This is a genomic window from Mesorhizobium sp. B3-1-7 (assembly GCF_006439385.1).
Lineage (GTDB): Bacteria > Pseudomonadota > Alphaproteobacteria > Rhizobiales > Rhizobiaceae > Mesorhizobium.
This window is the reverse complement of record NZ_VFTL01000007.1, coordinates 1-55,162: the sequence shown is the minus strand read 5'-3', so window position 1 is coordinate 55,162 and position 55,162 is coordinate 1. Positions and strand designations below refer to the sequence as shown.

The window sequence follows — 55,162 nt, the reverse complement described above, 5'->3', positions numbered from 1 at the left end:
CCGACGGCACGATCTCCAGATGGCTGGCCGAGAGCCTTGCCGTCTTTCGCCGGTTTAGCCAGGGCAAGCAGATACTGGTCGGCTCCTCGATGGGGGCGTGGATCGCGCTGCGCATGGCGCAGGAACTGCGCAAGGCGGGCGACACGAGGATTGCCGGCCTCGTTCTGCTCGCCCCGGCGCCTGATTTCACCATCGAGCTGATCGAGCCGGTGTTGACCGACGCGCAGCGCCGCGATCTCGAGGAAAAAGGCTTCTTCGCCGAGCCGTCCGACTATTCGGACGAGCCTTATATCTACACGCGCGCGCTGATCGAGGATGGCCGCGCCAACCGGGTGATGACCGGGCCGATCGACACCCATTGCCCGGTGCACATCCTGCAGGGCCTGGCCGATCCGGACGTGCCTTCGGGCCATGCGCTGAAGCTGGCCGCGATGCTGCCCGCCGACGACGTGACGCTGTCGCTGATCCCGGACGGCGACCATCGCCTGTCCCGCCCCGAGGATCTCGATATGCTCAAGCGAGCCGTAGGCGACATGGTCAAGCGAGCCGCGGGATAATGCGCATCTCCATCCCGATATCCGCCTTCGTCGCGGCGATCGTCGGCTTCGGCGGCACGCTGGCCCTCGTCATCGCCGCCGCCAAGGCGGTCGGCGCCACGCAGATCGAGACCGCAAGCGGCGTGACGGCGATCTGCCTGGCCATGGTCGTGGAATGCCTGTGGCTATCCTGGCGCACCAAGATGCCGGTGATCACCGCATGGTCGACGCCCGGCCTGGCGCTGATCGCGGCCTCCATCGGTTTTACCATGCCGCAGGCCGTCGGCGCCTTCATCGTCACCGGCATCCTTTTGGTCGCCACCGGCCTGTTCGGACCGCTGACCCGGCTGATCGCGAAGATCCCGGCCTCGGTCGCGTCCGGCATGCTGGCCGGCATCCTGGTGAGCTTCGCCGTCAATGCGGTGAAGGCCATTCCAGCCGACCCTTGGCTGATCCTGCCCTTGATCGCCGCCTTCTTCGTCATCCGCCTGTTCAACCCGGCTTTATCGGTGCTGGTGGTGCTGATCGGCGGCGGCCTCGCCGCTTTCCTTACTGGCCGCGTCGGCAGCCTGCCGGCGCCGGAACTGTCGACATTGACGTTCATTGCGCCGCAATTCACCGCCTCGGCGATCATCGGCCTTGCCCTGCCGCTCTATCTGGTCACCATGGCATCCCAGAACCTTTCCGGTCTCGCCGTGCTGCGCGCCGCGGGCTATCATCCGGAGCCCGGTCCTCTGATCGGCGTCACCGGTCTGTTTTCGCTGCTCTCGGCGCCGTTCGGCGCCGCGACCACCAATCTTGCGGCGATCTCGGCCGCCATCTGCACCGGCCCCGATGTCCATCCCGACCCTGCCGAGCGCTGGAAGACCGGGCCGTTCTACGCGCTCGCCTATCTCATCTTCGCGATCTTCGGCGCCTCGCTCGTGGCGATCTTCGCCGTCCTGCCGCAAAGCCTGATCGTGCTGGTCGCGGGGCTCGCCTTGACGGCGCCCTTGGCCAACGCGCTGTCGATCGCGCTGAAGGACGAGGCCGAACGCATGCCGGCCACCGTCACCTTCGCCGTGACGGCTTCGGGGCTCACGCTCTTCGGCGTCGGCGCCGCATTTTGGGGGCTGGTCGCCGGAATGGCAGTGCTTTTCCTCGAGAAGCTCAAAAAGCGATAATCATTTCAGGTGCTTCGCCGGTTTTGGCCGGGTTTGCCTTGAATAGCCGATTTCGCCTTCCCATTTCGATTCCACGCAGCCGGTTTGGCTGTCTCCAATGGAAGGATTGGGAGAAAATGAACACAAGTGCATTGATCCGTCCGGCCTGGACGCCGGCCACCATCGCGCTGATGGTCATCGGCTTCATGGTGTTCTGGCCGCTCGGCTTCGCCATGCTCGCCTACATCATCTGGGGCGATCGGTTGGAAGGCTTCAAGCGCGACGTCAACCGCGCCACGGACGGCATCTTCGCCGGCTGCCGCCGCGGTTCCGACAAGGCGGCCCGCTGGGGCCACGGCTCGGCCCGCACCGGCAACGTCGCCTTCGACGACTGGCGCGAGAAGGAACTCGAGCGCCTCGCCGAGGAGCGCCGCAAGCTCGACGAGATGCTGACCGAGTTCGATGACTACGTCCGCGAACTCCGCCGCGCCAAGGACCAGGACGAGTTCGACCGCTTCATGGCGAACCGCAACAAGTCGACCGCGCCGACCCCCACCGGCTCGACCGACAAGACCGCTCCCAAGCGCGGCAAGGGCACGACCCTGCTCGACGACTAAGATCCGGCGACAGGTCTTAGGCTGATAAAACGGCGTCGCGCGAGCGGCGCCGTTTCTTTTTTGTTCTCCATGTGCCTTCCCTCCACTGGCCGTTTTTTTCGAATCGCGTATCGTCCAGCCATGACCCTCGGCTTCTTTCGCAATCTGACCAAGCCAAAGCCCACGCCTGTCGTGGAGCGCGAACATTGCGTCGCCGGCCGCACGCTGCCGCTGAAAATCGTCGAAAGCGCCAGGGCCCGGCGGCTCACGCTGCGCATCGATTCGGGCGGCCAGGGCCTGCGCGTCACCGTGCCGCCGGGCCTGCGCCGGGGCGAGGTGGAGAAATTCCTCGACCGCCATCAGGACTGGCTGGAACAGCGGCTGGCCAAGGTGCCGACGAGGCCGCAGGTGCGCCCGGGCATCAGGATCCCGATCCGCGGCGTGCCGCACCGTATCGTGCATGAGTCTTCGAGGCGCGGCACCGTCACCGTCGCGCGCGACGAGCGCGGCCCGCTCCTGATCGTCCATGGCGAGCGCATCCACCTGCCGCGCCGCATCGCCGATTACCTCAAGCGCGAGGCCAAGAAGGAGATCGAGAAGCTGGTGGTGAAGCACACCGAGGCGATCGGCAAGCGCGCCAAGGCGATAAGGTATAAGGATACCTCCAGCCGCTGGGGGTCATGCACCTCGGAGGGCAATCTCTCCTTCTCGTGGCGCATCATGATGGCGCCGCCGGCGGTGATAAACTACCTGGTGGCGCATGAGGTGGCGCATCTGAAAGAGATGAACCACGGCCCGAAATTCTGGAAACTGTGCGAGAAGCTCTGCCCCGACACCGACCGCTGCAAGGATTGGCTGAAGCGGAATGGTGGGGCGTTGCAGGCGATTGTGTTCGAGTAGCTACTCTGATGTTGCGCGCGGATGCGCGCGCAACATCTAGACGCCGAGTTCCTTCGCGCCCCCCTCTGCCCTGCCGGGCATCTCCCCCACAAGGGGGGAGATTGGCAGCTTCGGCGCCCCGCTCTTCCTGCCGCGCTGGTGATTGGCGAAAGCCGGCGTGACGTCTGATCTCCCCCCTTGTGGGGGAGATGTCCGGCAGGACAGAGGGGGGCGCTGTCCCGCCGACCTCCTGCTATTTTGCGCTTATACCCACGCCGGCGTTGATCGCTCAATCGTCATTCGCCGCATTCAGCTCCTCCGGCCGCAGTCCTTCCTCGGAATGCGGCCAGGGCAGGAAATTCCGATCGAACGCATCGCTGCCGAAATACTCCAGCGCCCGGTGCGCCTCGGCGCCGTTATAGGCGGCCTTGTCCATCAGATGCGCGATCACCTCGCGCGCCTGCGCGATCTTCTGCTTGAGTTCGGCGACGGTCCGGTCGGCCATGCTTATCGTTCTCCCGCCTGTGGTTCCTATATCAACGTAGTGTTTTCCGCAGAACCGGCAACAGCATGCTTTTTCTCGACTCTTTGGCCGTTTCGTGCCAATCCCGCGCCATGACGCTCGACATCAAGATCTGCGGATTGAAGACCGACGCCGCGATGACCGCCGCGCTTGCCGGCGGCGCCAGCCATGTCGGCTTTATTTTCTTCGCCAAGAGCCCGCGCTATGTCGAGCCCGCCGAGGCCGGGCGCCTGCGCGAAGCGGCGCGCGGCAAGGCCAAGGCGGTTGCCGTCACCGTCGATGCCGACGATGCCTTCCTCGACGAGATCGTCGCCAAGATGCAGCCGGACATGCTGCAGCTGCATGGTTCGGAAACGCCCGAGCGCGTGGCGGAGCTCAAGGCCCGCTATGGCCTCCCGGTCATGAAGGCGCTGTCGGTCAGCGAGGCGGCGGATCTGGCGCGGGTAAAACCCTTTGTCGGCGTCGCCGACCGCTTCCTTCTGGACTCCAAGCCGCCGAAGGGATCGCAACTGCCGGGCGGCAACGGCGTCGCCTTCGACTGGCGCATCCTTGCCGGCCTTGACGCCGGCGTCGATTACATGCTTTCCGGTGGGCTCAACGCCGCCAATATCGGCGATGCCCTGAGACAGGCCAACCCGCCCGGAATAGACGTTTCGTCCGGCGTGGAAAGCGCTCCTGGCGTCAAGGATCCGGCGCTGATCGAGCAGTTTTTCCGGGCCGTCAGGGCCGCGCGCGACGACCGCGCCGCCTGAGCACAACCAAAATCAGGAGATCGGCGATGAACAAGCCGACAATGCCCAATTCCTTCCGCACCGGCCCCGACGAGCAGGGCATGTTCGGCATTTTCGGCGGTCGTTTCGTCGCCGAAACGCTGATGCCGCTGATCCTCGATCTGGAAAGGAACTGGAACGAGGTCAAGAACGATCCAGAGTTCAAGGCCGAATTGCAGAACCTGTCGACCCATTATGCCGGGCGACCATCAAAGCTCTATTTCGCCGAAGGGCTGACGAAGCATCTCGGCGGCGCCAAGGTCTATTTCAAGCGCGAGGACCTCAACCACACCGGCTCGCACAAGATCAACAACTGCCTCGGCCAGATCCTGCTCGCCAAGCGCATGGGTAAGAAACGCATCATCGCCGAGACGGGTGCGGGCCAGCACGGCGTGGCTTCGGCAACCGTCGCCGCGCGCTTCGGCTATCCGTGCGTCGTCTACATGGGCGCCACTGACGTCGCCCGCCAGAGCCCCAACGTCTTCCGCATGAAGCTGCTTGGCGCCGAGGTGCGGCCGGTCACCGCCGGCCACGGCACGCTGAAGGACGCCATGAACGAGGCGCTGCGCGACTGGGTCACCAATGTCGAGGACACCTATTACCTGATCGGCACCGCCGCCGGCCCGCATCCCTATCCGGAGCTGGTGCGCGACTTCCAGTCGGTGATCGGCACGGAAGCCCGCGCCCAGATGCTGGAGCAGGAAGGCCGGCTGCCCGATGTCATCATCGCCGCCGTCGGCGGCGGCTCCAACGCCATCGGCCTGTTCCATCCCTTCCTCGACGATAAGGATGTCCGCATCATCGGCATCGAAGCCGGCGGGCGCGGTCTCGACGGCATCGAGCACTGCGCCTCGATGAATGCCGGCAAGCCAGGCGTGCTGCATGGCAACCGCACCTATCTGTTGCAGAATTCGGACGGCCAGATCCTCGACGGCCACTCGATCTCGGCCGGCCTCGACTATCCGGGCGTCGGCCCCGAGCATTCCTGGCTGCGCGATTCCGGCCGCGTCCAGTATGAGCCGATCCTCGACGACGAGGCGCTGGAAGCCTTCCAGCTCACCACCCGGGTCGAAGGCATCATCCCGGCGCTGGAATCGGCGCATGCCATCGCGCACGCGATGAAGATCGTGCCCAAGATGGACAAGGACCAGATCGTCATCGTCAATTTGTCCGGCCGCGGCGACAAGGACGTGCACACGGTGGCGAACATGCTGGGCATGGAGATCTGACAATGACCACCCGCATCGACCGCCGCATGGCCAAGCTCAAAGCCGAAGGCCGCCCGGCTTTGGTCACCTATTTCATGGGCGGCGACCCGGACTACGATACCGCCTTGGCCATCATGAAGGCGCTGCCGGGCGCCGGCAGCGACGTCATCGAGCTCGGCATGCCCTTCTCCGATCCGATGGCCGATGGCCCGGCGATCCAGGCGGCGGGTCTTCGAGCGCTGAAGGGCGGCCAGACGCTGGCCAAGACGCTGAAGCTGGCGTCCGAGTTCCGCGCCGGCGACGACGAGACGCCGATCGTGCTGATGGGCTACTACAATCCGATCTACATCTATGGCGTCGACCGCTTCCTCGCGGATGCCAAGGCGAGCGGCATCGACGGCCTGATCGTCGTCGACCTGCCGCCGGAGATGGATGAGGAGCTTTGCATTCCGGCGCTGAAAGCCGGCGTCAACTTCATCCGGCTGGCGACCCCGACCACCGACGACAAGCGCCTGCCCAAGGTTTTGGAAAACACCTCCGGCTTCGTCTATTACGTCTCGATGACGGGCATCACGGGCTCGGCCTTGGCCGACACCGGCAAGGTCTCGGCGGCTGTCACCCGCATCAAGGGCCATACGGCGCTGCCGGTCTGCGTCGGCTTCGGCGTCAAGACCGCCGAGCAGGCGCGTGTCATCGGCGCCTCGGCTGATGGCGTCGTCGTCGGTACGGCGATCGTCAACGCGATAGCCAATGTGCTTGGACCGAAGGGCGAGAAGACCGCCGATCCGGCCGAGGCCGTCGCCACTTTGGTCAGCGGCCTTGCCCAGGGCGTCCGCTCGGCCCGCCTTGCCGCCGCCGAATAGCCTGACTATTTGTTCTTGAGCAATTCCGGCCGGAAAACCGCCACAGACTTTTCCTGGAATAGCTTGAAGTTCTTTCCAGGACAGGAGCCGAAGCCATGAACTGGATCACCAATTACGTCCGCCCGAAGATCAATTCGATGCTCGGCCGACGCACCGACATGCCGGAAAACCTCTGGATCAAGGATCCCGAGACCGGCGAGATGATCTTCCACAAGGATCTCGAATCCAACCAGTTCGTCATCCCGGCTTCGGGCCATCACATGAAGATCTCGGCCAAGGAGCGGCTGAAATACTTCTTCGACGACGGCAAATACGAGGTGCTGGAAAACCCCAAGGTCGTTCTCGATCCGCTGAAGTTCCGCGACGAGAAGCGCTACACCGATCGCCTGAAGGAGGCGAAGGCCAAGACCAGCCTCGAAGACGCGATCCTCAACGGCGCCGGCACCATCGACGGCCTGCCGGTCATCGTCACCGTGCAGGATTTCGCCTTCATGGGCGGCTCGCTCGGCATGGCCGCCGGCGAGGCCATCGTGCATGCCTTCGAGGTCGCGCTGCAGCGCAAACGGCCGCTGATCCTGTTCGCCGCCTCCGGCGGCGCCCGCATGCAGGAAGGCATCCTGTCGCTCATGCAATTGCCGCGCACAACGGTCGGCGTCGACCGGCTGAAGGAAGCCGGCCTGCCCTATATCGTCGTGCTGACCAACCCGACCACCGGCGGCGTCACCGCCTCCTACGCCATGCTGGGCGACGTCCAGATCGCCGAACCGGGCGCGCTGATCGGCTTTGCCGGCCCGCGCGTCATCGAGCAGACCATCCGCGAAAAGCTGCCCGATGGGTTCCAGCGCGCCGAATATCTGATGGAGCACGGCATGGTCGACATGGTTGTCTCGCGCCTCGAGATGCGCCAGACCATTTCCCGGCTGTTGATGATGCTGCTCAAGATGCCGGAGGCCGAGAAGCCGCTGGCGCCGGAGATCCTGCCGCCGGCGGTAGTCAATGCCGAGGCGCGGCCGCAAGCCTGACGCGATATCGGCCTGACGCGACATCGCTCGCCGCGAACCGCGATTTGCGCCGCCCGTTGCGTGCTGTAGCCTCTGATTTGCGCATGGCCGTTCTGAAACCGATTCCCGGTTTCGGGACCGTGCGCTAGGATTCCATCATGACAACGCTTTCCGCCGAACGCGAAATCGAACATCTGATGACGCTGCATCCGAAAGGCTTCGACCTTTCGCTGGACCGTGTCACGCGGCTTCTCGAGCGCCTCGGCAATCCGCAGGACCGGCTGCCGCCGGTCATCCACATCGCCGGCACCAACGGCAAGGGCTCCTGCGCCGCCTTCTCGCGCGCGCTGCTGGAGGCGGCCGGCCATCTCGTTCACGTCCACACCTCGCCGCATCTGGTGAACTGGCACGAACGCTACCGGCTGGCGGACGAAGGCGGCGGCAAGCTCGTCGATGACGATATCTTCGCCGAGGCCATCGCGCGTGTCGCCGAGGCCAATGGCGGCCAGAAGATCACCGTCTTCGAGATCCTCACCGCCGTCACCTTCATCCTGTTTTCGGAGCACCCGGCGGAGGCGGCGATCATCGAGGTCGGCCTCGGCGGCCGCTTCGACGCCACCAATGTCATCAAGCGGCCGGCGGTTTCGGTGATCATGCCGATCTCGATGGACCACGAGGCCTATCTCGGCGACCGCGTCGAGCTGATCGCCGCCGAAAAGGCCGGCATCATGAAGCACGGCTGCCCGGTGGTGATTGGCGCCCAGGAAAGCGACACCGCGCTTCAGGTGCTGATCGAGACGGCCGAGCGGCTGGATTGCCCGACCGTGGTCTATGGCCAGGATTTCCTCGCTTTCGAGGAGAATGGCCGTATGGTCTATCAGGACGGGGACGGGCTGATGGACCTGCCCTCGCCGCGCCTGCCGGGGCGCCATCAATACGCCAACGCCGCGGCGGCGATCGCCGCCGTCAAGGCGGCCGGCTTCGAGATCGGCCACCGCGCCGCCGAGCGGGCGATGACCCAAGTCGCCTGGCCGGCACGCATGCAGAAGCTGACGCAGGGCAAGCTCGTCGACCTGGCGCCGAAGGGCGCCGAGATCTGGCTGGACGGCGGCCACAATCCAGGCGCCGGCATCGTCATCGCCGAGGCGCTGGCCGAGCAGGAGGAAAAGAACCCGAGGCCGCTGGTCCTGATCTCCGGCATGATCAACACCAAGGACCAGACGGGCTATTTCAGCGCCTTCAAGGGGCTGGCCCGCCATGTCTATACCGTGCCGGTGAACAACAGCGACGCCGGCGTGCCGAATGACGAGCTGGCCCTGCGTGCCGAAGAGGCCGGGCTGTCGGCCGAGCCGGTCAGCTCCGTCGCCAGCGCGCTGATGCTGTTGCGTGACAGTTGGGACGGCCCGGCGCCGCGCATCCTGATCGGCGGCTCGCTCTATTTCGCCGGCGCCGTGCTGGCCGAGAACGGCACGCCGCCGACCTGAAGCGATCAGCATGGCGCATTGGATTTCGGCGGGGGTCGAAAGGAACCGGCCATGATCAAGGTGAAGCAGCTTGCCCATGTCTGCATCTTCGCGCATGACTTGGAGGAGACGCGCCGCTTCTATCGTGACGTGCTCGGCATGGACACGCGGTTCAATTTCCTGCGTGACGGCAAGATCTTCGGCTTCTACCTCGATTGCAGTGGCCGCAGCCACGTCGAGGTGTTCGAGAAAAGTGAAGCCAGCTACAGCGACGCAAACCAGATCAACCACTTCTGCCTTGAGGTGGAAGACATCGATGCGGCGATCGTTCACATCCGGTCGAAAGGCGTCGCGGTGACGCCAAAGAAGCTTGCCTGCGACGACACGTTCCAGGCCTGGATCGCCGATCCCAACGGCGTGAAGATCGAGCTGTTCGAATACACCGCCAAGAGCGCGCAATTCGCTGGCGGCGACCGCATCGCCGACTGGTGATGGAGCTATGCGTCGCCGGCGTGAGCAATTGAACTTAGACGGCAAGATGCATCGCGGCGGGCAGCGCCAGCGAGAGCCCTGACAGGAAAAGCAGAACAAAGACGATCTTTCGCATCATCCCTTGCGACAATGACGGTGGCCAGCGGCGCGCGGCATAGGTCATCAGCATTACGGCCGGTATGGCGAGGACGAGCGCGACTGGCGACATGGTCGGGAGGTTGCCGCTTGCCATCACCAGGATAAGCCGGACCACCTGCGCGGCGCCGAAGGCGGTGACGAGCGTTTCACGGACACGTATGTGCGCCATTGGCTGGCGAAAGAGATGATAAACGAGCGGTGGGCCGCCGGTCGCAAACAGCCCACTCATCAGGCCCGAAACGACACCGAAGCCGACGAAACTCGCATCCGACGACCGTTTTGCCAAGCCGGCGGGCCTGATGGCCAGTTGCAGGCTGGACACCATGATGACCAGGCCTAGTCCGATCTTCAACAGGTCGGCCCGCGTGTCCGCCAGCCATTCCAACAGGGCATACCCCAAGAGCAGCGAAGGCAGGCTTGCCACCAGGATAAGCCGCAGCTCCCCGCGCGCAATCTCGCGCCAGCCGCCTTGGATCAGCATCTGCGTGGCGTTGACCAGGGTCAGCATGCCGACCATTGCGGCTGCGTCGGGCAGCGGCAGCAAGCCGACAAGCGTAATCGCGCCCATCATCACCAGGCCGAAGGCGAAGCCTGTCAGGGTCTGGACATATGCGGCCACCGCCGCAAAACCGGCAAAGGCGAGGAGAGATGCTACAGTCACGACATCCCGCACGGGGCCGAAATGGAACCGTGCAAGCCGGCAACCACGGCCGGCCTACTTCAGCTCGATCTCGATGAAAGCATACTCGCCGTCATTGGCGTTGATGACGTCATGCTCGACGCCTTCCCGCCGGAAATAGGGCGCGCCTTGCTTCATTTCGGCAAAGGACTCGCCGTCCTTGGTCACCAGCTTCACCTTGCCGTCCATCAGCGGCACGACGACATAGTCGTGGCCATGGCGGTGCCAGCCGGTGTTGGCGCCGGGCGCGAAGCGGTATTCGGTGACGATGACGCGCTCGTTGTCGACGTGCACTGTGGCCTTGGCTGTTCCGGTCATGGCGCTCTCCTTTTTTCTGAAGCAGAGAGTATGACGTGCCTGCGTGCGAGGGCCAGAGCGCATCGAGCCATGACGCCAAAGAAAAGCCCGGCGCGATTGGCCGGGCTTGTTCTTGAACCTTTCGGATTGGCTCAGGCGAGGCTGCCGTTGATCCAGTGCGACAGCGCGGTCTTCGGCGCGGCGCCCACCTTCATGTCGGCCACTTCGCCACCCTTGAAGATCATCAGCGTCGGGATCGAGCGCACGCCGTACTGCGCGGCTAGCTCGGGGTTCTCGTCGATGTTGAGCTTGGCGACCTTGATCTTCGCGCCGAGCTCCTTGGCGATGTCTTCCAGCGCCGGGGCGATCATCTTGCAGGGGCCGCACCATTCCGCCCAGAAATCCACCACGACCGGCTCCTTGGCGTTGAGCACATCGGCCTGGAAATTGCTCGTGTCGACCTTGACGGTGGCCATGCTGAAATCCTTTCGAAAACTCGGGTTGCACCAAATGTGGTGGCTATGGCGGCGATGTTCAAGCAGTTCTTGTGTCACGCTGCCGTGAGTCGGGCAAGGGCGTCGTCCATGGCCGCAGCCGGCAGCTCGATCAGCCCCGGCGCCTCAGTGAACAGCAGCGCGGCCGTTACTTCGCGGCCCGGATAGAGCGGCTGGAGCAGCGCCCGGTAAAGCGCAAGCTGCAGCACATAGGCGGGCGGCACTTCGGCCAGACTCGTGGGCGCCGGGCGATTGGTCTTGTAGTCGACGATTGAAACCTTTTCCGGTGTGACGGCCAGCCGGTCGATCTTGCCGGAGATCGAGCGCAGCTTGCCTTTCACCTCCAGGCTGCCCATGACGGCGACCTCGGCGCGCGAGGACGACGAGAACAGCGTGCCGAAGCGGTCGTCGGACAGAATCGACAGCACCGCTTCCAGCGCCCGGTCGCGCTCGCTTTCCGGCCAATCGACACCGGCGCGTGCCAGATAGCGCTCCGCCGCGCCCGGCCTTTCATCTGAGGCGATCCCGGGCAGCATCTGCAGCAATTTGTGCAGGGTCAGGCCGCGCATCACCGCAAAGCCGGGCTCGGCGGCGGCATCGAGCACCGGCGAGCGTGTGTCGGGCGCGGCATCTTTCGCCTCGTCGATCAGCGCCGAGGCGCCGGAAGGCGAAAGCGGCCGCGGCAGCTCCTCATAGGGCGGCAGCGGCCGGAACAGGCCGTCCGGCAATGGCGCGGTATGCTCGAACAACCCCGCCTTGTCGACGCCGGTCAGCGCCACCGGCGGCAATTTGGTCATGTGGAAGCGGTGCACGGCCACATCGTTCGTTGCCGGATGCCGGCGCTCCTCGCTTTCCGGCGCACCAAGCAACGCGCGGCTGACGATCGAATGCCACGTGCCGGGGCTGGGCTGACGCTTGCCGTGATAGCCGCAGACGATCAGCCGGTCCTCGGCGCGCGTCATGCCGACATAGAGCAGCCGTCGGTATTCGTCGTCCGCCAGTTCGCGCGCCCGGATCGAAGCCGCCTTTGAGACGCCATTGGCGACATCGCTGGCCGAGCGCCACAGATAGCCCTTGCCCTTCCAGTGCGCGCCCGAGCCCTCGAACGGCATCAGCCGCGGCAGATGCTGGTCGCTGAACGGCGCCGAGCCGCCGTCGACCAGGAAAACCACCGGCGCCTCCAGGCCCTTGGCGGCGTGCACGGTCATGACGCGGACCTCGTCGCGCGTCTGGTCCATCTCGCGCTTGATCTCGGGACCGGCATTTTCCAGCGTCGACAGGAAGGACTCCAGCCCCGGCAGGCCAGTGCGTTCCTCGGCCAGGCAGAAACTCAGGAATTCGTCCAGGATATCGCCGGCTTCGGGCCCCAGCCGCGCCGTCATCTTGCGGCGCAGGCCGTCACGCGCCAGCACCGCGGCATAGAATTCGAACACCGGCTTGAACGCCACTTCGCTCGCCCAGGCGTCGAGCCGGCTAACGACAGCGGTGAGCGCGACATCTTCCGCCGCATGGTGCCGCAGCGAAGCGATCAGCGACTGGCCTTTCGGCCTCGAGCCAGCGAGTGCCAGCAACGTCTCCTCGGAGACCTCGAAGATCGGACTGCGCAGCACCGCGGCCAACGAAAGATCGTCTTCCGGCTGGATCAGGAAATGTCCAAGCGCGATCAGGTCCTGGATGGCTATATGGCCGGGCAGGCTCAGCCTGTCGGCGCCGGCAACCGGGATTTGCCGGTTCTTCAGGCTGCGCGACAGCGCATGGACGAAGCGGTCGCGCTTGCGCACCAGGACGAGGATGTCGCCGGCGGTCAGTTTCCTGCCCTTGCCTTCGATCACCTCGCCGCTGCGCAGCCAGGTCTGGATGGTCGCGGCCACATGCTCGGCCACGCGCACGGCAGGCGCGCTGGCATGGTTGACCGGCAAGGTCCAATCGTCGGGCTCCTCGACCATTTCGGCGCCGATCGACGGCCACACCTCGACATAGCCCGGCGCATCGTTGCGGATCGCCTTGTGGCTCAGCGGATCGGGATCGTGGCTGATGCCGCGCCTTACACCCGGTTCTGCGAAGACGCGGTCGACCGCGGCAAGCACATCGTCGCTCGAACGGAATGACCAGGTGAGCTTGAGATTGGCGAAGGCGGCTTCGGCGCCGCGCACGCGGCCGGCGAACAACAGCCGGCTTTCGGCGAAGGAATCGGGTGCTGCTCCCTGGAAGGAGTAGATCGACTGCTTCTCGTCGCCGACGGCAAAGACAGTTCGGCGCACCGCTTCGCGCTGGCCAAGCCCGGCAAAGAATTCTTCCGTCAGCTTCTTCACCACCTCCCATTGGTCGGGGCTGGTGTCCTGCGCCTCGTCGAGCAGGATGTGGTCGATGCCCTGGTCGAGCTTGAACTGCACCCACGGTCCGGCATCCGGCCGCGACAAGAGACCGACCGTGCGTGTGATCAGATCGTTGAAGTCGAGAAAACCCCGCCCGCGCTTCAACTGCTCATAGCGCGCGATCAGCCAGCCGGCGACGGTGAGCGCCGCCGCTGTCCCTTCCAGCATGCGGAACAGCGCCAGCCGGTCGGTTACCTCGAGGATCGCCTTGGCCGCGGCCAGATAGCGATCGGCCAAGTCCGGCAGCCGGTCGACCAGCGCCTTCCTGAAGATTTTGGGAGGATCGTAAGGGTCGCCGTCCGCACGCAGGAATGCTTTGGCGAGCAGGCGCATCCGCCGGATCGGATCGGCCTCGGTAAAGGCGCTCTGCGCATAAGGCAGCACATTGTTCAACACCTGCCGCGCGTCGGCGGTTTCGGCTGCCTGCGCGAATTCGGCGAATTGGCCGGGGGCGAAGCCAGGCAGCGGCCACAGCGAAGCGGCGATGCCCTCGGCCGTCTGTCCGGGCCTGAAACCGAATTCGGCGAACAACGGCCGGAAATCCCGATCCCTGCCGAGCTTGGCGATGAAATCGCGCAATTCGTCGCGCTTGCCGACGATTTCGCCAAGCAGCGTGTCGAGCCCGAACTCGCCGCCGCGTTCCAGCACGGTGGCGAAGGCCTCCGCCAGGCCTTCGACGCCGGCGCCCGCCCCCGAAATCATGTCGCGGCGGGCGTCGCCAAACAGTGAGGCCTCCATCTGCGGATCGAGCATCTCGAAATGCGCCGGGATATTGGCTTCGAGCGGAAACTGGTGCAGCACCGATTCGCAGAAGGCGTGGATGGTCTGGATCTTCAGCCCGCCCGGCGTCTCGAGCGCCTCGGCGAACAATCGGCGCGCGCGTCGCATCGTGTCGCGGTCGGCGCCTCGGCCGTCCAGCGCCGCGATCCTGACCGCCAGCTCCGCATCGGGCAGCGCCGTCCATTCCGACAGGGTCGAGAACACGCGGTTCGACATGTTGGCGGCGGCGGCCCGCGTATAGGTGAGGCACAGGATCTTCGATGGGTCGGTGCCGTTGAGCAGGAGCCGGATGACGCGCTGCGCCAGCACATGCGTCTTGCCCGAGCCGGCATTTGCCGACACCCAGGCGGAATAGGCCGGATCTGAGGCGCGCGCCTGGCTGGCCGCGGTATCGGAGGGGATCGGATATTTCATCCGTCGGCCTCGTCTTCGCTGGCGCCGCCGGCCGACCATTCCAGCACGCGCGCCAGATGGTCGTAGTCGCCGTCGGCTTCGCCCTCGCGGAATGGCAGGGCGCGCGACAGATAGCCGGCGGTCGGGTCGGCATAATGGAAAAGCAGCCTCTCCAGCCGCGCCCAGGCTTCCTCGGAAAGGTCGTTGGCGGTACGGGGCTTGCGGTTGTATTCGAGGATCGATTCCTCGAACACCTCGCCATTCGGTTTCAGCCGCACGAAGGCGAGTTGCGAGGGCTCGCGAATGCCGAGTTCCTTGAAGGCACCGCGTCTCAGCAGCGCGCCCTCCAACGCAAGCTGCGGCGACAGCAGCGTGTGCGCCTGCGCTTTCGAGGGTGAGGAGCCGGTCTTGTAGTCGAGGATGTCGGCCATGCCGCCGGCAAGCAGGTCGACGCGGTCGGCATAGCCGGAAAGCGTCACGCCGGTGCGGCCGACCACTGTCTTCTCCGCGCGTTCCTCGGCATAGCGCTTCGCCACCGCATCGGCGCGGCCATGCTCCCATTCGATGATGTTTTCGGCGAGCTTTTCGAAGCGCGGCCACCAGATCGCCTCGATATCCGACGGAAGCTTTGCCTCGGCAAAGCAGGCACGACCCGCTTCGATGAGGCTTTGCAGCGCGTTTGGTGCCCCGGGGTTTTCGACGCGGCGCGAAAACAAATGCAGGATTTCGTGGAACAATGTGCCGCGTTCGGCGGCGCCCGGATCGCGGATAAGCGGCTCCAGCGGCATCAGGCCGAGGATGCGCCGTGCGTAGACCGCGTAGGGGTCGCGGCGCAGCGTCTCGATCTCGGTGACCGAGAAATGCTGCGGGCGCATGCTGAGCGGCGGCTTCGGCTGCGGGCGGGGGGCAAAATCCTTCTTCTCGCCGGCATCGAGCGCGCGCGCCCAGGCAAGCAGCGCGTCGCCGCGCCCGCGAAGTGCTGCCGTCGGCTCCTTGCCGATGAAGGTCAGGATGCGCTGCAGCCAGCGCGACGGCACCCCCGGCGCGTCGCCCGAACGTGCCGACCGCGTCAGCACCACTTCGCTCGCGCCCATCGCCATCTGGAAATCATGCGCGGCAAGGCCAATGCGCCGTTCCGGCGGTTCGAGGTCGATGCCGGTCTTCATCAGCCGCGACATGAAGCGGTCGCTCTCGGGTTTGCGCGGCCAGACACCTTCATTGAGCCCGCCGATGACCAGCGTGTCGACGTTCTGCAATCGGGCTTCCAGCGCGCCCCAGATGGCGATGTTGCGGTCGGTGCCTTGCGCCGGCTTCACCGTCTCCGGCGCGATCAGTGCTTCCATCACGTCGGGCCATTCCGAAGCGGCGAAGGTGAAGGGCGAGGACGCCGCCACCAGTCCGCGCAACAGCTCGGCGAGTTTTTCGCCGGCGTCGCCGGCATAGAGTTCCGCCAGACCGCCATCGGCCGCGCGGCCCAGATCCTCCAGCGCGACAACGCTCGCGCGCGTCAGCGTCGCGATGTCGGCGTCCTTCTCGTCGCGCATCGCGGTGAGCGGCAGCAGCGCCTTGGTAAGTCGGCTAAGCATTTCTTGCGCCTGCTCGATGCCGCGTACGGTCAGGCGCGAAAACCAGAAAGGCTGCCTGGTGTCGCCGCTCAGCTCCGCAAGTCGTGTCTCGAAAAGCGCGCCGAGCGAGGCGACATCGGGCCGGCCCGTGCCGCCGCGCAGCGCCACCAGCTCGACGAGCTCGGCCGCCTTGCGCACGCTCCGGCGTTCGAGATTGAGTCCAAGCAGTGGATGCTTGAGCAATGACAGGAGGCTTACCGGATCGCCGGGCCGGAAGGCGGCGCTCAGCGCGAGCCTGATCAGGCTGGCGGCAGGCGTGTTGACGAGCGGCGCACCGCCGGAATCGTCGGCGACAACACCGAAGCGCAGAAGCTCGGCCGAAACCCGCCGCGCCAGCGCCCGGTCGCCGGTGACGAGCGCCGCGCGCTTGCCTGGGATCTCCACCGCGCGCTTCAACGCGATGGCGATTGCCGCCGCCTCATCGCGTTCATTCGCCGCTTCCACCAGCGTCACGCCGGCAAGCGCCTGTTCGATATCGTGCGCCGTGAAGCGCGGCCGCGTCTCGGTCCAGTACTCGGTGGTTTCGGCCGGCCGCAGCGCCTCGCCGACAAGGGCGGCGCGTAACGCAAGCGGCGGTGGCGCGGCGACGATATCCTCGACGTCGCGGCGCGAAATGCCAATGCCGCCGATCAGCTTGGCGAGGCCGTATTGCGGGTGGCCGAGCGTTGCCGGGCGCGCGCCGGGCGCCGTGATCGCCGCGAAGGATGCGTCGTCCAGCTCGCGGTCGAGCCCAGGCAGCACGACCGCGCCGTTGGGCAGGCCGGCGATGACGCCAAGCAGTTCGGCGGTGGCGGGAATCGAGCCGGTCGAGCCGGCGGCGATGACGGGCCCGGCCGGCGGATTGCGCTTCAGCCGCGCCGCCTCCAGCCGGATCAGCGCGCTGCGATGCGCGGCAGGATTGGAACGGTCGCGCTCCTTGAGCAGTTCCGGCCAGTTGTCGGTGACGATGCCGAGGAAATCGAGCGTCACCTGCCACCAGCCGGCGAGGTTGCCGGTCACCAGCGTCGCGAGCTTCGCCCAGTCCGTGCCTTCGGTCTCGATCTCGTCCATCAGCCGGGCGAGGTCGCGCGCCAGCCAGATGGCGTCGGCGGCCGAGGTCGGCACGACGAATTCCTCGTTGAACCGCTCTCTTACATGCGCCGGCAGGCTTTCCTTCCAGGCGCGCACCAGCGGCGCCAGCAACAACAGCCGCTCCTGCGCGGCGATCGGCGGTGCGAGCTCGATGGCCGGCGCCGCTTCGGCGTCGAAGGCGGCCTCGTCCTCGTCAAACTCGCCGAGCGGCCGCACCGTCGGCAGGATGGCCGAGCGTCTGCCGAGCATATCGACGAAGGCGCCGCGCAACGCACGCGCCGCACGGCGCGTCGGCACATAGATGGTGGCGTCGGCGAGCGCCAGCGGATCGCCGTCGAAGCGGAAGCCGGGGATCAGGCGTCCATCGAGCAACGCTCCAGCCAGCGTCGGCAGGAACGGCGCTCCGGACGGGATGGAAAGGACGCGGCGCGCGCCGCTCATACCGCATTAGATCGCCGTGCGCCCGTTTGGGCGCACAAAGGACGATCTAACCCTTTGACTCTACGCATCGTGCTTTCCGAAAATCGGAGGCGATTTTCGGGCCGATGCGGATGCGAGCGCGCCGGCCACGGCTGCCTCGGCGGCTGGAATGGCGTCCGGGGTGCCGACGGTGATCCAGCTTCCGTTCATCTTCATGCCGAACAGGCGGCCGGCGGCGATCGCCTTGTCGAAATAGATGTTGAGCGAATGCGAGCCTGTGGGAGCATCCTTGAAGATACGCGGATGGATGATCGCAGCACCTGCATAGATCAGGCCCGTCGGATCACCCTTTGAGCGCCTGAGCGCGCCGTCATGCGCGATCAGGAAATCGGTGCCAACGCAGTGCCCGGTCGCTGAGTCGAGATCGGTAAGCATCAGCAGAATATCCATTCTGGCGGCGTCCCATGCAAGGGCAAGGCGCTCGAGGCTGGGTTGGCCGCTGTCGATCCAGAACGTATCGGCGTTGATGATGTAGAAGGGCTCGCTGCCCAAAAGCGGCAGCGCCTTGACGATGCCGCCAGCCGATTCCAGCAGCGCCTCGCGCTCGTCGGAGATGACGATCTTCGGTGCGCGCCTATGGGCGACATGGGCGACGATCTGCTCGGGCAGGTAGTGGACATTGACGACGGCCTTGGCGACGCCGGCGGCTTCCAAACTATCCAGCCCCCAGTCGAGCAAGGTCTTGCCGGCGATCTTCACCAGCGGCTTCGGCATCGAATCGGTAATCGGCCGCATGCGCTTGCCGAGCCCGGCCGCCAGCACCATCGCCGTCGTCGGCTTCATGGGACCCGTTCCTCGAGCAGGCCGTGGGCCATGTAGAAATCCTTCAGGCCAGCCAGCGCCGGATGCGCCAGCGCCCGCCTCAGATAGTCGCGGATGCGCGGCAGGTGCTTCAGATAGTAAGGCTTGCCGTCGCGCTTTTCGAGCCGCACGAAGATGCCGAGGATCTTCGAATTGCGCTGCGCCGCCATGATCGCATAGGCCTCGGCGAAGCCGGCCTCGTCGAGAGCGCCGGCGGTGCGCCGCGCCGCGACATAGGCCGCGACCGTCCGCCGCTCGATCTCGGGCGGGACGGTGACGCGCGCATCCATGGCCAAGGAGGCGACGTCATAGGCCGCCGGCCCGATCAGCGCGTCCTGCACATCGACGATGCCGAGCCGGTCGAGGCCGGAACGCTCCGCGCGCCAGATGATGTTGGGCGAATGGAAATCGCGCAGCATCAGCGTGTATTCGCTGCCTGCCAGGCGATCGAGAAGCGCGTTCCATACCTTGTGATAGCCTGCCCGCAACTCGTCGTTTGCCGGTTCGCTGGTGATCCATGGCACATACCAGTCGACCAAAAGGTCGGCCTCGATCAGCATGGCTTCCCGGTCGAAAGACGGCACGTCGTGGAATACGCCCGGCGCCGCTTCCATGCGCGTGGGCCAGGTCTTGCCGTGCATCATGGCCAGCAACTCGGCCGCCGCCTCGTAGCGTTGGGCGATGGGCTGGCCGTCGTGACCGAGGAAACCTTCCGAGCCGAGATGCTCGATGAGCAGAAAACCCTGGTCGAGATCCTGAGCATGGATCGCCGGCACGCTGACGCCGGCCGCAAGCAGCGCCCGGTCGATGGCGACGAAGGCGGTGACGGACTGGGCCGTATGGGCGATCACCGCATAGGGCTTGCCGTCGCGCACGGGCGGCCCGAGCACGAGGCGCGGCGAGTTCATCAGCACGCGCGACGCCTTGCCGGGCAGCGAGACGATCTCATAGGAGCGGGCGGAGGCGTCGCCGACGAAATGGCGGCGGCTGGCTTCGCCCCATCCGGCCGAGGCCAGGAAATCGCGCATCGCCAGCGATCGCGCCACGCGATCATAGACCGGCCCGTTTCCGGACAGCCTTGCCACGCGGCCCTCGCCATGTTCGGCAAGATCGACCCACAGCGCGCCTGCCGGCAACCGGTCTCCGGCCCGTTCCGGCCATTCGATGAGCGCCGTGCCCTGCGTCAGCGCGTCGTCGAGCCCGAGCTCATCGAGCTCGTCCGGTGAGGAGAGGCGGTAGAGATCGAAATGATGCACCGGAACGCGCGCCTCGTAGCTCTGCACCAGCGTGAAGGTCGGGCTGGGCACTTCGAGGCCGCTATCGTCGGCGAGCGCCCGGATCAGCGCGCGGGCCAGCGTCGACTTGCCGGCGCCGAGATCGCCTTTCAGCGCGATCGCGTCGCCGGCGCGCAATGCCATGGCGAGGTCCTCGCCAAGCCTTGCCGTTGCCGCCTCGTCGGCGAGAAAACGCTCCAGCGCCATCCCTGTCATATAGGCCGCGCTACTCGGCCGCGTCGCGGATGCCCGCCGGCGTATCCGGGATTCCGGAAGGCTTGTCCGGGAAGGTGCAGATGACGGTCGTGCCCCTGTCCTGGCCGGTCTCGATGCGCACGGTTCCGCCATGCAATTCGACGAAGCTCTTGACGATCGAGAGTCCAAGCCCGGCGCCGCGCCGCCGTCCGCCATTGGCGCGTGGCTCGAAGCGGCGGAAGACCGATTCCAGCACGTCCGGCGGCATGCCCGGGCCGTCGTCATGCACCGAGAACTCGACGCTGTCGGCCAAGCGGCGGCAGGTCAGCCGGATCGTGCTTGCCTCCGGCGCGTAGTTCGCCGCGTTGCTGAGCAGGTTGTAGAGGATCTGGCGAATGCGGGTCTCGTCGCCATGGAAGCTCGTCGGCGCCTCGGCCGCGTCGATCGTGAGCTTGATCCGGTGCTCGTCCAGCCGGTCGGCGACCAGTTCGGCGGCCGCGGCGATCGTCCGGTCGATGTTCATTTCGGAGATGTCGAGCTGCATGATGCCGGCATCGACGGTGGCCAGGTCGAGGATATCGTTGACGATGGTGAGCAGCACCGAGGACGACGAGCCGACATGCTCGACATATTCGCGCTGTTTCGGCGTCAGCGGCCCGGTCGCGGGCAGCGACAGAAGCTCGGTGAAGCCGATGATGTTGGTCAGCGGCGAGCGCAGTTCATAGGACACGTGCTGCACAAATTCGTTCTTCAGCTGGTCGGATTTCTCCAGCGCCTCGTTCCTGTCCTTCAGCGCCCGTTCGACATTGACGGTGTCGGTGACGTCGACGAAGGTGATCATCACCTGGCCGTTGGGCAGGTGGATCACCGCGTAGCTCAGCACTGTGCCGTTGACGAGCTCGATCTGGCCGCGGCGGTCGCGGCGCTCGTCGTCGAAGCCGGTGACCGCGGCGACGAAGCCGCCCCACGGGCTGTTCGCGGCGCGCTGGTCGCAAAAGTCGCGGATCGCCGAGACATGGACTTTCGGCTTGACTGCTTCCACCGTCAGCCCCCACAGCGCGACGAAGGCCGGATTGGACAGGCGCAGCCGGCCGTCCGGACCGAACACGACCACGCCTTCGGCGAGGTTGTCCAGCGTCTCGCCCTGCACGCGCACGGCGGTCTGGTAGCGGCTTTCGAGATCCATCTTCTCGGTCAGGTTCTCGAACACCCAGGTGACGCCGCCCTTCGGCTGCGGGTTCGCCACGACGCGGATCGTCTTGCCGTCCGGCAGATGCCACCAATGCTCCTGCGATTCGACGGCGCGATAGGCGCTGAGCAGGTTTTCCTTCCAGCGCCGCCATTCGGGCTGCTCGGCGATCCTGCCTTCGCTGCGCAGCCTGTCGAGCAGCAACGTGTTGGAGGGAGCGCTGAGCAGGAAACCCGAGTCGAGGCTCCACAGCTTCTGAAAGGCCTGGTTGAAGAAGCGCAGCTTTTCCTCGGTGTCGAAGATCGCTACCGCTGTGTTCAACTGGTCGAGCGTGTCGGCATGGCTGCGCACGGTCCGCTCATATTCGGCGCGGATCGTCTCGGCGGCACTGGTGTCGCAGGCAAGTCCCGCCGAACCGTCGGCGCCGGCGAAATCGGTGACCGCGAACATGCGGCGGTCGCCCTCGATCACGGTGGAAAGCGTCTGCTCGAAGACCGGGCGCGACTTGTGCTGCTCGGCGATCTGCTCGCGCGCCTGGCCGCCGAGGAATTCCTTCGCGTCGCGCACGGCCGCGGCCGCGCTTTCCGCCTCCACCGCTTCGGCATAGGCGCGGTTGACCCATTGCAATCGCCCGTCCGCGCCGCGCAGCCACGCCGGCATCTTCAACGCGTCAAGCAGGCCGACCATGGTGTCGTAGTCGGCGCTGAGCCGCTGGTTCTCGATCTTCAGCCTGGCCTGGTTGCGCAGCGTCTCCGACAGCGAGACGAAGCGCACCAGCACATGCGCCGCGCTCTTGCGGCCATGCACCTCCAGCGGCACGCCGGCCTGCGTTTCGATGACGAGATCGAAGGCCCTAGCCTGTTCGCGCAGCGCCGCAACCGCGTGCTCCAGCGCCGCCGCCGAGCGCGGCATCAGCCAGCGGCCGAAGGCGAGGAAAGCGGGCCTGTCGTCGGGCGCGCCGCTTTCCAGCGGCAGGCTGCCGATGAGTTCGGGTTTCTTGTTGTCCGTGGTCCACACCACCAGGCGCTGGTCGCGCAGGTTGAGCAGCGCCTCGGAGCGCTGCAGCGCCGCGTTGACGTCCGCGATGCGGGCCCTGAGCTGTAGATTCTGCGAGGCGGTGCGTGCGCGCTCGCGGATCAGGAAGATGGCCGAGACGAGTGCGGCGCCCATGACGCCGACGAACATGGCGAGCTGCATGACCTCGACGGTGCTGACCGGCGCCGCGGCCTTTCCCGGAATGCCTGTCTCGGCGTGGGCGGCAAAGGCGAGCAACGGGCCGGCAAGCGCCGAGGTGGCAAGCAGCGACGCCAGCCGCAAGCCGGCACGAAAACCGCCGCCGCTCACGGCGGGGCCGGCCTCGTTCGAATCCTCATGGCCGCCGGAAACGGCCTTTCCCGCGCTTGGCGGGTAATCCCCCGGCATGTCTTGGTCCTCTTCGCCGCTTGAATGCAAGACCGCCCTGAATGCGTCCCCGGCCCAACATGTCCCCGAGCCGCGAATCACAACAATAACGCTTGCCGGAATCGACGTGAAGAATCATTGGCGCAAAAAATAAAGCCGGATGGAAAGTCAACCACCCGGCTTCAATATATGGTAGATAATTTCGCTTTGGTTAATAGCGGTAGTGTTCGGGCTTGTACGGGCCCTGCGGCGTCACGCCGATATAGGCGGCCTGTTCGCCGGACAGCTCGGTGAGCTTGGCGCCGAGCTTGTCGAGATGCAGCCGCGCGACCTTCTCGTCGAGGTGCTTGGGCAGCACATAGACCTGATTCTCGTACTGGCCGTGCTTGCTGAAAAGCTCGATCTGCGCCAGCACCTGGTTCGTGAACGAGGCCGACATGACGAAGCTCGGATGACCAGTGGCGTTGCCGAGGTTGAGCAGGCGTCCCTCGGACAGAAGGATCATCCGCTTGCCGTCCGGGAAGGTGATCAGGTCGACCTGCGGCTTGACGTTGGTCCATTTCAGGTTGCGCAGCGACGCCACCTGGATCTCGTTGTCGAAGTGGCCGATATTGCCGACGATCACCATGTCCTTCATCGCCCGCATATGGTCGAGCGTGACGACGTCCTTGTTGCCGGTGGTGGTGATGACGATGTCGGCGTTGGGGGCCGCGTCTTCCAGCGTCACCACCTCATAGCCGTCCATCGCCGCCTGCAGCGCGCAGATCGGGTCGACCTCGGTGACCTTGACGCGGGCGCCGGCGCCGCGCAGCGAGGCCGACGAGCCCTTGCCGACGTCGCCATAGCCGCAGACCACCGCGACCTTGCCGGCCATCATCGTGTCGGTGCCGCGGCGGATGCCGTCGACCAGCGATTCCTTGCAGCCATATTTGTTGTCGAATTTCGACTTGGTGACGGAATCGTTGACGTTGATCGCCGGGAAGGGCAGCAGGCCCTTCTTCTGAAGCTGGTAGAGGCGGTTGACGCCGGTGGTGGTCTCCTCGGTGACACCGCGGATCGCTTCCCGCTGCTTGGTGAAGAAACCGGGCGAGGCCTTCAGGCGCTTCTTGATCTGCGCGACGAAGTATTCCTCCTCCTCGCTCTGTGGATTGGACAGCACATCCTCTCCGGCCTCGGCGCGCGCCCCGACCAGAATGTACATGGTGGCGTCGCCGCCATCGTCGAGGATCATGTTGGAGAGGCCGCCATCGGCCCACTGGAAGATCCTGTCGGTGTAATCCCAGTAGTCCTCCAGCGACTCGCCCTTGACCGCGAACACCGGGATGCCGGCCTCGGCGATCGCCGCGGCCGCATGGTCCTGCGTCGAGAAGATGTTGCAGGAGGCCCAGCGGATGTCGGCGCCCAGCGCCTTCAGCGTCTCGATCAGCACCGCTGTCTGGATGGTCATGTGCAGCGAGCCGGTGATGCGCGCGCCCTTCAGCGGCTTCTTGGCGCCGAACTCCTCGCGGCAGGCCATCAGGCCCGGCATTTCGGTTTCGGCGATCTCGATCTCCTTGCGGCCCCAGCCGGCAAGCGAGATGTCGGCGACCACATAGTCCTTGCTACCCGTCATGGCAGTGCTCCGGTGTGATTTTTTTCTCAAAGACGCGCCGGCGCCGGGAGGCGCGTGGAAGGGCGCGGTTGCCGGCTTGACTAGCAGATCGGCCGCCATACGACAATGGGACATAAAGAAATCTTTATGCGCGCATGTCTCTGGGGACGGTGCATGTCGCCCAAAAGTGCGCAACGGTTTTGGGATCACGACATGCATAAGCAGAAATCATGTCGCCCAAAGGTGCGCAACGGTTTTGGGATCACGACATGCACAAGCAGAAATCATGTCGCCCAAAAGTGCGCAGCGGTTTTGGGATCACGACATGCACCAAAGCAAAAATTTCAGATTTCCTCGCCGAAACGCGAGGCGACCAGCTGCTCCAGCGCATCCATGGCCGGCACGGCTTCCGGGCCGCTGGCGATGACGCGGATCGAATAGCCCGGGCTCGCCGCCAGCATCATCAGGCCCATGATCGAGGTGCCGCCGACCTTCACGCCGTCCTTCTCGACATGGATGGTGGCGTCGAAGCCGCTGGCGACCTGGACGAACTTGGCCGAAGCGCGCGCGTGCAGGCCGCGCTGATTGATGATCGGGAACTCCCGCACCACCTCGTCTGTGTGCGGCGCCGGTGCGTTCATTTGCTGCTCAGGAGCTGGCTGGCGACGTTGATGTATTTGCGGCCCGCCGCCTGCGCTTCGTCAAGCGCGGCGGCCATGTTGTCGCCCTTGCGGATCGAGGAGAGCTTGATCAGCATCGGCAGGTTCATGCCGGCGATGACCTCGGTGCGGCCGGATTCCATCACCGAGATGGCGAGGTTGGAGGGCGTGCCGCCGAACATGTCGGTGAGCACGATGACGCCGGTTCCGGTGTCGACGCGCGCCACGGCGTCGACGATGTCGGCCCGGCGCTGCTCCATGTCGTCATCGGCGCCGATCGCCACGGTTTCGAAATTGTCTTGCGGCCCGACGACATGCTCAACGGCATGCCGGAACTCGGTAGCGAGTTGACCGTGCGTCACGAGCACGAGTCCGATCATTCTCTGGTGGCTCCCGTCATCGCCTCTTCACAGGCGTATCTTATGTTCGCCAGCCATTCCAGGCGGCGGGAGCGCTATCTTGTCGACGCACGGCCGGTTGACAAGCCCAAAGTTGCGGCAGCTCGGGCCATTTTGACGCATCGCAGCAAAAAACCCGGGGCGGATCATGAAAAAGGCTGGATCGACAGCCGCGCCACCAGCAGGGGCAGCGCGGCGGTGACGTTTTGCCGGGCGACGTCGACGCGGGGCAGCCGGCATCCGTCGATCGTTTCCGTGGCTTCGTCCTGCAGGCGCACCATGTCGGGCGCCTCGACCAGCCGCACCACGAGGTCGATCACGGCGGCCGGTTCGAAAGCCAGCGGCCGCGGGCCGATGCCGTGCACCTCGGCGAGACCGGCGATGCTCGCCGGCGCGCGGCACACCAGCCGGCCGCCATGGGCCACCGCAAACAACTGGTCGTCGCCCACCAGCCGGGCAAAAAGCCCCCGCGCGCGGCAATGATCGATTAGCGCCAGCGCCAGCGTCGTCTTGCCGGCGCCCGACGGCCCGGTGATCAGCACGCCGCGCTCGCCGACCAGTATGGCCGTGCCATGGATGTTGCGGGGCTTTGCGGCGGCGTCCGGCATGTTCGGCTCGGCGATCAGGTTTCCGCCGGCAGCGTCACCATGAAACGCGCGCCTTTGATCTCGCCGGGCTTGGTGCCGGGGATGTTTTCGGCCGTCAGCGTGCCACCATGCGCCTCGACGATCTGGCGGCTGATCGACAGCCCGAGGCCGGAATTCTGGCCGAATGCCTCGCCGGCCGGCCGGTCGGTGTAGAAGCGCTCGAAGATGCGGTCGATCTTTTCGGCCCGGATGCCCGGGCCGTTGTCGTCGACGGTGATGATGTTGAACTTGCCCGCGCGCGCCAACGAGATCGCTATGTGGCCATGCTCGTCGGGCACGAAGGAGCGCGCGTTCTCGATCAGGTTGGTGATGACCTGGCCGATCCTGAGGTCGTGGCCGACAACGAAATAGCCTTTGGCGCCGGCCGGCAGCTTGGCGACCTTGAGCTCGATCTCGACGGCCTTCTTGTTGCGCGTCGCCTCGCGCGAGACCGCGATGAGATCGGTGGTGAATTTCTTCAGGTCGACGGTCGCGGCATCCTCGCGCGCCAGCTCGGCATCGAGCCGCGAAGCGTCCGAGATGTCGGTGATCAGCCGGTCGAGCCGCCTCACATCGTGCTGGATGATTTCCATCAGCCGGCCACGCGAGTTCTCGTTCTTCGCCAGGGGCAGCGTCTCGACCGCACTGCGCAGCGAAGTCAGCGGGTTCTTCAATTCATGCGAGACATCCGCCGCGAAACTTTCGATCGCCTCGATTCTCGCGTACAGCGCATTCGTCATGTCGCGCACGGCAATGGACAAATTGCCGATCTCGTCCTGGCGATCGGAAAAATCGGGGATTTCCTCGCGGTTCTTGACGCCGCGCCGCACCCTGACGGCGGCCGCGGAAAGCCGGCGCAGCGGATTGGCGATGGTGGAGGCGAGCAGCATCGACAGGATCGCGGTGACGAGCGCCGCCACCCCGAACACGCGCAGGATCGCCTTGCGCTCGGCCGCGACGATCTTGTCGATGTCGCCGCCTTCGGTGGACAGCATCAGCACGCCGAGCACGGCGCGGAAGCGCTGGATCGGCACCGCGACGGAGACGATCTGCTCGCCCTGCTCGCTCACCCGCACGATGGTCGAGGGGCTGCCGGTCAGCGCCTTGACCACTTCGGGGAAGGCGGCGCCATTGCCGCCGGGCTGCTCGTGGTAGACCGGCAGGTCCTTGTTGCGGAAGAAGTCGAAGATGAATTTCTCGACTTGCTCCACGACGCCGGGCTGTTCGTCGTCGACGGGCGGCAGGTCGTAGCGCAGGATCTGGCCGCGCGAATAAAGATGCCGCGAATCGAGCAGCAGGTTGGCGTCGCGGTCATAGATACGGGCGCGGGTGCGCGTCGGCGAAATCAAGCGTCGCAGCACCGGCGCCACGCGCTCGGGATTGATCGGGAAATCGAGGTTGTCGAGCTGGTCCGACCCCGGCCCCAGGCTTTCGCCCGCCTGCAGCTCAAGCAGCTTTTCCGGGTCGATGCTGATCGAATCGGTCTCGACGGTCGCCGAGGCCGCAATCGCGCCGGCGATGATCTCGCCCTGCGTCATCAGGCTTTCGACGCGCGCGTCGATCAGCCCGTCGCGGAAGGTGTTCAGGTAAAGGATGCCGGTGACCAGCACGGCGAGGCCGGCCAGGTTGAGGAACAGGATGCGCCGGGTCAGGCTGGAGAAGATGTGATGGCCGAGAAACCGGCGCATCGGCACCGTGAATTTCGACACGAAGGCGGGCACGATCCGCGACGGGCGCCTTGCCGCGCCCGTCCGTCTGCCTCGCTCTACTTCCACTGCCATCGACTAGCAGGCCCTGCTTAGTTAGTGGGTAGTGAGTGGGCAGTAGGCAGTAGGAGCAATGATTGGCTGACCGCGGCTATGCACGAATGGCCGCTCGCATCATTCAAAACTGACTACGGACTATTCCCTACTGCCTACTGCCTATTCTCATGCCTCGCGGAACCGGTATCCGACTCCGTAAAGGGTTTCGATCATCTCGAAGTCGTCGTCGACGGCCTTGAACTTCTTGCGCAGCCGCTTGATGTGGCTGTCGATGGTGCGGTCGTCGACATAGACCTGCTCATCATAGGCCGAATCCATCAGCGCATCACGGCTTTTTACCACGCCGGGGCGCTGCGCCAGCGAATGCAGGATGAGGAACTCGGTCACCGTCAGCGTCACCGGCTCGCCCTTCCAGGTGCAGGTGTGCCGCTCCTGGTCCATTACCAGCTGGCCGCGTTCGAGCGAGCGGGCCTGCTGGCTCGGCGCCTTGGCCGCCGCCTCGCGGGCGCTGGTCCGGCGCAGCACGGCGCGCACGCGCTCGACAAGGAGGCGCTGCGAGAAGGGTTTGCGGATGAAGTCGTCGGCGCCCATCTTGAGGCCGAACAATTCGTCGATCTCGTCATCCTTCGACGTCAAGAAGATGACCGGCAGGTCCGACTTCTGGCGCATGCGGCGAAGCAGCTCCATGCCGTCCATGCGCGGCATCTTGATGTCGAGGATGGCGAGGTTCGGCGGCCGCGCCGCCAGGCCTTCCAGCGCCGAGGCGCCGTCGGTGTAGGTTTCCACCCGATAGCCCTCGGATTCGAGCGCGATCGACACCGAGGTCAGAATATTACGGTCGTCGTCGACAAGCGCGATTGTTGCCATTTCAAGCGGCTCCCTCATGAGCTGTCCCTTCTGTCGTCGAGAAGGGGCTTTTGCAGGACAAATTGGGTACAAAATGTGGCACGGGCCTTGTCCGAAGTCACGAGCGGCCTGCCGTCACACGACATCGCACCCTAATTGGGATTGGACGCACCAAGCCTGCCAATCCTTTGGGCAACCTCTGCGATTTTTTGCACATATAAACGATTTAAACAACTTTCAAATTTTTTAAATCGATTAATGATTTGATATCATTCGGCTTTTCTGGTTTTGAACCTGACGGCCCCAGCGCGGGCTCCGGGAAGTCACCCGTCAGATGCGGCCAAATCCAGAGAGGAAATTTGATGTCGGAAGCCGGCAAACGCAACCCCGACTGCGCCATCGACGCGATCGGCCTGAAGACAACGGGCATGGTACGCTATAATTTTGGCGCGGCGGAACTCTACGAGGAAGCGATCCGGCGCGGCGAGGCGAGGTTGACCGCGCAGGGCGCGCTGGTCGCCGAGACCGGCCAGCACACCGGGCGTTCGCCGAAGGACAAATTCGTCGTGCGCGACGAGGCGACCGGCGGCCAAGTCTGGTGGGACAACAACAAGGCGATCTCGCCAGCACAGTTCGAAGCGCTGCTCGCGGATTTCAAGGCTCATGCGGCCGGCAAGGACCTCTACGTGCAGGACCTCGTCGGCGGCGCCGACGCCGATCTCAAGCTGCCGACCCGGGTCGTCACCGAATTCGCCTGGCATTCGCTGTTCATCCGCAATCTTCTGATCCGCCCTGAAGCCGCGGAGCTCGAGCGTTTCGTGCCGCGGATGACGATCATCGACCTGCCCTCCTTCCGCGCCGATCCGGCACGTCACGGCACCCGCACCGAGACGGTGATCGCGGTCGATCTCACCCGCAAGATCGTGCTGATCGGCGGCACCTCCTATGCCGGCGAGATGAAGAAGTCGGTGTTCACGATGCTGAACTACCTGCTGCCGGCAAAGGGCGTCATGCCGATGCACTGCTCCGCCAATGAAGGTCCGGACGGCGACGCGGCCGTCTTCTTCGGCCTGTCCGGCACCGGCAAGACGACCCTTTCCGCGGATCCGTCGCGCACGCTGATCGGCGACGACGAGCATGGCTGGGGTCCGCACGGCATCTTCAATTTCGAGGGCGGCTGCTACGCCAAGACGATCAGGCTGTCGGCAGAGGCCGAGCCGGAGATATTCGCCACCACGCAGCGCTTCGGCACGGTGCTGGAGAACGTGATGCTCGACGCCAGCCGCGTTCCGGATTTCAACGATGGCAGCCTGACCGAGAACACGCGCTGCGCCTATCCGCTGGACTTTATCCCCAATGCCTCGAAGACCGGCCGCGCCGGTCATCCGAAGAACATCATCATGCTGACCGCCGATGCCTTCGGCGTCATGCCGCCGATCGCCAGGCTGACGCCGGCGCAGGCGATGTACCACTTCCTGTCGGGCTATACAGCCAAGGTCGCCGGCACGGAAAAGGGCGTCACCGAGCCGGAAGCGACGTTCTCGACCTGCTTCGGCGCGCCGTTCATGCCGCGCCACCCGTCCGAATACGGCAATCTGCTGCGCGAGCTGATCGCCAGCCACGGCGTCGACTGCTGGCTGGTCAACACCGGCTGGACCGGCGGCGCCTATGGCACCGGCCGCCGCATGCCGATCAAGGTGACGCGCGCCTTGCTGGGCGCGGCGCTCGACGGTTCGCTGAACGCGGCCGAGTTCCGCACCGACGCCAATTTCGGCTTCGAGGTGCCGGTGGCGGTCCCGGGTGTCGACGGCGCCATTCTCGACCCGCGCTCGACCTGGGCGGACAAGGCCGGTTACGACCGCCAGGCCGCGAAGCTGGTCAACATGTTCGCGACCAATTTCGAGAAGTTCGAACGCCACGTCGACGCCACCATCCTCGGCGCCGCGCCGCGCTTGCAGGAAGCGGCTGAATAGCGGCCGCTTCTCATATCTTTCCTCCAGGGCCCGGCTCGCGCCGGGCCTTTTCTTTTTGCCGTCATCGCGTCATGAGTGCGTGCATGGCAAGCGACGACGACATCATCATCTCGGGCGAAGCGGTCATTCGTGCGGGCGACCTGCATGAGGACTTCATCCGCTCGTCCGGTCCGGGCGGCCAGAACGTCAACAAGGTGGCCACCGCCGTGCAGCTGCGTTTCGACGCGGCGAACGCTTCCGGCCTGTCCGAGCGGGTGCGCGAGCGTGCCATCAAGCTTGCCGGCCAGCGCGCCACCAAGGACGGCGTCATCGTCATCGAGGCCGGCCGCTTCCGCACCCAGGAGCAGAACCGGGCCGATGCGCGGGCGCGGCTGACGGCGTTGATCGCCAAGGCGGCCGAGCCGCCACCGCCGCCGCGCAAGAAGACCAGGCCGTCCAAAGGCGCCGTGGAGCGCCGCCTCAAGAGCAAGGCGGGTCGATCGACGGTGAAAAAGCTGCGCGGCCGTGTCGAGAACGATTAAGCACGGTTGAATCGGCTGCTTCCAATTCTGGGTTGCAGATGGCAAGCTCCGATTGCTGCAACAGCGAGGAGACCAGCCATGGGTATTTTCGATTTCGTCAAAGGCGTCGGCAAGAAGCTCGGCATCGGCGGCGACGACGAGGCATCGCCAAACGCGGATACGTTGAAGAAGGAGCTCGACTCCCACAAGCTGGGCACGGACGGCGTCGAGGTTGCCGTCCAGGGCGACACCGCGGTTTTGAAGGGCACGGTCAAGGATCAGTCGGTCTTCGAAAAGGCGGTGATCGCCGTCGGCAACACGCTCGGCGTCTCCAAGGTGCAGGCGGACGAGCTAAAGGTCGCGCCCGAGGCCGGCAAGGCGGCGCCGGCCAAGGAACCGACGCTCTATACCGTCCAGAAGGGCGATAATCTCTGGAAGATCGCCGAGAAATATTACGGCAAGGGGAAGGGCGCCAAGAACCACGTCATCTTCGAGGCCAACAAGCCGATGCTGACGCATCCCGACAAGATCTATCCCGGCCAGGTGCTGCGCATACCGGATATCGACCAGGCCTGAGGGGCATATTGCCGAGATTGAACGAACGGCGGCTTTCGGGTCGCCGTTTTCTTTTGCCGGTGGCATGCTGGAGCCGGATGATTTCAGGTCTGTTCGACCTGAAATCATCCGGCTCTAAATCAAAGAGATAGAGCATGATGTCGTCCGAAGGCCGCTTCACGCTTTTCGGCATCACGCTCCAGGGCGGATAACCGGATCGACCCATGCTCGTTCTTCCCAAAGGCGTCCGCCATATGCCGGGCTATATCGCCCGGCCGGCCCAGGAAGCGCTGGTCGAGGAGATCAGGCGCGTCGTGCAGGCAGCACCCCTCTACGTGCCGGCCATGCCGCGCACCGGCAAGGAGATGAGCGTGCGCATGACCAATTGCGGCGCGCTTGGCTGGGTCACCGACAAGGAGCGCGGCTATCGCTACCAGCCCACGCATCCGGTGACGGGCGAGCCCTGGCCGCCGATCCCGGAAGCCTTGCTGCAACTGTGGCGCGAGGTCTCGGCCTATTCGCATCCGCCCGAAGCATGCCTGGTCAACTTCTATTCGGCGGACGCAAGAATGGGCCTGCATCAGGATCGCGACGAGCAGGATTTCGCCGCGCCCGTGGTGTCGGTCTCGCTGGGCGACGACTGCCTGTTCCGGGTCGGTCAGGATAGGCGCGAAGACGGCACGAAGTCGTTCAGGCTGAAGAGCGGCGACGTCGTCGTGCTGGGCGGCGAGGGACGCCTCGCCTTCCACGGCGTCGACCGCATCTATCCCGCGACGTCGGCCCTTTTGAAGAATGGCGGCCGCATCAACCTGACGCTGCGGCGGGTGACGGTGCCGGGTTGACGCGAGTATCGCGAAGCAGCACCCGCACGGTCTCGTCCTCGGCGATTGGCCGGTAGTCTTGCATCAGACGGACATAGTCCTGGTGGCGCGACAGCTCTTCGGCCAAGGCTTGGTTGTTTTTCTGAATGATGAGTATCGTCGGTCGTTTCGTCTCGAGCTCGGCAAGCTTGCCGTCGATGTAGCGGTCGGCCATCTCACGATAGTGAGAGGCCGCCTCTTTGTTGCCGTCCCGGGTCGCGATCGCCGAAAGGTAAAGCGCCGTATCACTCAGCCAGTCGCTGCAATAGCGTGAGATCCATGTTCCGCCGAGCATGCGGGTAAGCGGATGGCCCGCCGCGATGTCTGAGCCGACCAGCGCGACGGTCGGTTGATGAACCACGGCCTTGACCTTGGCGACGAATTCACCGCCCGGCTTTTGTGTTTTCATGAACGGAATGGCCGCAGCGACGACGATGGCGGCCAACAACAGCTTTTGCCCCGGTTCCATCGTCCTGCCCGCCGACGAACGTGGCGCCTGATCGATTTGCGCGGTTCTCATCAGCAGCGCCGCCAGCAGCAGGCTAAACGCCGGGAATGCGTGATAGGGCCAACCCTTGGCCTGGTAGATCAACGGCGCCGTTGCCGCCAGCGAAGCGAGCGTGAACACGCTGACCAATGGCGACGGGGTTAAGCCCGGCCGAAGGAAATGCAGCATCAGGAGCGCGATAAGATAGACCGGGGCATAGTCGATCAGCAGCGCCTGCATGTTCCCCATCCGCATGTAGGTGTCGGCCAGTATCGGATAGATGACGCTGAGGAATTCCGGATAGCAAAGCATCACGGCCACGGCATAGGCGACGCAGATCAGGCCGATCACCCAATATTCGACTGCCAGCAATGGCAAAATCGACCGGCGCCGCCAGGCCACGTACAGCGCCGGGACGAACACCACCAGCGCGTAGTAGGGCTTCACCAACAACAGGACGCTGCCGCCAAGCCCGGCAAGCACCGCCACCAGCAGGCTTGGTCGTGTCTCGTTCGCCGGCGCCGCGCGCCAGGCCATCAGCACCAGCAAAGGCAGGAACAACGCAACGCCCAGGTGCTCCCGCTCGCTGAAGGCATTGCCGGGAAAGATGACCAGCAGCGCCAGGAACAGCGGCAGCATGGACAACAGCGCGCTGTTCTCCGCAAAGCCAGCCTGTCTGGCGATCAGCGCGGCAAAGCCGAGACCAATCAGGCAGACCGCATAGGCGTAGACATGGATCACCACTTCCGGCGACAGGCCGAGAGCCTGCGCCAGGGCCACGGCCGGCATGAACAACCAGGGCGTGAACGGCGGATTGACCTCGAACAGATCGACATAGAGCCGGGAGCCGGAAAGCACCCTTTCGGCCATGGTGATTGCCCAGCTGGTGTCGGGTATGACACCCCATCGCATTTGCCAGGGCACCGCCGCCGCCAAGACGAGCAGGCAGAGGACCAAGGTCCGTGTCACCACGCCGGCGCTGGACACGCCGGCCGGCGAGCGGTCCAGGATCGGGGTCATGGCCGACCTCTCGGCAAGCGAAGCGCGGGTTTCCATGTTCATCGGACCACCGCCGTGAAGACGAATTGGCGCAGGATAATGAAGTTCAGGACCGGAACCAGCGTGCAGGCCATTGCCACCGGCACCAATGCCGGCAGCCCGACGACGTCGGCGAGCACTACGGTCAGCCCGACCGTGAGCAGGAAGCCGACCGCGGTGGCGCAGGCAAAGCGAGCGATCTCGAAGCCGACCGCGCCGTCGGACATGAACGTCACGAAGCGATGCCCGCAATAGGAAAACACCGCCCCGGCGCCATAGGCGACGACCGAGCTGATCGCTGCCGGCAGGCCGAAACGGTCCGAAAGCGCAAGCGTCCCCACAGCATAGATCAGCGTCGACAGGCCGCCGATCGCGGCAAATCGCAGGATGCGCGCAGGCTCGGATCGGCCCTTCGCCCATGACCAGGAGCGATGCTCGGTCGCGGTGAACTGGCTTTTGGATTGGACTGCTTGTCGCAAGGTCAGCCGAGCCGCCGTTCGCGCGTCGCCGGCACACGGTCCTTCGGCGCTTCGGCGTTTCTCATCGCGGCGATCGCTTGCTCAAAACCGGTCAGGCGGTCGACCACATAGAGCGGTCTCCGCTTCACCTCGGCATGGATACCGCCGACATAGAGGCCGATGATGCCGGTCATGAAGAGATTGATGCCGGACAGGAAGGAGATGATCACCACTGTCGATGTCCAACCATGGACGACGTCGTTGGTGAAGAGCCAGGAAGCCAGGGCGTAAAGGCCGAGCACGGCCGCAAAGCCGGAAATGGCGAGGCCCGACCACAGCGCCAGCCGCAAAGGCTTGTCGGAAAAGCTGATGACGCCATGGACCGCCAGCCGCACCATTTTCCAGAACGGATATTTGGTTTCGCCGGCCGCTCGCTCGGGCCGTTCGAACGACACCGCCGTTTGCTTGAAACCCATCCAGCCGAACATGCCGCGCACGAAGCGGTCGCGCTCGGGCATCTGCTTGAAGGTTTCCAGGGCCTTTCGTCCCACGAGCCGGAAATCGCCGACGTCGCGGGGGATGGTCACGGAGGTCATCTGCTCGAGAGCGCGGTAGAAGAGGCTGGCGCTCGCACGCTTGAAGAGCGTTTCCCCCTCGCGTTTGGTGCGGCGGGCATAGACGATCTCATAGCCTTCCTTCCATTTGGCGACGAGGTCGAGCACCACTTCGGGCGGATCCTGCAAGTCCGCATCCATGACGATCACGGCGTCGCCGGCTGCGGCGTCCATGCCGGCGGTGATCGCGATCTGGTGGCCGAAATTGCGCGACAGTTCGATCAGCCGGAAGCGTGGGTCCGAGGCCGTCATGCCGCGCAGGAAGATGACGCTTGTATCCCGGCTGCCATCGTCGACGAAGATCGCCTCGGCGCTGGCGTCGAGCTTGTCGAGCAAGGCCGTGATCCGTCGCACGAGCAGCGGCAGCACCGCCTCCTCGTTGAAGATCGGAATGACCAGTGAATAGACCGGGGCCTTGCGGCCGGCGGCATTGCCCGCATTGATCACCGGTTGCCTCCCGACACCCGCTGGAGTTTGGCTCGCAAAGCTAGTCGGGATTGCCTAAGGCGCCGTTAAGGGGGTCACAATTTCCTTAACGCCACTTCCTCGATCAGGTGGTTGGCGCCCTTGCGCAGGATGAGATCGGCCCGCGCCCTGGTCGGCAGGATGTTCTCGCGCAGGTTCCTCAGGTTGATGTTGGCCCAGAGCCCTTCGGCGATGGCCCGCGCGGCGTCCTCGGAGAGCTGCGAATAGCGGTGGAAGAAGGAGTCCGGATTGCGGAAGGCGGTTTCACGCAGCCGCATGAAGCGCTGGATGTACCATTGATGGATCAGCTTCTCGTCGGCATCGATATAGATGGCGAAGTCGAAGAAGTCGGACAGGAATGGCACGATCTTGCCGTCCTTCGGCAGCTTGCCCGGCTGCAGGACGTTGATGCCTTCGAAGATCAGTATGTCCGGACGGTCGATGGTGACGAACTCGCCGGGGATCACGTCGTAGGTCAGGTGCGAATAGACCGGCGCGATGACGCTGTTTTGCGCCGACTTGATGCCGGACAGGAACCTGAGCAGCGCGCCGACGTCGTAGCTCTCGGGGAATCCCTTGCGCTCCATGAGGTTCTCGCGGCGCAGGATCTCGTTGGGCAACAGGAAGCCGTCGGTGGTGATGAGGTCCACCTTCGGGCTCGACGGCCAGCGCGCCAGAAGCTGCTTCAGCACGCGCGCCGTGGTCGACTTGCCGACCGCGACCGAGCCGGCGATGCCGATGATGAAGGGAGTCTTGACGACATCCTGCGCCTTGAAGAAGGCCTGGCGCTGCCTGAACAAAAGCTGGCTCGCCTCGACATGCGCCGAAAGCAGCCGCGACAACGAAAGGTAGATGCGCTTGACCTCTTCGAGGTCGACCGGGTCGTTGAGCGAGCGCAGCCGGTCGATCTCTTCTCCGGTCAGCGTCAGCGGCGTGTCGGCGCGGAACTGCGACCATTGCTCGGCGGAGAAGAATCGATAGGGGGAATACTTCTCGGTCGGAGCAAGCTGGTCCATCGGGTTTCCTACCCTCCTCGCCGTCAGCCCCGGGCCATCAACCGCGGGGACGGGACGCCTTTTCGGCGATGCCCGAGCGTCCGGTTCGGCTCTCGAGCTCCTTCAGCACGTCGTCAAGCGGAATGCCCGCTATGCCAAGGACGACCAGCCAATGATATATAAGATCGGCACTTTCCGAAACGAGGGCCTGCCTGTCGCCGCGGATGGCGGCGATCACGGTCTCGACCGCTTCCTCGCCGAGCTTCTGCGCCGCCTTGTCCATGCCCTTGGCGAACAGCTTCGCCGTCCATGAGTCAGCGTCGCCGGAATGGGCGCGCTGATGGATGATCGTTTCCAGCTCGGCGAGCGAAAATTGAGCCATAGCAGTGGTTTAAGTCCGATGTGCCGACGAGTCCAGCCGCATCGGCAGGCCGGCTCTGGCCATGTGCGCCTTGGCCTCGGCGATCGTGAAGGTGCCGAAGTGGAAGATCGAGGCGGCAAGCACCGCACCGGCATGGCCGTCGCGGATGCCTTCGACCAGGTGATCGAGGGTTCCGACGCCGCCGGAAGCGATCACCGGCGCGCGCACCGCGTCTGCAATCGCGCGGGTGAGCGCAATGTCGTAGCCGGCCTTGGTGCCGTCGCGGTCCATCGAGGTCAAAAGGATCTCACCGGCGCCGCGATCGACCATCGTCTTGGCGAATTCGACCGCGTCGACGCCGGTCTTCTCGCGTCCGCCATGAGTGAAAATCTCCCAGCGATCGGCTTCGCCGGCCGCCGACACCTTCTTGGCGTCGATCGCCACGACGATGCACTGGTTGCCGAACTTGTCGGCGGCTTCCGCGACGAAATCCGGGTTCTTCACCGCCGCGGTGTTGATCGATACCTTGTCGGCGCCGGCCAGAAGCAGCTTGCGGATGTCGGCCACCTGGCGCACGCCGCCGCCGACGGTGAGCGGCATGAAGCACTGCTCGGCCGTCCTGGCGACCACGTCGAAGATCGTCTCGCGATTGTCGGACGATGCGGTGATGTCGAGGAAACAGAGTTCGTCGGCGCCTGCGGCATCATAAGCCTTGGCGGCCTCGACCGGGTCGCCGGCATCGATCAAGTCGACGAAATTGACGCCCTTGACCACGCGGCCGTTCTTGACGTCGAGGCAGGGGATGACGCGGGCCTTGAGCATCACTTGCCTTCCAGGGTCGAGAGCAGGTCGACCACCAGCTCGCCGACCAGCGGCGGCACGTCGCCCTTGGGGTCGAAGGCCGGATCATAGGCGGAAATGGTCAGCCCGGCGATGGCGAGCGGACCGGCGAGACCGCACATCGCGGTGCGCACCTGTTCGGGCGCCGGACCGCCGGGCGTGGTGTAGCGGTTGGCCTGCAGCTTCTCGGGATCGTGCACGTCGAGGTCGACATGCATGTGCACCTGGTTTGCGCCGTCGGCCTTCAGCCTTTGCGCAGCAGCCTTCCAGTCCGGGCACTCGGTCCGGATAACGGGCAGCGCTTTCAGCAGCTCCTTTTCGGCCTCGTCGAGGTCGCGCGCATTGACCAAAACACAACGCGACGGATCGACCGGCTTGAAGCCGGGGATCTGGTTGGCCATCGGCCGCCAGCACAGGCCGAGTGCGACAGCCAGCGCCATGCCGTCGAGGAAGCCGGTGGTGGAGGTCTCAGGCGTGTTGAGGTCGCCATGCTGGTCGGCCCAGATAATGGCATCGGCGCCGGCACCGGCCACGGCGCCCGCGGCGGTCAGGCAGTTGCCCGCCAGCACGATCGGAAACCGCTTCTTGTCCATCGCGATGCGGACCTGGCCCGAAACGGCATTGCAGACGGCGAATCCGGTACTGATCTCGCGCTCTTCTTCGTCCTCGACCACCTTGCCGATGTCATGCACCTCGACGTCGTGGCCGGCGAGCTTCAGCGCCTCGGCCAGCCCGCCCGAGATCAGCGCGTCCGGGCCCTGGCCGCAGCCGCCGTGGAAATGGCCGCTGTCATAGGATGCCAGGATGATGGAAATGTTCACGCTCTTGCCTCCGCCCGCTCGCCGCGCAGGATCGCCAGCGCCTCGGCCGGGTCGATACGTCCGTCATATAGGGCGCGGCCGGAGATCGCGCCTTCGAGTTTGTGCGCGTCCGGCATGGTCATGCGCACGATGTCGGCGATCGAGGCGAGGCCGCCGGATGCGATCACCGGAATGGACACCGCCTCGGCGAGGTCGATGGTCGAATCCCAGTTGATGCCGGTCAGCACACCGTCCCGATCGATATCGGTGTAGATGATGGCGGCCACACCTGCGCCCTCGAACTTCTTCGCCAGCTCGATGACGCCGAGCTCAGAGGCCTCGGCCCAGCCCTCGACGGCGACCTTGCCGCCCTTGGCGTCGATGCCGACCGCTATTTTTCCGGGAAAAGCCTTGCAGGCTTGCTTGACCAGTTCGGGTTCGCGCACCGCCACGGTGCCGAGGATAACGCGCGTCAGGCCGCGGTCCAGCCAATCCTCGATCTGCGGCAAGGTGCGGATGCCGCCGCCGAGCTGCACCGGATTCTTCGTCGCTTTCAGGATGGCGCCGACCGCCGCCGAATTGACGCTCTGGCCCTTGAAGGCGCCGTTGAGGTCGACGACATGCAGCCACTCGAAGCCTTGGTCCTCGAAGGCCTTCGCCTGCGCGGCGGGATCGTCGTTGTAGATGGTGGCGGTGGCCATGTCGCCGTGCTTCAGGCGCACGCACTTGCCGTCCTTGAGGTCGATCGCCGGAAACAGGATCATGGGTCAGGCGCCCTCGACGATGACGAAATGGCCGGTCGAGGCGGCGAGCCGGAACTTCGAGGCATGCTGATATTCAGGCGAGTGATAGCATTCGATCGCCTTGTCGTAGGTGTCGAACTCGACCAGCACGTGACGGTTGCCGGTCGCTCCTTCCGGGCTCTCGTAGCGGCCGGCCCGGACCGGGAACTTCGCGCCGTATTTCGCGAAGGCGACGGCATTGGCTTCGATATACTGCTTGTAGACGTCCGGATCGCGGACATCGATCATCGCCATCCAATAGCCCTTCTTGCTCATTTTCAGGGCCTCCACTTCAAGAAATTGGTGATCAAGGCCAGGCCGAGCGCCTGACTCTTCTCGGGATGGAACTGCGTGCCGGCGATATTGTCGCGCGCAACCGCGGCCGTCACCGCGCCGCCATAGTCGGCCACCGCGAGCACCTCGTCCGCGTTCGTCGCGTCCAGATAATAGGAATGGACGAAATAGGCGTGCAATCCCTTCGCGCCGGTCTCGATGCCGGAAAACAGCGGATGCGGGCGGGTAAGCTCGATCGTGTTCCAGCCGATCTGCGGGATTTTCAGCGCCGGATCGGACGGCGTGATCTCCTTGACGTCGCCGGCGATCCAGCCGAGGCCCTTGGTGACAGTCTTTTCGAGGCCGCGTTCCGACATCAGTTGCATGCCGACGCAGATGCCGAGGAAAGGCCGCCCCTTGGCGATTGCCGCTTCCTCCACCGCCTCCCACATGCCCGCCACCGCGTGCAGGCCGGCGGCGCAGTCGGCATAGGCGCCGACACCCGGCAGTACGATGCGGTCGGCGGAACGCACCCGCTCTGCGTCGGCCGTCAGCTCAATGGCCGCGGCAAGGCCAGCCTCGTGCGCGGCGCGCTCGAAGGCCTTGGTGGCCGAGCGCAGATTGCCCGAGCCGTAGTCGATGATGGCTACCCGCATGTCAGGGCCTTCCGGGCGTATGGGTCAGTCCCAGCGCCATGCCTGTCTGTGGCGGACGGGCCAGCGACGCATCCGGCACGATGCGCGGCATTGGCGCCTCCTCCTCGACATCGTCGGCGGTTTCCAGCGCATGGCGCGTCTCGGCATCGCCGAGATTGCCGGCCTCGACCACGCCCCATTCCCGCCAGCCGCGCCGGCGAAGTGCCGCGATGCGCAGGCCCCAGCCTTCGAACCCGACATAGAGCGAGACCAGCAGCGACAGCAGCGATCCGGCCGCTTCGAGCCCGAGCCTCTCGCCGAGCACCGACAGGAGCGCCATGACGATGAAGGTCAGGGCCGCCTCGATCCACAGCCGGTGCCAGGCGAGCCAGAGCGGCGCGGCCAGGAAGCCCAGCCAGGTGAAACTGTCGCGCACGAAGATCGCGTCCTCGGCTTTGTTGCCGCCAGCCGGCGGCTGCATCACCACATAGATCGCCATAGGGCTATCCTTTCAGGGATCCCTTGGTGGAAGGCACCGTGTCAGGCTGGCGCGGATCGCGCTCCAGCGCCGCGCGCAGCGCCCGCGCCACCGCCTTGAAGCAGGTTTCGGCGATGTGATGGTTGTTGGCGCCGTAATGGTTGGTCACGTGCAGCGTGATGCCGGCATTCTGCGCCAGCGCCTGGAAGAACTCGCGCACCAGTTCGGTGTCGAACGTGCCGATCTTCGGCGACGAGAAGGCGACGTTCCAGACCAGGAAAGGCCGGCCGGAGACGTCGATCGCCGCCCTGGTCAGCGTCTCGTCCATGGCGAGGTCGATCGAGGCGTAGCGCATGATGCCGCGCCGCTCGCCCAGCGCCTTGCTCAACGCCTGGCCGATCGCGATGCCGGTGTCCTCGACGGTGTGGTGGTCGTCGATATGCAGGTCGCCCTTGGCCTTGATCGTTATGTCGATCAGCGAATGCCGCGACAACTGGTCGAGCATATGGTCGAAGAAGCCGACACCGGTCGAAATGTCGGATTTTCCCTTGCCGTCGACATGGACGGAGACCGAAATCTCGGTTTCCTTGGTCTTGCGGCTGACTTCGGCCGAACGCGTCATCGCTCTGTCCTTGTTGCCCTGTTCGGAGGCGCCAGGGCTTGAAAACGAAAGCCTTCTATCAGCATGATCCGGCGATTGCCAGTTGCCATTCCGGCCGCTATCGGCGCTCGGGCGAGGGGCGGTTTGCAATCGTTGGCCTTGTGCATACATATGGCCGATCAAACTCACTCGTACCGCGCCAATCGCCTTTTCAAGGGATAGCGCGCATCGGAGCTCAAATGTCGAACGAACTCACCATGCACGCCACGACCATCATCAGCGTGCGCAAGGGCAATAAGGTCGTGATCGCCGGCGACGGCCAAGTCAGCCTCGGCCAGACGATCATGAAGGGCAACGCCCGCAAGGTGCGCCGCATCGGCAAGGGCGGCAGCGTCATTGCCGGCTTCGCCGGCGCCACCGCCGATGCCTTCACCTTGCTCGAGCGGCTCGAGGCCAAGCTCGAGCAATATCCCGACCAGCTGACGCGCGCCTGCGTCGAGCTCGCCAAGGACTGGCGCACCGACCGCTATCTGCGCCGCCTGGAAGCCATGATGCTGGTCGCCGACAAGTCGGTCTCGCTGGCGCTGACCGGCAATGGCGACGTGCTGGAGCCCGAGCATGGAGTCATGGCCATCGGTTCCGGCGGCAATTACGCGCTGGCGGCTGCCCGCGCGCTGATCGACACCGACAAGGATGCCGAGGAGATCGCCCGCAAGGCGATGCAGATCGCAGCCGACATCTGCGTCTACACCAACAGCAATTTTGTTGTCGAAACGCTCGATGCCGCCTGACGACCATGATCCCGAACCGAAGGACCGCGAAAGCGAAAAGTGGCCGCCGGTTTTCGGACAAGATCATGATCGAACCAGCAGACACATATGATTTTCGGCCGGTCACGGAAAAAGACCTGCCGATGATCGCCAGTTGGCTGCGCGAGCCGCATGTTGCCGCATGGTGGGACGATCCGACCAAGGAAATCGCCGAGATCCGCGAGCATATCGATTCGGTCTCGGTGGAACCGCTGATCGTCGAGCTCGGCAGCAGGCCGATCGCCTATCTGCAGAGCTATGACCCGCATATGGAGGACGATCATCCCTATGCCGATCAGCCCTTCGGCACGCTTGGCATCGATCTGTCGATCGGTCCGCCGGAGCTGGTCGGCATCGGCCATGGCTCGGCCATCGTGCGCCAGTTCGTCGAGGAGCTTTTCGAGGAGGGCGCGCCGCGCGTCATCATCGATCCGCATCCCGACAATGGCCGCGCCATCCGCGCCTATGAGAAGGCGGGCTTCAGGCCGATCGGCCGCAGGCATTCGCAATATGGGGACGTCGTGCTGATGGCTGTCGAGGCGGCCGAAGACGACGAAATTTTGGGGGACTGACTGAATGACCGCATCCGAACAGGATAAGACGCTATCGGCCTATGAGGACAGCTGGCGAATGGGCCTGCTGCTCGTGCTTGCCCTGGTCATCTTCCAGGCGGGCGCCTTGTACGGCATGGGCCATCCGCCGATCTGCACCTGCGGCTACGTCAAGCTCTGGCACGGCGTGGTCAACAGCTCCGAGAATTCCCAGCACATCGCCGACTGGTACACCTTCTCGCATATCATCCACGGCTTCCTGTTCTATGCGCTGGCGACGTTCCTGTTTCCACGCTCGCCGGTCGGGCTGAGGCTGGCTTTCGCGGTCCTGATCGAGGGCGGCTGGGAGATCCTGGAGAACAGCCCCTTCATCATCGACCGCTACCGCGCCGGCACGATCTCGCTCAACTATTACGGCGACTCCATCATCAACTCGGTGTCCGACACGCTGTTCATGGCGCTGGGATTTGTGATGGCGCGAAAGCTACCTATATGGGTGATCGTGGCCCTGGCGCTCATCTTCGAGCTCGGCACGGGCTACATCATCCGGGACAATCTGACGCTCAACGTGATCATGCTGCTGCATCCGTTCGAGTCCATCAAGCAGTGGCAAAGTGGAATTTGAGTCTTATGAGCACCTTTTCTCCCCGTGAAATCGTTTCGGAACTTGACCGCTTCATCATCGGCCAGAAGGACGCCAAGCGCGCCGTGGCGATCGCCTTGCGCAACCGCTGGCGCCGCCAGCAGCTGGAAGGCCAGATGCGCGAAGAGGTGATGCCGAAGAACATCCTGATGATCGGCCCGACCGGCGTCGGCAAGACCGAGATCTCGCGCCGCCTGGCGCGGCTTGCCGGCGCGCCCTTCGTCAAGGTCGAGGCGACCAAGTTCACCGAGGTCGGCTATGTCGGCCGCGATGTCGAACAGATCGTGCGCGACCTCGTCGAGGTTGCCATCGGCCTGGCGCGCGAAAAGATGCGCGGCGATGTCAATGCGCGCGCCCAGGTCAATGCCGAGGAACGCGTGCTGGAAGCCCTGGTCGGCAAGACGGCGAGCCCGGCGACCCGCGATTCGTTCCGCAAGAAGCTGCGCGACGGCGAGCTTGACGACAAGGAGATCGAGATCGAGGTGGCCGACACCGGCACCGGCGGCATGCCCGGCTTCGAGATTCCCGGCATGCCCGGCGCCAATGTCGGCGTGCTCAACATCAACGACATGCTGTCGAAGGCGATGGGCGGCCGCAAGACCAAGACCCGCAAGACCACGGTGCGCGATTCCTACGCGCTGCTGGTCAATGACGAGTCCGACAAGCTGCTCGATCAGGACGAGGTGGTGCGCAGAGCGCTGGAATCGGCCGAAAACGACGGCATCGTCTTCCTCGACGAGATCGACAAGATCGCGGCCAGGAGCGACATTTCGGGCGGCCCGTCGCGCGAAGGCGTGCAGCGCGACCTGCTGCCGCTGGTCGAAGGCACCACGGTCGCGACCAAGTATGGGCCGATCAAGACCGACCATATATTGTTCATCGCTTCGGGCGCCTTCCACGTCTCCAAGCCGTCCGACCTGCTGCCCGAGCTGCAGGGCCGCCTGCCGATCCGTGTCGAGCTGCGCGCGCTGGAGAAGGCGGATTTCATCCGCATCCTCACCGAGACGGAGGCGAGCCTCATCAAGCAGTATATCGCGCTGATGAAGACCGAGGGCGTCGAGCTGACCTTCACCGACGACGCCATCGATTCGCTGGCCGGCATTGCCGTCGACCTCAACGCCAGCGTCGAGAACATCGGCGCCCGGCGCCTGCAGACGGTGATGGAGCGCGTGCTGGACGAGATCTCCTACGACGCCCCGGACCGCAACGGCACGGCCGTCACCATCGACGCCGCCTATGTCGAGAAGCATGTCGGCGACTTGTCCAGAAACACCGACCTGTCGAGGTTTATTCTTTAAGCCTGTCTTGGTTTCGGGGCTCAAGCTCGCCCCGAAACGCCCTCGCCAATGCCCGATTTAGAGCCGGGTTCAGGCCGGCCTGAAACGCCCTTCCAATGCGGAGTGTGGCCAAATGGAAGCATCTGGCCACCATTCTGGTGGGGGGCTCGAAGCCTTCTCTCGACTCTGCCACGCGCTTTACCTAGTTTGCCGCGCATTCGAAAGCGGCGGCGTATGAAGAAACTTATCCTGCTTTTTCTCGGCATGGCCTTGGCGACGGCGGTGGCAACCGCCGATGCCGCGACAATGGTGCCGCCGGGCAACCGCTACAGCGTGCAGCCGGATATTCCGGGCGCCTCCAGCCGCCGCACCCAAGCCACCAACACCACCTTCCAGGCCAAGTACCGCAAGGTCTACGCGCTGTTGCAGAACGACGCCGAGCTGCGCGGCAAGATCAGGAAGGTGGCGGCGGCCTACGGCATAGATCCCATGCATATTGTCGGCGCCATCGTCGGCGAGCACACCTACAATGTCGACGCCTACGACCGCCTGCAGACCTACTACGTCAAGGCGATCTCATACCTGTCGAGCAAGCTTTCCTTCGCCTATCACGGTGAGGACGTCAGCGATTTCATCCAGCGGCCGGAATTCAAGAAATGCGCCGGCATGGACGACAGCTACGACCTTTGGGAATGCCGCGAGCAGGTCTGGAACCGCTCCTTCCGCGGCAAGACCGTCGGCGGCGAGGATTTCCCCGACGACCGCTTCGGCGCCACCTTCTTCCAGCCTTATTATGCCGGCCAGACGTTCGGGCTCGGCCAGTTGAACCCGCTGACGGCGCTGCAGATGAGCGACCTGGTGCACAAGGTCTCCGGCCTGCCCAGGCTCGACGTCAACGACCCCAACGCGGTCTACAAGACCATCATGGACCCGGACCTGACGCTGCCTTACGTCGCCGCGACCATCAAAAAGTCGATCGACGCCTATCGCGGCATCGCCGGCTTCGACATCTCGAAGAACCCGGGCCTCACCGCCACGCTCTACAATGTCGGCAATCCCGAGCAGCGCGCCTATGCACTGAAGGCCGAGAACGAGAAGCGCAGCGCCGCCGGCGAGCCGGAAAAGCTGCCGGAGGAGAATTATTACGGCTGGCTGGTCAACGACAAGCTGGACGAGCTGAAGGCGCTTTTCTAAAAAACCTCACGCCGCCAGCAGCGACTTCAGCTTGACCGCCTGCGAGCCGAGCGCTTCCGGCGCCGGGCTCGCTCTCTTGGCGATCAGCATCTCCGCCAGGCGGATGTCGCGCGCCACCGAATTGCCGGGGCCGATGCCGCTGGCGGCAACCAGCCTGCCGTCCTGCGCCAAATGGAACAGGATGAAGGCGCCGTCATCGAGGTCGCGCCGCACGATGCTCTTGCCTTCGTCCGACAGCCCGGCGATTTGCAGGGTAAGCCCGTACTGATCCGACCAGAACCACGGCACGGCGGCATGCGCCGCATCGGCGCCCAGCATGTTCTTCGCAGCCAGTGCGCCCTGTTCCTGGGCGTTGCGCCAGGCCTCCAGCCGCACCCGCCGGCCGCCATAGACGGCGAGCGGGAACGAGCAGCAATCGCCGGCGGCGAAGATATCCGGATCGGCTGTGCGCAAATGCTCATCGACAGCGATGCCGTTGTCGATTGTTAGCCCACTTTCGGCGGCAAGCGCCGTCACCGGCACGGCGCCGATGCCGATCACCGTGAGATCGGCGATGACCTTCTGTCCGTCGGCCAGCGTGATGCCGACCTCCGCGCCGTCATCGTCAATCGCTGCGATTCCCTGGCCGGTGCGGATCGCAACACCCTCGGTCTCATGCGCCTTGTGGATGATTTCGGCGATCTCGGCCGGCACGCCGCGCATCAGGATGCGCGGCTGCGCCTCGATGACCGTGACGGTGGCGCCAAGCTTGCGCGCCGAGGCCGCGAGCTCGAGGCCGATGAAGCCGCCGCCGATGATGGCGACGCGGTTGCCGGCGCTGAGATGGGCGCGAATGGCTAAAGCGTCGTTGAAGGTCCTGAGATAGACGCAGCGGCCGCCAAGCCCCGTCATCGGCAGCTTGCGCGGCACCGATCCGGTCGCCAGCAAAAGCTTTTCATATGGCAGGGAAGAGCCGTCCGACAGCCGCACGACGTGCGCGCCGCGATCGATCGCGACGGCGCGGACGGAATGGATGTGGCGGATCGAGCGTTCGGCGAAAAGCGCGTCGCTGGCGATCGCCTTGATGACCGGCGCCTCGCCGGTCATCGCTTCCTTCGACAGCGGCGGCCGCTCATAGGGCAGATGCGGCTCGTCGCCGACCAGCGCGACCGGCCCTTCGAAACCGAGATCGCGGAGCGCAAGCGCGGCGCGCCCGCCACATTCGCCTGCTCCGATGATCACCATCCCCGCTTGCATGATCTCACCCGATCCGGATCAGGACTTTTCCGGCGTCGACCTTGACCGGATAGGTCTTGAGGTTGACGCAGACCGGCGCGCCGCGCGCGTCGCCGGTCTTGTAGTTGAAGCGGCCGTTGTGCTTGGGGCATTCGATGATGTCGTCCATCACCAGCCCGTCGGCCAGATGCACCTTTTCATGCGTGCACAGGCCGTCGGTCGCGAAATATTCGTCGTCCGGGCTGCGGTAGATGGCAAAGGTGCGGCCGGCATGGTCGAACCGCATCACGTCCTCTTCATCGATGTCTCCGGCCGCGCAGGCCTCGACCCAGTCGCTCATCTCGTCCTCCAGCGAATATCCTTGAATTTCCTTGGGCCTCACTCCGCGGCGGCAGCCATCGGAATATCGTTATGCAGTTCCTCGCGATAGGGCTTCGCCGTCGGCGGCAGCGCGCGCTTGAGGAAATAATCCTCGTTGCGCAACTGGCGCAGGAAGGCCGGGACCATCTCGCGATAACCGGCCAGGATCGAAGGCGTCGGCGCCGGCAGGTCGTGCTTGATCATCTCATGCAGCTTCGGCAGCGCGTGATAGGGCACCATCGGGAACATGTGGTGCTCCACATGGTAGTTCATGTTCCAGTAGATGAAGCGGCTGATCGGGTTCATCAGCACCGTGCGGCTGTTCAGGCGGTGGTCGATGACGTTGTCGGCGAGGCCGCCATGCTGCAGCAGGCCGGTCATGACGTGATGCCAGGCGCCATAGAGCCGGGGCAGGCCGATCAGCATCAGCGGCAGCCAGGAATGCAGGTAGAGGGCCAAGGCGATGGTCGCGACGTAGATGGCGAGCCATAGGCGGGCCACCCGGATCGCCTTCGGCTGCTCCTGCTCTGGAATGAAGGTTTTTTCAGCGGCGCTGATGACGCCGGCGGCGTTGCGCACCATGTCGACCACCGCGTGCCAGGCGTCGAGAATGCCGAAGAAGTTGAGCACCACGCGCAGCAGGTCCGGCGGCCGCATGACGGCGATCTCCGGGTCGCGGCCGACGATGATGGTGTCGGTGTGGTGGCGCGTGTGGCTCCAGCGCCAGGTCACCGGGTTGCGCATGATCATGAAGCAGGCGAGCTGGTAGACGGCGTCGTTCATCCACTGCGTGCGAAAGGCCGTGCCGTGGCCGCATTCGTGCCAGCGGGAATCGGTCGAGGAACCGTAGAGCGTGCCGTAGACGAACAGGAACGGCACGCACCACCAGCTGCCCCAGAACCAGATGCCGCCCGCGCCGCTGAGAAGCATGGCGCCGAGCCAGATGAGCGTGTCGCGGATCGCCGGCTGGTCCGAGCGCTGCATCAGCTCTTTCATCCGCTTGCGTGGGATTTCGGTGTGGTACCACTCGGCCGCCGCCAACCCGTTCTCGACAGCGCGTTTTGCATCGCGGCCGGTCAGGCTGTAGTCGCGTGGCGGCGCCGCCGAAGATGTCATGGCCGTCATTGAGGTTCCTCCAACAGCGCCTGGTGAACGGCTCCGGCAGGTCCGGGCTCGTCCATGGCCAGCTCCACTTCAACATACCGCCAGCATATGATAGGCTCAACATCAGAAAGATAGTTTCTATCATTTCCTATCAGAATGAGATATCCTCAGCCGGATAAGCGATGGAGCATTCATGGCAAAGCGGCCGACCATTACCGATCTCGCGCGCGTCTCGGGCGTCAGCGTCGCTACCGTCGACAGGGTGCTGAACAGCCGCTTGCCTGTGCGCGAGGAGACGGCCCGCCGGGTCTACGAGGCCGCCACCGAGATCGGCTATCACGCGGCGGGGCTGATCAAGCAGCGCATGCGCCAGGAATTGCCGGAATACCGGCTCGGCTTCCTGCTGCTGAGGGGCAATGACGTCTTCTATGGCGATTTCGCCAGGGAACTCGAACTGGCGGTCGCACAATCGCAACGCTTTCGTGGTGTTGCGACAGTCGATTTCGCCGCCTCGCTGGCGCCCGACGAGATTGCCGCCCAGATGCGTGGGCTGGCGGCGAAGTCGAGAGCCATTGCCGTCGTCGGCCCGGATCATCCGACGCTGACGGCGGTCGTGGAGGCGCTGAAGGCGAGGGGGCAGCCGGTCTTCTCGCTGCTGTCCGATTTTGCCGCCGGTATCCGCGAGGGCTATGTCGGTCTCGACAACCGCAAGGTCGGGCGCAGCGCCGCCTGGATGATCGCCAAGGCCGCCAGGAAGCCAGGCAAGGTCGCGCTCTTCGTCGGCAGCCATCGCTTCCACGGCCATGAACTGCGCGAGATCGGCTTCCGCTCCTATTTCCGCGAGCATGCGCCGGACTTCACCGTGATGGAGACGCTGGTCAACCTCGAGGCCAATGACGTCACGCATGGCGCCATGCTCGATCTTCTGGCGCGCCATCCCGATCTTGCCGGTTGCTATGTCGCCGGCGGTGGCATGGAGGGCGCGGTCTCGGCGCTGAGGGCGGCGCGCCCGGCCGAGACGCCGATCGTCATCTGCAACGAGATCAACGCCGTCTCGCGCGCCGCGCTCGCCGACAACATCCTCACCATGGTCATCTCGACACCGCTCGCGGCACTCTGCCGGGAACTCGTCGTGCTGATGGCCCATGCCATCGAAAGCGGCGCGGCCAATGCGCCGGGACAGACCTTCCTGCCCTTCGACATCTACCTGCCGGAAAATATCTAGTTCCCCAGCAGAGGGATCTTGACCGGTCGGCTCTGTTTGCGTTGGCAGGCGGCATGCGTTGGAGATTGGCCGAAACGCCCATCGCGATCGTCATTCTAGGGTCTGCGCGCGTCGCTTCGCTCCTTGCTCCGCCATAGAATGACGAGGTTGGGGCGGCTTCAACCAATCCCCGGCGTTTGCGCTGATTCACGGAAATGAACGGAAAATCCTGCACCAAGACAAACGGCAACCTTTCAAAATCCCTGTGTCGGGGAACTGACTCCCGGAGCAATGGGATCGATGTGAAAGAATCCATCAGGCTGATGGATTCTTTCACGGCGGTTTGCCGCGATTCTGGCCCATGCGGCGATGATCGTGGGTCTTCGCCGCGACGACCGCGATCGAAAAACCGACTGCCCCAGTCGGAATCACCCTTGACGTTTCCAAACGAAATGGAATAAATATTTCACTAACTAGGCTTTTTGGTTCTTTCGTTCCGAAGCGTCTGTTTCGAACGGAGGAAGAGGCGTTCCACCGGATTGGCAGCGCCGTGTGGCCGCAGGGAGAGATTCCCCGGGCAAACCGGGGATTCCGGTTCCAATGGGTGCAGCCGGACACCAAGTGGAGGAGAGATAAAATGAAGAAACTGCTTTTGGGCGTCGCGCTTTCGGCGCTGATGTGTTCATCCGCCTTCGCCGCCAAGATCGGCGTTTCGATGGCCAAGTTCGACGACAACTTCCTGACCGTGCTGCGCAACGGCATGATCGCGCAGGCCAAGGGCATGGACGGCGTCGAGCTGCAGGTCGAGGACGCGCAGAACGACGTGGCCAAGCAGCTAGACCAGATCAAGAATTTTGCCGCATCGGGCGTCGACGCCATCATCGTCAATCCGGTCGACACCTCGGCCACCCAGGCGATGTCGGATGCGGCCGCCGCGGCCAAGATCCCGTTGGTCTATGTCAATCGCCAGCCGGTCAATGTCGACTCGCTGCCCGACAACCAGGCCTTCGTCGCTTCGAACGAGTCCGAATCCGGCACGCTCGAGACCAAGGAAGCCTGCCGCCTGTTCAAGGAAGCCGGCAAGAAGGAAGCCAATGTCTATGTGATCATGGGCGAGCTTTCCAACCAGGCCGCGGTGCAGCGCACCAAGGACATCGAGGAAGTGATCGCCACCCCGGACTGCAGCTTCATCAAGATCATCGACAAGCAGACCTCGAACTGGGATCGTGACCAGGCGCAGAACCTGATGACCAACTGGCTGTCGTCCGGCAAGCCGTTCGACGGCGTCATCGCCAACAACGACGAGAGTGCCATCGGCGCCATCCAGGCAATGAAGGCCGCCAATGTCGACATGAAATCGGTGGTCGTCGGCGGCGTCGACGCCACCCAGGACGCGCTGGCCGCGATGCAGGCCGGCGATCTTGATGTGACGGTGTTCCAGGACGCCGCCGGCCAGGGCGCCGGCGCGCTCGACGCGGCGCTGAAGCTCGCCAAGGGCGAGAAGGTCGAGCACAAGGTCTATGTGCCCTTCCAGCTTGTCACCCCGGCGAACATCGACAAGTTCCTGAAGAAGAACTGAGGCCGCACTTCTCGATGAGCGGCGCGCCGACGCATCGGACCGGCTGAAATCGGCTGCTGTTAAAGCGGCGCCGCTCCCTTTGTTCTCCCGCCCCGCCGGGCGGGAGAACAGGCGCGGTCATTCGGAGGAAGAAGACGTGTCCCAGACATCGCATGGCATTGGCGGGTTGAGCTATGACGCCAAGAAGCGCCCATGGCCCGCCGAATTCAACGTGTTTCTGGCGCTGGTCATCCTGGTCGTCGCCTTCGAGCTGATCGGCCGAGTCTTCCTTGGCGACAGCTTCCTGTTCAACACCCGCGAGAACGTCAACGCGATCTTCAACCAGCAGCGTCTGGAAATCATCATCCTGCAGGTGTCGATCGTCGGCATCATCGCCATCGGCGTCACCCAGGTCATCATCTGCGGCGGCATCGACCTCTCCTCGGGCTCGATCGTCGGCGCCACCGCCATGATCGCCATGAGCTTCGCGCAAGTCGCGACCGTCAACGGCAATCCCAATCCCAAGGCGATGTTCATCGACTATGGCTGGACCGACCTGCCGGTCGTCGTGCCGCTGCTGGTCGCGGTCGGCTGTGGCCTGATCGCCGGCCTGATCAACGGCCTGCTGATCGCCTACACCCGCATTCCACCCTTCATCGCCACGCTCGGCATGATGGTCACCGCCCGCGGCATCGCCAAATGGTGGTCGAAGGGCCAGCCGATCTCGTTCCCGACCGAGAGCTTCGCGGCCATCGGCAAGGGCCTGATGCCTGTCGTCATCTTCATCTCGCTGGCAATCCTGTTCCAGCTCATCCTGACCTACACGAAATACGGCAAGCACTGCTACGCCATCGGCTCGAACGAAGACGCCGCGCGCATGTCCGGCATCAAGATCGCCAACCACAAGGTGCTGGTCTATGCCATCGCCGGTATCCTGGCAGCGATCGCCGCGGTGGTTCTCTCCTCCAAGAACCTCACCGCCCAGGCCGGCATGGGCGTCATGTACGAGCTCGACGCCATCGCCATGGCGGTCATCGGCGGCGTTTCGCTGTCGGGCGGCCGCGGCTCCATCATCGGCACCGTGATCGGATCGCTGATCTTCGGCGTCATCATTTCCGGCTTCACCTTCCTGCGCCTCGACGCCTACTATCAGGAGATGGTCAAAGGCGTGATCATCGTCGGCGCGGTCGTTCTCGATCAATGGCGCCAGCGCCGCCGCGCGATAGGAGCTTGACCATGTCCGACATCGTTCTGAAGACCGAAAACCTCACCAAGCACTATGGCGGCGTGCACGCGCTCCAGGAGGCGAATTTCGAGCTGCGCAAGGGCGAGCACGTCGCCATCATGGGCGACAACGGCGCCGGCAAGTCGACCTTCGTGCGCCAGATCACCGGCGTCGAGCAGCGCACCGACGGCAAGATCTGGTTCGACGGCAAGGAGGTGAATTTCGCCGGCCCGATCGAGGCGCGCGAAGCGGGCATCGAGACCGTGTTCCAGAACCTCGCTCTGGCCGACGACCTCGACGTGCCGTCCAACCTGTTCCTCGGCCGCGAGAAGGTGCTGTTCAATCTCGGGCCTTTCTCCATCCTCGACCGCAAGGCGATGCGCAAGGCGACGGAGGCAGCACTTGTCCGCACGGCGGTGAAGATCCCGAACCTCTCCAGCACCATTCGCCACATGTCGGGCGGCCAGCGCCAGTGCGTGGCGATCGCCAGGACCGCGACCTTCGCCTCCAAGCTGATCATCATGGACGAGCCGACGGCGGCGCTCGGCGTGCAGGAGACGGCGCAGGTCGAAAACATCATCCGCACGCTGAAGGAAAACGGCGAGCCGCTGATCCTGGTCAGCCACAACATGCGCCAGGTGTTCGACCTGGTCGACCGCATCGTCGTCTTCCGTCGCGGCAAGATCGTCGCCAATCTGCGCAAACAAGACACCGACGGCAACGACATCGTCGCCTACATCACCGGCGCCAAGACCGGACAGGCGGAGCTGCAGGCCGCCTGACGGGCGCCACGACGGGATCAAACCAGTCATCCGCGCCGGAAGGCGCAGATATGCCTACAAAACCCACCCTCGAAGGACATTCCATGACACTCCGCTTCGCTCTCCTCGGCGCCGGCCGTATCGGCAAGGTGCATGCCCGCGCCGTCGCCTCCAACCCGCAGGCCAAGCTGGTCGCCGTCGCCGATGCGTTCGAGAAAGCGGCGACGGAGCTCGCTTCCGCCTATGGCGCGGAAGTCCGCACGATCGAGGCGATCGAGAAGGCCAAGGATATCGACGCCGTCATCATCTGCACGCCGACCGACACCCACGCCGATCTGATCGAGCGCTTCGCCAAGGCCGGCAAGGCGATCTTCTGCGAAAAGCCGATCGACCTCTCCGTCGAGCGCGTCGAAAAATGCCTGGCGGTGGTCGAAAAGACCGGCGCCACGCTGATGGTCGGCTTCAACCGCCGCTTCGATCCGCATTTCGCCGCCGTCCGCAAGGCGATCGATGACGGCGCCATCGGCACGGTCGAGATGGCCACCATCACGTCGCGCGATCCCGGCGCCCCGCCGCTCGATTACATCGCCCGCTCGGGTGGCATTTTTCGCGATATGACCATCCATGATTTCGACATGGCGCGCTTCCTGCTCGGCGAGGAGCCGGTTGCGGTGAGCGCCCACGCCTCGGTGCTGGTCGACAGGAAGATCGGCGAAGCAGGCGATTTCGACAGCGTCAGCGTCATCCTCGAAACCGCCTCCGGCAAGCAGGCCGTCATCTCCAACTCGCGCCGTGCCACCTATGGCTACGACCAGCGCATCGAGGTGCATGGCTCCAAGGGCATGGTCGCGGCCGAGAACCAGCGGCCGGTGTCGATCGAGCTCGCCAACGACAAGGGCTACACCCGCCCGCCGCTGCACGACTTCTTCATGACCCGCTATCTCGACGCCTATGCCAATGAGATCGCAGCTTTCATCGCGGCGGCGACGTCGGGCAAGAAAGCAGCGCCGAGCGGAGCCGACGGGCTCGTCGCGCTGAAGCTGGCGGATGCGGCGCTGAAGTCGGCGAAGACGGGCAAGACCGTCCGCGTCGATTGAACAGTTGACCTCGATTACAGGAGTAGAGCGATGAGCGGTTTGGCCGGTCGCAATTCAGAAACGCGTGCCATCGTCACCGGCGGTGCGCAGGGCATCGGCTTCGCGGTTGCCGAAGCCTTGGCGGACGAAGGATGTCGCGCGTTGGCGCTGATCGGCCGCTCGCAGGAGAAAGGCGACAAGGCGGTTGCCGCGCTGAAGAAGAACGGCGTCGACGCCATCTTCATCAGCGCCGACGTCGCCAAGGTCGCCGACTGCAAGCGCGCCGTCGAGACGGCGATCAAGCATTTCGGAACGCTGAACGCGCTGGTCAACGCCGCCGCCACGTCCGCACGCGGCTCGCTGGTGGAGACCACCGAGGAGCTGTTCGATCAGATCTTCGACACCAATGTGCGCGGCCCCTTCTTCCTCATGCAGGGCCTCGTCGGGCATCTGCTCGAACGCAAGGCGCCCGGCTCGATCGTCAACGTGCTGTCGATGTCGGCGCATGCCGGCCAGTCGTTCCTGACGCCCTATTCGACCAGCAAGGGCGCGCTGATGACGCTGACCAAGAATGTCGCGAGCTCCTACCGGAAGAACCGCATCCGCTGCAACGCCGTGCTGCCCGGCTGGATGGACACCGAGGGCGAGGCGATCGTGCAGAAGAAGTGGCACGACGCCCCGGACGACTGGCTGGAAAAGGCCGAGGCAGCGCAGCCGATGGGCCAGTTGGTGAAGCCGGCGCAGCTTGCGAGGCTGATCACCTATATGCTGAGCCCGCAGGCCGGCGTCATGACCGGCTCGCTGGTCGACTACGACCAGAACATAGCCGGGGTTATCGGGGAGTAGTGACGGCGAGCCCGGTGGAAACCGTCACTTCGTCATCCACGGGCGGAGCAAGGAGCGAAGCGACGCGCGCAGACCC

General features: G+C 64.7%; 55 protein-coding genes (1 of these 55 cut by a window edge). 25 read left to right on the top strand and 30 right to left on the bottom strand.

What is annotated here, in order from left to right:
* The 4 genes from FJ417_RS07805 to FJ417_RS07790 all read left to right on the top strand — a co-directional run.
* On the top strand, positions 1 to 557 hold the 3' portion of the coding sequence (locus FJ417_RS07805; protein ID WP_140783056.1) for an alpha/beta hydrolase. Its footprint begins 217 nt before the window's first position; the window shows 557 of its 774 coding nt (coding positions 218–774); its start codon lies off the left edge, out of view; the stop codon is at positions 555 to 557.
* Positions 557 to 1,699 (top strand): benzoate/H(+) symporter BenE family transporter, encoded by a 1,143-nt coding sequence (locus FJ417_RS07800; protein ID WP_140783055.1) that lies wholly within the window; start codon positions 557 to 559, stop codon positions 1,697 to 1,699. The genes FJ417_RS07805 and FJ417_RS07800 overlap by 1 nt, the downstream gene beginning before the upstream one ends.
* 116 nt (positions 1,700 to 1,815) lie before the next feature.
* Positions 1,816 to 2,295 (top strand): DUF2852 domain-containing protein, encoded by a 480-nt coding sequence (locus FJ417_RS07795; RefSeq protein WP_140658714.1) that lies wholly within the window; start codon positions 1,816 to 1,818, stop codon positions 2,293 to 2,295.
* Positions 2,296 to 2,415: 120 nt separating this feature from the next.
* Complete coding sequence (locus tag FJ417_RS07790; protein WP_140641790.1) at positions 2,416 to 3,174, top strand: M48 family metallopeptidase; 759 nt, start codon at positions 2,416 to 2,418, stop codon at positions 3,172 to 3,174.
* 268 nt (positions 3,175 to 3,442) lie between these two features.
* Here FJ417_RS07790 and FJ417_RS07785 read toward each other — a convergent pair whose 3' ends face one another.
* Complete coding sequence (locus tag FJ417_RS07785; protein ID WP_140783054.1) at positions 3,443 to 3,658, bottom strand: hypothetical protein; 216 nt, start codon at positions 3,656 to 3,658, stop codon at positions 3,443 to 3,445.
* Positions 3,659 to 3,768: 110 nt separating this feature from the next.
* Between FJ417_RS07785 and FJ417_RS07780 the strand changes: the two genes are divergently transcribed.
* The 6 genes from FJ417_RS07780 (at position 3,769) to FJ417_RS07755 (ending at position 9,473) form a co-directional block, all read left to right on the top strand.
* Entirely contained in the window at positions 3,769 to 4,428 is a 660-nt protein-coding gene (locus FJ417_RS07780) for a phosphoribosylanthranilate isomerase (RefSeq protein ID WP_140783147.1), read from the top strand.
* 26 nt (positions 4,429 to 4,454) lie between these two features.
* Positions 4,455 to 5,675 (top strand): tryptophan synthase subunit beta, encoded by a 1,221-nt coding sequence (trpB, locus tag FJ417_RS07775; RefSeq protein ID WP_140783053.1) that lies wholly within the window; start codon positions 4,455 to 4,457, stop codon positions 5,673 to 5,675.
* Positions 5,676 to 5,677: 2 nt separating this feature from the next.
* Positions 5,678 to 6,517, top strand: a complete 840-nt coding sequence (gene trpA, locus FJ417_RS07770) for a tryptophan synthase subunit alpha (protein WP_140708513.1) — start codon at positions 5,678 to 5,680, stop codon at positions 6,515 to 6,517.
* Between the two features lie 95 nt (positions 6,518 to 6,612).
* On the top strand, positions 6,613 to 7,539 hold the full coding sequence (accD, locus tag FJ417_RS07765; protein WP_140783052.1) for an acetyl-CoA carboxylase, carboxyltransferase subunit beta: 927 nt from the start codon (positions 6,613 to 6,615) through the stop codon (positions 7,537 to 7,539).
* 137 nt (positions 7,540 to 7,676) lie between these two features.
* Positions 7,677 to 9,002 carry a folylpolyglutamate synthase/dihydrofolate synthase family protein gene (locus FJ417_RS07760; protein ID WP_140641780.1) on the top strand — a complete coding sequence of 442 codons (1,326 nt, stop codon included), beginning with the start codon at positions 7,677 to 7,679 and terminating at the stop codon, positions 9,000 to 9,002.
* Positions 9,003 to 9,053: 51 nt separating this feature from the next.
* Positions 9,054 to 9,473, top strand: a complete 420-nt coding sequence (locus FJ417_RS07755) for a VOC family protein (RefSeq protein ID WP_140641778.1) — start codon at positions 9,054 to 9,056, stop codon at positions 9,471 to 9,473.
* A 34-nt stretch (positions 9,474 to 9,507) separates the two neighbouring features.
* Here the strand turns inward: FJ417_RS07755 and FJ417_RS07750 are convergent, their stop codons facing one another.
* From FJ417_RS07750 to FJ417_RS07680, 14 genes are all read right to left on the bottom strand, one after another.
* Positions 9,508 to 10,272, bottom strand: coding sequence for a TSUP family transporter (locus tag FJ417_RS07750; RefSeq protein ID WP_140783051.1), 765 nt, complete (start codon positions 10,270 to 10,272; stop codon positions 9,508 to 9,510).
* Positions 10,273 to 10,326: 54 nt separating this feature from the next.
* Positions 10,327 to 10,608, bottom strand: coding sequence for a cupin domain-containing protein (locus FJ417_RS07745; RefSeq protein ID WP_027166948.1), 282 nt, complete (start codon positions 10,606 to 10,608; stop codon positions 10,327 to 10,329).
* Positions 10,609 to 10,739: 131 nt separating this feature from the next.
* Positions 10,740 to 11,063, bottom strand: coding sequence for a thioredoxin (gene trxA / locus FJ417_RS07740; RefSeq protein ID WP_140674250.1), 324 nt, complete (start codon positions 11,061 to 11,063; stop codon positions 10,740 to 10,742).
* 74 nt (positions 11,064 to 11,137) lie between these two features.
* Positions 11,138 to 14,650, bottom strand: a complete 3,513-nt coding sequence (addA, locus tag FJ417_RS07735; RefSeq protein ID WP_140783050.1) for a double-strand break repair helicase AddA — start codon at positions 14,648 to 14,650, stop codon at positions 11,138 to 11,140.
* Positions 14,647 to 17,766, bottom strand: coding sequence for a double-strand break repair protein AddB (gene addB / locus FJ417_RS07730; protein WP_140783049.1), 3,120 nt, complete (start codon positions 17,764 to 17,766; stop codon positions 14,647 to 14,649). The genes addA and addB overlap by 4 nt, the downstream gene beginning before the upstream one ends.
* Before the next feature lie 60 nt (positions 17,767 to 17,826).
* On the bottom strand, positions 17,827 to 18,588 hold the full coding sequence (locus FJ417_RS07725) for a nucleotidyltransferase family protein (RefSeq protein ID WP_140783048.1): 762 nt from the start codon (positions 18,586 to 18,588) through the stop codon (positions 17,827 to 17,829).
* Complete coding sequence (gene tsaE / locus FJ417_RS07720; protein ID WP_140783047.1) at positions 18,585 to 20,096, bottom strand: tRNA (adenosine(37)-N6)-threonylcarbamoyltransferase complex ATPase subunit type 1 TsaE; 1,512 nt, start codon at positions 20,094 to 20,096, stop codon at positions 18,585 to 18,587. The genes FJ417_RS07725 and tsaE overlap by 4 nt, the downstream gene beginning before the upstream one ends.
* 10 nt (positions 20,097 to 20,106) lie before the next feature.
* Complete coding sequence (locus FJ417_RS07715) at positions 20,107 to 22,686, bottom strand: PAS domain-containing sensor histidine kinase (RefSeq protein ID WP_140783046.1); 2,580 nt, start codon at positions 22,684 to 22,686, stop codon at positions 20,107 to 20,109.
* Between the two features lie 190 nt (positions 22,687 to 22,876).
* A complete protein-coding gene (gene ahcY, locus FJ417_RS07710; protein WP_140783045.1) occupies positions 22,877 to 24,277 on the bottom strand; it encodes an adenosylhomocysteinase in 1,401 nt (466 codons plus the stop codon).
* A gap of 323 nt (positions 24,278 to 24,600) precedes the next feature.
* Positions 24,601 to 24,897 (bottom strand): HPr family phosphocarrier protein, encoded by a 297-nt coding sequence (locus tag FJ417_RS07705; RefSeq protein ID WP_140783044.1) that lies wholly within the window; start codon positions 24,895 to 24,897, stop codon positions 24,601 to 24,603.
* A complete protein-coding gene (locus FJ417_RS07700; protein ID WP_140674263.1) occupies positions 24,894 to 25,295 on the bottom strand; it encodes a PTS sugar transporter subunit IIA in 402 nt (133 codons plus the stop codon). Before FJ417_RS07700 ends, FJ417_RS07705 begins: the two co-directional genes overlap by 4 nt.
* A 164-nt stretch (positions 25,296 to 25,459) precedes the next feature.
* The gene (locus FJ417_RS07690; protein WP_140783043.1) at positions 25,460 to 25,921 is read right to left on the bottom strand and encodes an HPr kinase/phosphorylase; all 462 of its coding nucleotides are present in this window, start codon (positions 25,919 to 25,921) and stop codon (positions 25,460 to 25,462) included.
* Between the two features lie 14 nt (positions 25,922 to 25,935).
* The gene (locus tag FJ417_RS07685) at positions 25,936 to 27,720 is read right to left on the bottom strand and encodes a sensor histidine kinase (RefSeq protein ID WP_140783042.1); all 1,785 of its coding nucleotides are present in this window, start codon (positions 27,718 to 27,720) and stop codon (positions 25,936 to 25,938) included.
* Positions 27,721 to 27,867: 147 nt separating this feature from the next.
* Positions 27,868 to 28,569 (bottom strand): response regulator transcription factor, encoded by a 702-nt coding sequence (locus FJ417_RS07680; RefSeq protein ID WP_006201274.1) that lies wholly within the window; start codon positions 28,567 to 28,569, stop codon positions 27,868 to 27,870.
* A 341-nt stretch (positions 28,570 to 28,910) separates the two neighbouring features.
* On the opposite strand from FJ417_RS07680, the gene FJ417_RS07675 reads away from it, so the two are divergent.
* The 4 genes from FJ417_RS07675 (at position 28,911) to FJ417_RS07655 (ending at position 32,418) form a co-directional block, all read left to right on the top strand.
* Positions 28,911 to 30,521 carry a phosphoenolpyruvate carboxykinase gene (locus tag FJ417_RS07675; RefSeq protein ID WP_140783041.1) on the top strand — a complete coding sequence of 537 codons (1,611 nt, stop codon included), beginning with the start codon at positions 28,911 to 28,913 and terminating at the stop codon, positions 30,519 to 30,521.
* An 83-nt stretch (positions 30,522 to 30,604) separates the two neighbouring features.
* Positions 30,605 to 31,042 (top strand): alternative ribosome rescue aminoacyl-tRNA hydrolase ArfB, encoded by a 438-nt coding sequence (gene arfB / locus FJ417_RS07670; RefSeq protein ID WP_140641734.1) that lies wholly within the window; start codon positions 30,605 to 30,607, stop codon positions 31,040 to 31,042.
* Positions 31,043 to 31,120: 78 nt separating this feature from the next.
* Entirely contained in the window at positions 31,121 to 31,597 is a 477-nt protein-coding gene (lysM, locus tag FJ417_RS07665; protein WP_140783040.1) for a peptidoglycan-binding protein LysM, read from the top strand.
* 203 nt (positions 31,598 to 31,800) lie between these two features.
* On the top strand, positions 31,801 to 32,418 hold the full coding sequence (locus FJ417_RS07655) for an alpha-ketoglutarate-dependent dioxygenase AlkB (protein ID WP_140783038.1): 618 nt from the start codon (positions 31,801 to 31,803) through the stop codon (positions 32,416 to 32,418).
* On the opposite strand, the gene FJ417_RS07650 is transcribed toward FJ417_RS07655, so the two are convergent.
* The 12 genes from FJ417_RS07650 to hisB form a co-directional block, all read right to left on the bottom strand.
* Positions 32,381 to 33,985 (bottom strand): glycosyltransferase family 39 protein, encoded by a 1,605-nt coding sequence (locus FJ417_RS07650; protein WP_140783037.1) that lies wholly within the window; start codon positions 33,983 to 33,985, stop codon positions 32,381 to 32,383. The two genes, FJ417_RS07655 and FJ417_RS07650, sit on opposite strands and share 38 nt — an antisense overlap.
* Positions 33,982 to 34,440 (bottom strand): GtrA family protein, encoded by a 459-nt coding sequence (locus FJ417_RS07645; RefSeq protein WP_181183173.1) that lies wholly within the window; start codon positions 34,438 to 34,440, stop codon positions 33,982 to 33,984. The genes FJ417_RS07650 and FJ417_RS07645 overlap by 4 nt, the downstream gene beginning before the upstream one ends.
* Positions 34,441 to 34,442: 2 nt before the next feature.
* Positions 34,443 to 35,480, bottom strand: coding sequence for a glycosyltransferase family 2 protein (locus tag FJ417_RS07640; protein ID WP_246687412.1), 1,038 nt, complete (start codon positions 35,478 to 35,480; stop codon positions 34,443 to 34,445).
* Positions 35,481 to 35,554: 74 nt separating this feature from the next.
* The gene (coaA, locus tag FJ417_RS07635) at positions 35,555 to 36,514 is read right to left on the bottom strand and encodes a type I pantothenate kinase (RefSeq protein WP_140783035.1); all 960 of its coding nucleotides are present in this window, start codon (positions 36,512 to 36,514) and stop codon (positions 35,555 to 35,557) included.
* A gap of 37 nt (positions 36,515 to 36,551) precedes the next feature.
* Positions 36,552 to 36,875: a phosphoribosyl-ATP diphosphatase gene (locus FJ417_RS07630; protein ID WP_140658734.1), complete on the bottom strand. Its 324-nt coding sequence runs from the start codon at positions 36,873 to 36,875 to the stop codon at positions 36,552 to 36,554.
* A gap of 9 nt (positions 36,876 to 36,884) precedes the next feature.
* Complete coding sequence (gene hisF, locus FJ417_RS07625; RefSeq protein ID WP_181183172.1) at positions 36,885 to 37,679, bottom strand: imidazole glycerol phosphate synthase subunit HisF; 795 nt, start codon at positions 37,677 to 37,679, stop codon at positions 36,885 to 36,887.
* Complete coding sequence (locus tag FJ417_RS07620) at positions 37,676 to 38,515, bottom strand: arginase family protein (RefSeq protein WP_140783033.1); 840 nt, start codon at positions 38,513 to 38,515, stop codon at positions 37,676 to 37,678. The genes hisF and FJ417_RS07620 overlap by 4 nt, the downstream gene beginning before the upstream one ends.
* On the bottom strand, positions 38,512 to 39,258 hold the full coding sequence (hisA, locus tag FJ417_RS07615; protein ID WP_140783032.1) for a 1-(5-phosphoribosyl)-5-[(5-phosphoribosylamino)methylideneamino]imidazole-4-carboxamide isomerase: 747 nt from the start codon (positions 39,256 to 39,258) through the stop codon (positions 38,512 to 38,514). The genes FJ417_RS07620 and hisA overlap by 4 nt, the downstream gene beginning before the upstream one ends.
* A 3-nt stretch (positions 39,259 to 39,261) precedes the next feature.
* Positions 39,262 to 39,552, bottom strand: a complete 291-nt coding sequence (locus FJ417_RS07610; RefSeq protein WP_140641712.1) for a DUF1330 domain-containing protein — start codon at positions 39,550 to 39,552, stop codon at positions 39,262 to 39,264.
* 2 nt (positions 39,553 to 39,554) lie between these two features.
* Complete coding sequence (gene hisH, locus FJ417_RS07605) at positions 39,555 to 40,205, bottom strand: imidazole glycerol phosphate synthase subunit HisH (RefSeq protein WP_140783031.1); 651 nt, start codon at positions 40,203 to 40,205, stop codon at positions 39,555 to 39,557.
* Position 40,206: 1 nt separating this feature from the next.
* Positions 40,207 to 40,683 (bottom strand): DUF2628 domain-containing protein, encoded by a 477-nt coding sequence (locus FJ417_RS07600; RefSeq protein ID WP_140783030.1) that lies wholly within the window; start codon positions 40,681 to 40,683, stop codon positions 40,207 to 40,209.
* A 4-nt stretch (positions 40,684 to 40,687) separates the two neighbouring features.
* On the bottom strand, positions 40,688 to 41,284 hold the full coding sequence (hisB, locus tag FJ417_RS07595) for an imidazoleglycerol-phosphate dehydratase HisB (RefSeq protein WP_140783029.1): 597 nt from the start codon (positions 41,282 to 41,284) through the stop codon (positions 40,688 to 40,690).
* 218 nt (positions 41,285 to 41,502) lie between these two features.
* On the opposite strand from hisB, the gene hslV reads away from it, so the two are divergent.
* The 5 genes from hslV to FJ417_RS07570 all read left to right on the top strand — a co-directional run bounded on the left by hslV (position 41,503) and on the right by FJ417_RS07570 (position 45,737).
* A complete protein-coding gene (gene hslV, locus FJ417_RS07590) occupies positions 41,503 to 42,054 on the top strand; it encodes an ATP-dependent protease subunit HslV (RefSeq protein ID WP_140658741.1) in 552 nt (183 codons plus the stop codon).
* Between the two features lie 65 nt (positions 42,055 to 42,119).
* The gene (locus FJ417_RS07585; protein ID WP_140783028.1) at positions 42,120 to 42,644 is read left to right on the top strand and encodes a GNAT family N-acetyltransferase; all 525 of its coding nucleotides are present in this window, start codon (positions 42,120 to 42,122) and stop codon (positions 42,642 to 42,644) included.
* 4 nt (positions 42,645 to 42,648) lie between these two features.
* On the top strand, positions 42,649 to 43,248 hold the full coding sequence (locus FJ417_RS07580) for a DUF2585 domain-containing protein (protein ID WP_140783027.1): 600 nt from the start codon (positions 42,649 to 42,651) through the stop codon (positions 43,246 to 43,248).
* Positions 43,249 to 43,253: 5 nt separating this feature from the next.
* Complete coding sequence (gene hslU / locus FJ417_RS07575) at positions 43,254 to 44,564, top strand: ATP-dependent protease ATPase subunit HslU (RefSeq protein ID WP_140658744.1); 1,311 nt, start codon at positions 43,254 to 43,256, stop codon at positions 44,562 to 44,564.
* A 213-nt stretch (positions 44,565 to 44,777) separates the two neighbouring features.
* Positions 44,778 to 45,737, top strand: a complete 960-nt coding sequence (locus tag FJ417_RS07570) for a DUF1402 family protein (protein ID WP_140783026.1) — start codon at positions 44,778 to 44,780, stop codon at positions 45,735 to 45,737.
* Between the two features lie 6 nt (positions 45,738 to 45,743).
* On the opposite strand, the gene FJ417_RS07565 is transcribed toward FJ417_RS07570, so the two are convergent.
* The 3 genes from FJ417_RS07565 to FJ417_RS07555 are packed head-to-tail and all read right to left on the bottom strand — an operon-like array spanning position 45,744 to position 48,437.
* On the bottom strand, positions 45,744 to 46,961 hold the full coding sequence (locus FJ417_RS07565; RefSeq protein ID WP_181183171.1) for an FAD-dependent oxidoreductase: 1,218 nt from the start codon (positions 46,959 to 46,961) through the stop codon (positions 45,744 to 45,746).
* A gap of 16 nt (positions 46,962 to 46,977) precedes the next feature.
* Positions 46,978 to 47,292, bottom strand: coding sequence for a MocE family 2Fe-2S type ferredoxin (locus FJ417_RS07560; protein WP_140658747.1), 315 nt, complete (start codon positions 47,290 to 47,292; stop codon positions 46,978 to 46,980).
* A 38-nt stretch (positions 47,293 to 47,330) separates the two neighbouring features.
* The gene (locus FJ417_RS07555; RefSeq protein WP_181183170.1) at positions 47,331 to 48,437 is read right to left on the bottom strand and encodes a fatty acid desaturase family protein; all 1,107 of its coding nucleotides are present in this window, start codon (positions 48,435 to 48,437) and stop codon (positions 47,331 to 47,333) included.
* 172 nt (positions 48,438 to 48,609) lie between these two features.
* Between FJ417_RS07555 and FJ417_RS07550 the strand changes: the two genes are divergently transcribed.
* The 6 genes from FJ417_RS07550 to FJ417_RS07525 all read left to right on the top strand — a co-directional run bounded on the left by FJ417_RS07550 (position 48,610) and on the right by FJ417_RS07525 (position 55,086).
* Positions 48,610 to 49,641, top strand: a complete 1,032-nt coding sequence (locus FJ417_RS07550) for a LacI family DNA-binding transcriptional regulator (protein ID WP_140783024.1) — start codon at positions 48,610 to 48,612, stop codon at positions 49,639 to 49,641.
* A 616-nt stretch (positions 49,642 to 50,257) separates the two neighbouring features.
* Positions 50,258 to 51,199 (top strand): sugar ABC transporter substrate-binding protein, encoded by a 942-nt coding sequence (locus FJ417_RS07545; protein WP_140641688.1) that lies wholly within the window; start codon positions 50,258 to 50,260, stop codon positions 51,197 to 51,199.
* Positions 51,200 to 51,335: 136 nt separating this feature from the next.
* The gene (locus tag FJ417_RS07540; RefSeq protein ID WP_140708451.1) at positions 51,336 to 52,412 is read left to right on the top strand and encodes an ABC transporter permease; all 1,077 of its coding nucleotides are present in this window, start codon (positions 51,336 to 51,338) and stop codon (positions 52,410 to 52,412) included.
* A gap of 2 nt (positions 52,413 to 52,414) precedes the next feature.
* Complete coding sequence (locus tag FJ417_RS07535) at positions 52,415 to 53,185, top strand: ATP-binding cassette domain-containing protein (RefSeq protein WP_140641685.1); 771 nt, start codon at positions 52,415 to 52,417, stop codon at positions 53,183 to 53,185.
* Between the two features lie 83 nt (positions 53,186 to 53,268).
* Positions 53,269 to 54,261, top strand: a complete 993-nt coding sequence (iolG, locus tag FJ417_RS07530; RefSeq protein WP_140783023.1) for an inositol 2-dehydrogenase — start codon at positions 53,269 to 53,271, stop codon at positions 54,259 to 54,261.
* A gap of 30 nt (positions 54,262 to 54,291) precedes the next feature.
* Positions 54,292 to 55,086, top strand: coding sequence for an SDR family oxidoreductase (locus tag FJ417_RS07525; RefSeq protein WP_140783022.1), 795 nt, complete (start codon positions 54,292 to 54,294; stop codon positions 55,084 to 55,086).
* Positions 55,087 to 55,162 lie beyond the last annotated feature (76 nt).

What these genes read in the sequence shown, in the direction of transcription:
- FJ417_RS07690 (WP_140783043.1), bottom strand. Translation starts at nt 25,921, where the DNA reads ATGCCGGACGCCGCCGCAAAGCCCCGCAACATCCATGGCACGGCCATA.
- FJ417_RS07550 (WP_140783024.1), top strand. Translation starts at nt 48,610, where the DNA reads ATGGCAAAGCGGCCGACCATTACCGATCTCGCGCGCGTCTCGGGCGTC.
- FJ417_RS07630 (WP_140658734.1), bottom strand. Translation starts at nt 36,875, where the DNA reads ATGGCTCAATTTTCGCTCGCCGAGCTGGAAACGATCATCCATCAGCGC.
- FJ417_RS07525 (WP_140783022.1), top strand. Translation starts at nt 54,292, where the DNA reads ATGAGCGGTTTGGCCGGTCGCAATTCAGAAACGCGTGCCATCGTCACC.
- FJ417_RS07700 (WP_140674263.1), bottom strand. Translation starts at nt 25,295, where the DNA reads ATGATCGGACTCGTGCTCGTGACGCACGGTCAACTCGCTACCGAGTTC.
- FJ417_RS07555 (WP_181183170.1), bottom strand. Translation starts at nt 48,437, where the DNA reads ATGACGGCCATGACATCTTCGGCGGCGCCGCCACGCGACTACAGCCTG.
- FJ417_RS07600 (WP_140783030.1), bottom strand. Translation starts at nt 40,683, where the DNA reads ATGGCGATCTATGTGGTGATGCAGCCGCCGGCTGGCGGCAACAAAGCC.
- tsaE (WP_140783047.1), bottom strand. Translation starts at nt 20,096, where the DNA reads ATGACAGGGATGGCGCTGGAGCGTTTTCTCGCCGACGAGGCGGCAACG.
- FJ417_RS07675 (WP_140783041.1), top strand. Translation starts at nt 28,911, where the DNA reads ATGTCGGAAGCCGGCAAACGCAACCCCGACTGCGCCATCGACGCGATC.
- FJ417_RS07565 (WP_181183171.1), bottom strand. Translation starts at nt 46,961, where the DNA reads ATGGTGATCATCGGAGCAGGCGAATGTGGCGGGCGCGCCGCGCTTGCG.
- FJ417_RS07785 (WP_140783054.1), bottom strand. Translation starts at nt 3,658, where the DNA reads ATGGCCGACCGGACCGTCGCCGAACTCAAGCAGAAGATCGCGCAGGCG.
- FJ417_RS07705 (WP_140783044.1), bottom strand. Translation starts at nt 24,897, where the DNA reads ATGAACGCACCGGCGCCGCACACAGACGAGGTGGTGCGGGAGTTCCCG.
- addB (WP_140783049.1), bottom strand. Translation starts at nt 17,766, where the DNA reads ATGAGCGGCGCGCGCCGCGTCCTTTCCATCCCGTCCGGAGCGCCGTTC.
- FJ417_RS07680 (WP_006201274.1), bottom strand. Translation starts at nt 28,569, where the DNA reads ATGGCAACAATCGCGCTTGTCGACGACGACCGTAATATTCTGACCTCG.
- hslU (WP_140658744.1), top strand. Translation starts at nt 43,254, where the DNA reads ATGAGCACCTTTTCTCCCCGTGAAATCGTTTCGGAACTTGACCGCTTC.
- FJ417_RS07610 (WP_140641712.1), bottom strand. Translation starts at nt 39,552, where the DNA reads ATGAGCAAGAAGGGCTATTGGATGGCGATGATCGATGTCCGCGATCCG.
- coaA (WP_140783035.1), bottom strand. Translation starts at nt 36,514, where the DNA reads ATGGACCAGCTTGCTCCGACCGAGAAGTATTCCCCCTATCGATTCTTC.
- FJ417_RS07780 (WP_140783147.1), top strand. Translation starts at nt 3,769, where the DNA reads ATGACGCTCGACATCAAGATCTGCGGATTGAAGACCGACGCCGCGATG.
- FJ417_RS07585 (WP_140783028.1), top strand. Translation starts at nt 42,120, where the DNA reads ATGATCGAACCAGCAGACACATATGATTTTCGGCCGGTCACGGAAAAA.
- FJ417_RS07725 (WP_140783048.1), bottom strand. Translation starts at nt 18,588, where the DNA reads ATGAAGCCGACGACGGCGATGGTGCTGGCGGCCGGGCTCGGCAAGCGC.
- FJ417_RS07560 (WP_140658747.1), bottom strand. Translation starts at nt 47,292, where the DNA reads ATGAGCGACTGGGTCGAGGCCTGCGCGGCCGGAGACATCGATGAAGAG.
- FJ417_RS07795 (WP_140658714.1), top strand. Translation starts at nt 1,816, where the DNA reads ATGAACACAAGTGCATTGATCCGTCCGGCCTGGACGCCGGCCACCATC.
- trxA (WP_140674250.1), bottom strand. Translation starts at nt 11,063, where the DNA reads ATGGCCACCGTCAAGGTCGACACGAGCAATTTCCAGGCCGATGTGCTC.
- hisH (WP_140783031.1), bottom strand. Translation starts at nt 40,205, where the DNA reads ATGCGGGTAGCCATCATCGACTACGGCTCGGGCAATCTGCGCTCGGCC.
- FJ417_RS07745 (WP_027166948.1), bottom strand. Translation starts at nt 10,608, where the DNA reads ATGACCGGAACAGCCAAGGCCACAGTGCACGTCGACAACGAGCGCGTC.
- FJ417_RS07580 (WP_140783027.1), top strand. Translation starts at nt 42,649, where the DNA reads ATGACCGCATCCGAACAGGATAAGACGCTATCGGCCTATGAGGACAGC.
- FJ417_RS07755 (WP_140641778.1), top strand. Translation starts at nt 9,054, where the DNA reads ATGATCAAGGTGAAGCAGCTTGCCCATGTCTGCATCTTCGCGCATGAC.
- ahcY (WP_140783045.1), bottom strand. Translation starts at nt 24,277, where the DNA reads ATGACGGGTAGCAAGGACTATGTGGTCGCCGACATCTCGCTTGCCGGC.
- FJ417_RS07790 (WP_140641790.1), top strand. Translation starts at nt 2,416, where the DNA reads ATGACCCTCGGCTTCTTTCGCAATCTGACCAAGCCAAAGCCCACGCCT.
- hslV (WP_140658741.1), top strand. Translation starts at nt 41,503, where the DNA reads ATGTCGAACGAACTCACCATGCACGCCACGACCATCATCAGCGTGCGC.
- lysM (WP_140783040.1), top strand. Translation starts at nt 31,121, where the DNA reads ATGGGTATTTTCGATTTCGTCAAAGGCGTCGGCAAGAAGCTCGGCATC.
- hisB (WP_140783029.1), bottom strand. Translation starts at nt 41,284, where the DNA reads ATGACGCGTTCGGCCGAAGTCAGCCGCAAGACCAAGGAAACCGAGATT.
- arfB (WP_140641734.1), top strand. Translation starts at nt 30,605, where the DNA reads ATGGCAAGCGACGACGACATCATCATCTCGGGCGAAGCGGTCATTCGT.
- trpB (WP_140783053.1), top strand. Translation starts at nt 4,455, where the DNA reads ATGAACAAGCCGACAATGCCCAATTCCTTCCGCACCGGCCCCGACGAG.
- FJ417_RS07760 (WP_140641780.1), top strand. Translation starts at nt 7,677, where the DNA reads ATGACAACGCTTTCCGCCGAACGCGAAATCGAACATCTGATGACGCTG.
- trpA (WP_140708513.1), top strand. Translation starts at nt 5,678, where the DNA reads ATGACCACCCGCATCGACCGCCGCATGGCCAAGCTCAAAGCCGAAGGC.
- FJ417_RS07545 (WP_140641688.1), top strand. Translation starts at nt 50,258, where the DNA reads ATGAAGAAACTGCTTTTGGGCGTCGCGCTTTCGGCGCTGATGTGTTCA.
- accD (WP_140783052.1), top strand. Translation starts at nt 6,613, where the DNA reads ATGAACTGGATCACCAATTACGTCCGCCCGAAGATCAATTCGATGCTC.
- FJ417_RS07715 (WP_140783046.1), bottom strand. Translation starts at nt 22,686, where the DNA reads ATGCCGGGGGATTACCCGCCAAGCGCGGGAAAGGCCGTTTCCGGCGGC.
- hisA (WP_140783032.1), bottom strand. Translation starts at nt 39,258, where the DNA reads ATGATCCTGTTTCCGGCGATCGACCTCAAGGACGGCAAGTGCGTGCGC.
- FJ417_RS07570 (WP_140783026.1), top strand. Translation starts at nt 44,778, where the DNA reads ATGAAGAAACTTATCCTGCTTTTTCTCGGCATGGCCTTGGCGACGGCG.
- FJ417_RS07650 (WP_140783037.1), bottom strand. Translation starts at nt 33,985, where the DNA reads ATGAACATGGAAACCCGCGCTTCGCTTGCCGAGAGGTCGGCCATGACC.
- addA (WP_140783050.1), bottom strand. Translation starts at nt 14,650, where the DNA reads ATGAAATATCCGATCCCCTCCGATACCGCGGCCAGCCAGGCGCGCGCC.
- iolG (WP_140783023.1), top strand. Translation starts at nt 53,269, where the DNA reads ATGACACTCCGCTTCGCTCTCCTCGGCGCCGGCCGTATCGGCAAGGTG.
- FJ417_RS07535 (WP_140641685.1), top strand. Translation starts at nt 52,415, where the DNA reads ATGTCCGACATCGTTCTGAAGACCGAAAACCTCACCAAGCACTATGGC.
- FJ417_RS07800 (WP_140783055.1), top strand. Translation starts at nt 557, where the DNA reads ATGCGCATCTCCATCCCGATATCCGCCTTCGTCGCGGCGATCGTCGGC.
- FJ417_RS07655 (WP_140783038.1), top strand. Translation starts at nt 31,801, where the DNA reads ATGCTCGTTCTTCCCAAAGGCGTCCGCCATATGCCGGGCTATATCGCC.
- FJ417_RS07685 (WP_140783042.1), bottom strand. Translation starts at nt 27,720, where the DNA reads ATGGCAGTGGAAGTAGAGCGAGGCAGACGGACGGGCGCGGCAAGGCGC.